Genomic DNA, 55,834 nt, shown 5'->3' on the forward strand with positions numbered 1-55,834 from the left:
TGCGGGCGCCGTTCTGCACCAGCGCGCGGGCGTAAAGGCGCTTGTGCACGTCGGAGGGCGCCTGCTCGAGGCCGATCATTTCCGAGTAGTGTTTTTGATTCGTCTGAATCAGACGCTCCTTCTCCTCGACGTCGGTGACGCTCATCCGCACGTGTTGCAGAAGGAAGTGCACGTCTTCGGCGGCGTAGCTGCCGCTGCCGACGGTGTTCAGGCTCGCGAGGCGATTACCCATGGATCGTCCCCGTCACCCAATTCGCAAGCTGGCTGCGCGCCGGTGTCGCCCACATGTGGCAGAGGTCCATGTACCCCAGATCGGTGATGCTGTCGCCGAAGCCCAGGACCGGTCGCTCGCCGTGGCTCTCACGGTCGCGGCGCAACCACTCCTGAACGGCCGCGCGCTTGGCCAGCCCCGTTGGCAGGAAGGCGAGGTTGTTGCCGTTGGCGTGAACGTGCATGCCGTCCACCATGCGCCGGGACCGAACTCCGGCCAGCACCTCGGCGAGCACCGCGTCGTCGGACGCGTTGTGCTTGACCACGACGTAGTGGCGCAAGCCTTCTTCTTCCACCACCCAGCCGCGGAGTGAGTAGCCGAGTTCCCTGCCGATCGCCAGCGTGGCCTCGCACAGTGCCGGCAGTCGGTCCTGAACGCTCTGGAGGGCCTCGGCCATTCGCCCATGCCAGCTTCGATCGCGTAACCCGTCGGGGCGGAGCATGACGCCGCCATGCGAGCAGATTGCGCCTTCGGTGAAGGGAAGCATGACGCGGCCGTATGCCTCCACGCTGCGCGCGGTGACCGGAACGACGTCGGCGGTGGCGAGCAACCACGTGATGAACGTGTGCTGGACCGGGTCCATGAAGCCGTTTGGCTGACCGTGCACGTCCAGCGTGGCCGCCGTGCGCGGAACGCCTTCCGCCATCTTGCGGGCGGTCTGGAACAGGGTGTCGTCGAGGTCGACGAATGCCAGGGGACGGTTACCGCTCATCGACAATCACCTCTGCGTTCAGTGCGTCGACGAGTTCTACGGGGAGTGCCTGGGCGGGGGTCTCCGTGCAGATCAGGACCCGGTCGAACTGGCCGGGCTTCACGTTGTAGAGGAAGTTCGGAATACCGAGGCCGTAGTTGTCGGGGAACGACAGCGCGTGCTCGATGGCGTGGCCCAGGGCGATGGGGGACCGCGTGGTCGAGCTGAAGTGGACATCCGCGCCAGATCGCTCCAGGCGTTCCGCCAACAGAAAAGGACGCCAGACGAACTCGCCGGTACCGACGACAATGACTTTCTCGCCGGGCTGGACCTGAACGTCCGGCGCGAGCGTGTCGTCCACATCCCGAACGCCCAGACGTCCCCAGTCATTGCAGGGCGAGAGAGGCCATTCGCCCATGGAAACGGTGCCGACGTTCGGCATGTCCGGGAGGGGCGCGGACTGATCCTCGTGGAACTGGTAGGCGCCGGTCAGCAGCGATACCGCGGTGACCGGTTCCCCGATGGCGTGACGAGCGGCACCGGCAGTCCAGTCCGTCAGGACGCAGGTCACCACTCGCTGGACGTTGCTCAGACCTGCTTCGACCAGCGCGCGGTGCAGGTTCAGGAAGGTCTTGCCGGTGGAGGCTTCGTCATCGACCAGGATCAGCGATCGAGCCTTCAGCATCAGGTCACGAATCTCGGGATCGACCGGCAAGTGGATCAGATGAGCGCTCGCATGGCTGTGTTCTTCCTCGAATCGAGCAAAGACGCGGGTACCCAGCGGATGACGGGTACTGGTGAGGTACACGCTGTCAGGGCGGCCCGCACGATAGGCGCGGTGCACGCCGGCACCGAGGCCCACTGCGGTTTCGGCCATGCCGATTACCAGTACCGGTCCCGGCAGGTCCGCCGGAATTCCGGCCGCCAGGCGCTCGAAGCTGGCCGCCATGATCGACGGGCGCACCGGGATGTGACGGCCCAGGACCTTGGATACGAAGAGGAATGCTCGCTTGGGATTCCGGCGCTCCGCGAAACCGAACAGGTTCGCAGGGGGCAGGGCGGCGGCGTCGACTCTGATCTCGAGCAGCCCCCGCTTGAGTTGGGCGCGCAGGCACGTTGGTCCTACGTGACTTTCCATGAACAGCATCCTCGTTGAGCGTGGCTCGAAGAACCACGACGACCGCCTGCGCCTGGTGCGCAGTCGGTCGAACCACGTTCGCGCCGGGCGCCGGCAACTTCGGTCCGGCATCCCGAAATCTTTCAAAATGAAATTGAATCGTATCAAATTTGAAAGGTTGGTGGGTGAAGGCTTGTACCGATGTCGGGATGGCTTTCGTTTTTCGGCTTTGTGCGAGAGGACGGGCGTGGCGGGCCTGGTGTGGCGCGATGACGGTGGTCAGCCGTTCGACCAAAGCCGATGCGGTGATCGCGGTCCCGTGAAACGGTGAGGAGGAAGGGAAAGGGGGAGGAGAGGAGGGGGAGATGACGCGGGCACGGCGGAGAGGGGTACCGGCCCGCGTCGGACCGCCCGGTTCCGGCCGGGCGGTCAGGGCCTGTCACCGAAGCGGCCGGCCCCGAACCGTCAGACGGCGAGGCAGAGGTACTTGATTACGACGTAGTCGTCGATGCCGTAGTGCGAGCCTTCGCGGCCGAGGCCCGACTGCTTCACGCCACCGAACGGCGCGACTTCGTTCGAGATCAGGCCCGTGTTCACGCCGACCATCCCGTATTCGAGTGCTTCCGCCACCTTCCACACGCGGCCGATGTCGCGGCTGTAGAAGTACGCGGCCAGGCCGAATTCGGTGTCGTTCGCGAGGCGGATCACTTCGTCGTCGCTGCCGAACTTGAACAGCGGCGCGAGCGGCCCGAACGTCTCTTCCTTCGCGACCTTCATCGCCGGCGTGACGCCCGTCAGCACGGTCGGCTCGAAGAAGCCGTTGCCGAGCGCGTGGCGCTTGCCGCCCGTCACGACGGTCGCACCCTTCGCGAGCGCGTCCTCGATGTGCGCCTCGACTTTCAACACGGCGGCTTCGTTGATCAGCGGACCTTGCGTGACGCCCGGCTCCGTGCCGCGGCCCACCTTCAGTTGGCCGACGGCTGCCGCGAGCTTCTGCGCGAACTGGTCGTACACGGCTTCATGCACGTAGAAACGGTTCGTGCACACGCAGGTCTGGCCGCTGTTGCGGTACTTCGACGCGATCGCGCCCTGCACGGCCGCATCGAGATCGGCGTCGTCGAACACGATGAACGGTGCGTTGCCGCCGAGCTCCAGCGACACCTTCTTGACCGTTGCCGCGCATTGCGACATCAGCAGGCGGCCGACCGGCGTCGAGCCGGTGAACGACAGCTTGCGCACGATCGGGTTCGACGTCAGCTCGCCGCCGATCGCCTTCGGGTCGCCCGTGACGACGCTGAACACGCCCGCCGGCACGCCCGCGCGCTCGGCCAGCACGGCCATCGCGAGCGCCGAGAACGGCGTCGCCTCGGCCGGCTTCACGACGATCGGGCAGCCCGCCGCGAGTGCCGGGCCGACCTTGCGCGTGATCATCGCCGCGGGGAAGTTCCACGGCGTGATCGCCGCGCACACGCCGATCGCTTCCTTCGTCACGACGATGCGCTTGTCGCTCGCCGGCGTCGGAATCGTGTCGCCGTACACGCGCTTGCCTTCTTCCGCGAACCACTCGAGGAACGATGCCGCGTAGCCGATCTCGCCCTTCGCTTCGGCCAGCGACTTGCCCTGCTCGGTGGTCAGGATCAGCGCGAGATCGTCGGCGTTTTCCATCATCAGGTCGTGCCACTTGCGCAGGACGACCGCACGTTCCTTCGCGGTCTTCTTGCGCCACGCCGGCCATGCGGCGTTCGCGGCTTCGATCGCGTGACGCGTCTCGGCCGTGCCCATCGCCGGCACCGTGCCGAGCAGGCCGCCCGTCGCCGGGTTGCGGACTTCGAACGTCTCGCCGTTCGTCGCGCCTTGCCATTCGCCGTTGACGTACGCCTGCTGGCGGAACAGCGACGGGTCTTTCAGTGCCAGGGTTTCCTGCACAGTGCTCATATGAATCACCTGCTTCGAAAAGGACGGATGAAACGGCCGCCGCCGTCATGAAGACGGCGGCGGCGCATTCAGTGGATGAAGTCGGCGGACACTCAGGCCGGCACGCCGACCGTTTCCTTCAGCACTTCCTCGAGGATCACGAGCGCTTCGTCGAACACGGCTTGCGGGATCGTCAGCGGGAACAGGAAGCGCACGACGTTCGAGTACACGCCGCACACGAGCAGCAGCAGGCCGCGCTCGAGCGCACGCGTCTGCACGCGCTTCGTGAACTCGGCATCCGGCTCGCCCGAGCCCGGCTTCAGGAACTCGACCGCGATCATCGCGCCGGGGCCGCGCACGTCGGCGATCTGCGGCACGTCGGCCTGCAGCGCATTCAGCTTCGCCTTCAGCACGTCGCCGAGTTGCGTCGCGCGCTCGCACAGCTTCTCTTCGTCGATGATCTCGAGCACCGCGTGCGCCGACGCGACGGCCAGCGGGTTGCCCGCGTACGTGCCGCCGAGGCCGCCCGGAGCCGCCGCGTCCATCACGTCCGCACGGCCAACGACGCCCGACAGCGGCATGCCGCCCGCGAGGCTCTTCGCCATCGTGATCAGGTCGGCCAGCACGTCGTAGTGCTGCATCGCGAACAGCTTGCCGGTACGCGCGAAGCCCGTCTGCACTTCGTCGGCGATCAGCAGGATGCCGTGTTCGTTACAGATCTTGCGCAGCGCGCGCACGAACTCGGCCGGCGCCGGGTTGAAGCCGCCTTCGCCCTGGACCGGTTCGAAGATGATCGCGGCGACGCGCTTCGGATCGATGTCGGCCTTGAACAGCATCTCGATCGCCTTGATCGAGTCGGCGGTCGTCACGCCGTGCACGGCGTTCGGGTACGGGGCGTGGAACACGTCGCCCGGGAACGGGCCGAAGTTCAGCTTGTACGGGGCGACCTTGCCGGTCAGCGCCATGCCCATCATCGTGCGGCCGTGGAAGCCGCCCGAGAAGGCGATGACGCCCGGCCGGCCGGTCGCTGCACGCGCGATCTTGATCGCGTTCTCGACGGCTTCGGCGCCGGTCGTGAAGAACGCGGTCTTCTTCGGGAAATCGCCCGGCGCGCGGTCGTTGATCTTCTCAGCCAGCTCGACGTACGACGCGTACGGGACGATCTGGTAAGCGGTGTGCGTGAAGTTGTTCAGCTGATCCGCGATCGCCTTGACGATCTTCGGGTGGCGGTGGCCGGTGTTCAGCACCGCGATGCCGGCGGCGAAATCGATGAAGCGGCGGCCTTCGACATCCCACAGTTCCGCGTTCTCGGCGCGGGCTGCGTAGAAATCGCACATCACGCCAACGCCGCGCGGGGTGGCGGCGTTCTTGCGGGCCTGCAGGTCGGCATTCTTCACGGTCATCTCCTTGATGTTCTTTCCGGTGAGGTGAAAATCGGGCGCTTCGACAGCCCATGGAGGCGACTATAATCACATTTGGCTCTGGCAATCAGAGCCATTTCAATAAATATTAAGGAGCCAATCATGCGCGCGAGCGTGTTGTCGGACTGGCTGGCGCAGCGCCTCGTGCGCGGCGGCGAACAGCCGATCTACCGGCAGCTTCACCGGCTGCTGCAACAGGCGATCCTGTCGCGCGAACTGCCGGCCGGCACGCGCGTGCCGTCGTCGCGGCTCCTGGCCGCTGAGCTCGGGATCGCCCGCAACACGGTCACGCAGGTTTACGAACAGCTTGCGCTCGAAGGCTACGTGAACTCGGCGACCGGCCGCGGCACGTTCGTCGCCGACAGCGCGCCGGACGAGATCGTCGGTGCACCGCCCGACGCGGCCGCCACCCGCCCGGCGCTCGTGCAGGCCTCCGCGCGGCGGCTGTCCGCGCGCGGCACGCGGCTCGTCGAAGGCGCCGGCGTGTCGAAGCGGCAGGGCGGCGCGTTCATGCCGGGCGTGCCCGATGTGTCGCGATTTCCGGCGCGCGTGTGGACGCGGCTGCACAACAAGTACTGGCGGCGCCTGCGTCCAGATCTGCTGACCTACGCGCCGGGCGGCGGGCTCGCGCTGCTGCGCGAGGCGCTGGCCGACTACCTGCGCACGTCGCGCTCGGTGCGCTGCACGCCCGAGCAGATCGTGATCACGACCGGGATCCACCAGTCGATCGACCTCGCGGTGCGGCTCTTGACCGACCCGGGCGACGCGATCTGGACCGAGGATCCGTGCTACTGGGGCGTGCGCAGCGTGCTGAACGTGTCGGGGCTGACGACCCGGCCGATTCCGGTCGACGACGAAGGCATCGCGCCATCGGCCGCCGATCTTGCCGAACCGCCGAAGCTGATGCTCGTCACGCCGTCGCACCAGTATCCGCTCGGGATGGTGATGAGCCTCGCGCGGCGGCGGATGCTGCTCGAATACGCGCGCCAGCACGGCTGCTGGATCATCGAGGACGACTACGACAGCGAATTCCGCTACGGCAGCCGGCCGCTCGCGTCGCTGCAGGGGCTCGATACGGCCGGGCAGGTGATCTATGTCGGCAGCTTCGGCAAGACGCTGTTCCCGGGGCTGCGGGTCGGCTACCTGGTTGCACCGGAGCCGCTCGCGGAAAGTTTCGCGACCGCCAGCGCCGAGCTGTATCGCGAAGGGCAGTTGCTGCAGCAGGCGGTGCTGGCCGAATTCATCGCGGAAGGGCACTTCGTGTCGCACATCCGCAAGATGCGCACGTTATATGGGCAGCGCCGCGAGGTGCTGCTCGACGCGGTCGCGCAGCGCTACGGCAACACGCTGCACGCGCTCGGCAGCGATGCGGGGCTGCATCTCGTCACGCAGTTGCCGGAAGGCGTCGACGATAGCGCGGTCGCGCAGGCCGCGCTCGAACGCAATATCGTCGTGCGGCCGTTGTCCGGGTATTACGCGGACCGCGAACGTGCGGCGTCGGGGTTGCTGCTCGGCTACGCATGCGTGCCGGAGGACGAGATCGCGACCGCGTTCGCGACGCTTGCCGAGGCGATCGACGAGCGGGCGTTTGGCCGGGTGGTCGAGGTGGCTTGAGCGGCGTGCTCGATTGCAGCCTTGCTTCCTGATGTTTGCTGTCGGGGCTGGCGGGAATCGATCTCTCCGCAGTGCGGGGGGAATCCGCCGCTTGCGGCCTCCGGAACCTCGATACCGATCCACGCCGCAGACGCCGGCATCACGTTAGCCCGTGCGAGCAGCGTCGAGAATGGCGGCAGCCCGACGCGGATCCGCGCGCCGGCTACAGCCGGATCAGCGCCGCGCCCGCGACCACCAGCGCGCACGCGGCAAGCCGCTGCGCGCCGGGCCGCTCGCGCATCACGAGCCAGCCGATCGCGACCGCGAAGATCGAGCTCGTTTCGCGCAGCGCCGACACCGTCCCGACCGGCAAGTACCGGTACGCGAGGATCACGATCCCGTACGCCGCGAGCGAGATCGTGCCGGCGATCGCGCCCTGCGTGAGCGCGGTGCGCGAGCCGAGCACCGCGCGCGGGCCGCCGCGTACCGCGCAGACCAGCACGAACTGCGGCACGCTCCACAGCACGTACACCCACGCGATGTAGCCGAGCGCGCTGCCGGATACGCGCGAGCCGATGCCGTCACAGATCGAATACGCGGCGATGAACACGCCCGTGAGCAGCGCAAACGGAACGCCTTCGCCGGAGAACCGGAAGCCGCGTCGCAGCGCGAGCGACATGATGCCGAACGACACGAGCGCGATGCCCGCGAAGCCGAACGGCGTCGGCCGCTCGTGCAGAATCGCGAGCGCGAGTACCGACACGAGCAGCGGAGAAATCCCGCGTGCAATCGGGTAGATCTGCCCGAATTCGCCGCTGCGGTACGCGCGCGCCAGCGTGAAGCAGTACGCGACCTCGAGCACGGCCGACCCGGCGATATACGGCCATGCGGCGGGCGCCGGCGCGGGCAGCAGTGCGGCGCCGGCGACGCCGAACATGAAATACGGCAGCGACATCGTGCCGAGCTGGACGAGCCGGTCTTCGCTGACGTGGAGGAAGGCATTCCAGATGGCGTGCAGCAACGCAGAGCACAGCACGAGGCCGATGAAGAGGTGGTCCATGGACGAAGAGGCGGACAGGGGCGGGAGCGGAGGGGCGCCATCATTATGTGGGTATCGGGCGCACTCGCATGGAATTGTCGATAATGGCGTGTTGTTATTCACCGGATGCCGACCATGACCGAAGCCACCCAAGCCCAGCCTGCCGTTCCGCGCCTCACGAGCCTGTCACATGGCGGCGGCTGCGGCTGCAAGATCGCGCCGGGCGTGCTGTCCGAGCTGCTGAAGCGCGCGACGCCGCCCGCGCTGTTCCCGGATCTGCTGGTCGGCACCGAGACGTCCGACGACGCGGCCGTCTACCGCCTCAACGACGAGCAGGCGATCGTCGCGACCACCGATTTCTTCATGCCGATCGTCGACGATCCGTTCGACTTCGGCCGCATCGCCGCGACCAACGCGCTGTCCGACGTCTATGCGATGGGCGGCAAGCCGATCCTCGCGCTCGCGCTGGTCGGCATGCCGATCAACGTGCTGCCGCACGAGACGATCGCGGCCGTGCTGCGCGGCGGCGAATCGGTGTGCGCGGACGCCGGCATCCCGGTCGCGGGCGGCCACTCGATCGATTCGGTCGAGCCGATCTACGGGCTTGCGGCAATCGGCGTCGTGCATCCGTCGCGTGTGAAGCGCAATGCGGCCGCGCGCGCGGGCGACGTGCTCGTGCTCGGCAAGCCGCTCGGCGTCGGCGTGTTGTCCGCCGCGCTGAAAAAGAACCAGCTCGATGCCGATGGCTATGCGCAGATGGTCGCGACGACCACCAAGCTGAACCGGCCGGGCGCCGAACTCGCCGCGCTGCCGGGCGTGCATGCGTTGACCGACGTAACGGGCTTCGGGCTGCTCGGCCATACGCTCGAGCTGGCGCGCGGCGCACACCTCACCGCGCGCGTGCACTATGCGTCGCTGCCGTGGCTCGCGGGCGTCGAGGCGTTCGTCGCCGATGGCGTGTTTACCGGCGCGTCGGGCCGCAACTGGGCCGCGTATGGCGTCGACGTGCAACTGGCCGCTACGCTGCCGCCCGTCGCGCAGGCGCTGCTGACCGATCCGCAGACGTCGGGCGGCTTGCTGGTCGCGTGCGCCCCCGAGGCCGTCGACGACGTGCTTGCATGCTTCCGGGCGGACGGCTTCGACCGCGCGGGCGTGATCGGCGAGATGGTGGACGGGCCTGCACGCGTCGACGTCGCATGACGCTCAAGCGGCATACAGGATTTTTTTGCGGTCGCTAGAATCGATGCCTTCCATCGAGAAGGTATCGACGACCGATGAACGACTTCCTGTTCGGGCTGATGATCGCGCTGTCGGTCGGGCCCGTCGCGCTGATGATCGCGAACTACGGGATGCGCGCCGGCACCGCGAGTGGTGTGCGCGCGGCGGTGGGCGTCGCGACGGCCGACGGCTGCTATGCGGTCGTCGCGTTCACGCTCGGCGCGATGCTCGCGAGCACGCTCGCCGCCCATCTGTCGCTGTTTCGCCTGGTCGGCGCGCTCGTGCTGCTCGCAATGGGCGCGCGGATGCTGTGGCAGGCGCTGCGGGATCGCCGCCGCACGCTCGACGGTGATGCACGGCCGCCAGGCAGCCGCCCGTTTTCATCGATGTTCTTCGTCACGCTGGCGAACCCGCTCACGATCCTGTTGTTCTACGGCTATGCAACGGCTGCGGCCGGTGCGCATCGGCACTGGCTGCTCGGTGCCGCGTGCGTGTTTGCCGGCAGCCTCGCGGGGCAGCTCGTGTTCGCATTCGGCGGCAGCCTGATCGGCCGGATCGTGAAGTCGCCGGGGCTGCTCGCCGCGAGCCATGTGGTCGCGGCGCTTGTCGTGCTGGGTTACGGGGTGGCGGGGCTGGCGCGGTTGTAGCGGTTTGCCGGGTTACACGCGTGCAAGTGCGATTGACGTGTCGGTGCCGAGCAACCGGATAGTATTCCTGATGGTGTGTCGACGCGCGGAGACCATTTCCTTCGTCATTCCCGCGCGTACCAGACCCGCACCGACGCACCGTCGCCGTTTCGTAGTCGGGTTCCGCATCGGGCACGCCCGTTCTATACTCCGACGCGCAGTCTACGAGAGCCGTTCTCACCCAACATCATCGAAACAAGGAACGCCGATGCTGACTCGCTCCATTCTTTCCGCCGCTGCATTCTCGCTCGCAGCCTGTGCGACCGCGCCGTCGATCGCGCAGGACAACCAGGGCAACAACGCGGGCAACAATGCATTCGCCGAGACCGGTGCACAGGGCCGCCCGGTCAAGGTCATGATCATCACGATGTTCGGTCCGGAGGGCCAGGCCTGGCTCGACCGGATCGGCCCGTGGCGCGACATCGCCGTGCCCGGCCTGTCGCCCGACTACCCGAACGTGCATTGCAACAAGCAGGACGTATGCGTGGTCACGACCGGCATGGGCTATGCGAACGCGTCGGCGACGATCATGGCGCTCACGTTCTCGCAGCGCTTCGATCTGCGCCGCACATACTTCCTGATCTCCGGCATCGCGGGTGTCGACCCCGCGCAAGGCACGGTCGGTTCGGCCGCGTGGTCGAAATACCTGGTCGACTTCAGCCTGCAGTGGGAGCTCGATGCACGCGAGATTCCGGCCGGCTGGAATACCGGCTTCCTCGGCATCAACACGAAGAGCCCGAACGACAAGCCGCCGCTCGACTATCGCACCGAGGTGTTCCAGCTCAACCCGCAGCTGACCGACGCCGCGGTCGCGCTGTCGCGCAACGTCGTGCTCGCCGACAGCGCGCAGGCGCAGGCCGCACGTGCGAAGTTCAACTACGCGCCGGCGAACCGGCCGCCGACGGTGATCCAGTGCGATACGTCATCGGGCAACACGTGGTTCTCGGGCACCCTGATCGGCGAGCGCGCGCGCCAGTGGACGAAGATCCTGACCGACGGCAAGGGCACGTACTGCATGACCGCGCAGGAAGACAACGCGACGTACGAAGCGCTCAAGCGCGCGGCGAGCGTGAAGCGGGTCGACCTGTCGCGCGTGGCGGTGCTGCGCACCGGGTCCGATTTCGACCGGCCGTATGCGGGGCAGACGAGTGCCGACAACCTGCTGAACTACGCGGATCAGGGCGGCTTCGCCCCGGCGACCGAAAACCTGTATCGCGCGGGCAATCCGCTCGTGCAGGACATCGTGACGCACTGGGGCGAATGGCGTGATGGCGTGCCGCGTCGTTGAGCTGATTTGATCCGATGGGACGGTGCAGATTGATGTGCTGTCCCGTCGATCAAGTGGGCCGGATGGCCTCTGGCAGCGCAGGATGCGACTGCGCCACCAGCGGTGATCTGCTACGGAGTGGACCTGTCCGGTCTCTCGATTCTGATTTCGATTTTCGTGTATTCGGGCCCCAATAACTGCACGGGCTCGGTTCGACCACGTTCATCGGTCATGCCCGAATATCGGGCGGCGCTCGTGCTGATCCGATAGCAGGTCCGTGCCAGCGGCCGCTTTTGATCATCCAGAAGCGTCAGCGGGTTATCGTTCGTCCGTTCGGTCCAGCGCATGGTGGTCACGACGCGGGTGCGCGCAGGGGCAGGATCGTCGCCGCACGTCGGACGGTCGGCATCCGGAGGCGGTCCGGGTGTGGAAGTTGTTATCGCGTAGCTGGCGACTCCTTCCAGCCCCGGCGTATTGCAAAGTTGCTGACATCCGGCCGGCGGACATTTCGGAACGAATTGCACCCAGATTTGCTTCGCGCTGTCGGCGTCGAGCTCGCCGTCCTTGCGAGCGAAGATGCGTTCTTGTACGTAGACATCGTCCGGTGCCATACCGAGTCCGACGAGAAAGGATTTCATCTGTTCGCCACGTTGCCTGGCCAATTGAGCCGGCTTGTGCTCCCATTCGTATGCAAGCGCATCGATCGTGGCCATCGCGCCTTCCTGTGTCCACTCTCGCGCCGTCAGATAGTGCCTGACGAGGCTGAGCCTCGCGCTGTTGCTTATCTCGGTCGAGTTCAACGGCAACTGGATGCTGTCGGTGAGCAGGACTTTGCACGCGTTTGCTTGCACCGGGCCAAGCAAAAGGGCAATCAGCAAGGAGAAGAAGGTGCGCTTCATGGATTCGGCCTGGTTAGCGAGCAAGAATGAACCACGCAATGCTGTCCGCATTGCCTAATGCATCGTTGGGGTGGTGTTTGGCGAAATGCATGCATGCGGTCCGCCCATACGCACCCGAATGGTCGACCGCGTTGAACGTGTCCTCGAAGTGTGTGCACTCGTGCACGATTGTCAGTTGCTGCGAGGACAGGTTCCCCGCCGATCGCTCCGGGAGTGAACAGAACGGGAGACTGATGGCGATGGTATGGGTCGACGTATCGGGACGGCACACATGAGCGACTTCCGCATCGAGATTTTTCATATTGGGTAGACAGCCGGTGGCGCGGTCGGCATCTGATCCTGTGCGGACGAAGTTCCTGGCGTCCAGCTTTGCCATGACGTCAGCCAGAGCGGCGAGTCCGTTTATCAGCGTGCGTCGGGTTTCGATGTCTGATGTGCCGAACCAGTCGATGACGCGTGCTTCCGTGGCGGGGCTCCATCGAGCCAGTTCCCGGATTCGTTGCCGCGTGATGGCGACAGCCTCGTCTCGCAATTCGAGCATCCGCTTTCTGAACATCGAATCCGTCATGTTCGGGCATATCGGCGGGCCGTCGAGCGATAGCGGTATTGAAACGACGGAATCGCGGATCGTGTTGGCCGATACGGTTGCGATCCGGATCCATTCTTCATCGTTCGTTGCGTCGGGATCATTCAAAGGCATGGGCTCTCCTGACAGGGAAAGAACGTACATCCCGGCGTTGCGTGCCGGAATGCAAGCGTATTCATCCGGTGACAATGTCGAGATGGAGTTTTCCGTAGCTGGCGAGGCTGACACGCCGCGTGCGGCCGTCCATATCGGTCGTCCCCGTGATGATGGAGTCGGGGTCGACATCGGATGTGATCCGATAGCGGACGTGCTCCAACGGATGTCCGGTCGATTGATCGATCAACTGAAACTGCTCGTCGTACGTTGCGCGGGTTGCGGACGCTTCGTGAGGCGAGAAGGCAGTCGAGTTGCAGCCGGTCTGTCGCTCGAGGAAGATGCTTGGATCACTTCCGGCCATCACTCGGTTCTTGCCGCAAGGGCATGACACGGAATCGCCATCGACGACGGCGTTGCGGCCTCCCTCGGATATTCCCTTTCCCGTTCCGACAATGCTGAAATGACCTTCGCAAATGCCGCATGACGCGCGGTCTTCGCTGAGCGCTATATGTTTGCCGTGGTCGAACATCGTCGACGAGCGGGCGATGACGAGCCCTCGCGTTGTGGTTGGGTCGCCGTCGCGCACGACAGCCTTGCGTTGCCTTGCGCGATCCGTTTCACGTGTACGAATCGACGTAGTCATATGAGTCTCCATTCGGGTATGACCGGAGCGCTCATGCTAAGGACTCGGCGCCTGCGAAGAATTCGCGGAAATGCGAACGACGCGGCACAGATTATTGGAAAGTGTGAACGAGAAGGATGGCGATTACGCGTGGTTTCGACGCAGAGGCGAGCCGCGCGTGCAGCGCGACGTGACGTGAAGGCGATCAGCACCGCTGCGGGCAATGGCCGACATGGCTTGCAGCAATGGAGCCTGTTCGCGAGATTCGCTTGTCAGGCAAGCCTGCGTTCGTCAAGCGCTTGGCCGAGTGGCGGCGCATCTGGATTTCCGGATCGTGGTTGCCCAATGTTATCGATTGTGTCGACGCAGCACCTTTTTGCGCTGCGATGGCAGCACGCTCGCCCGTTATCGACAACGGCCGTCCCGTGTATCCGTCGAATGCGCGAGCGACTCCAGATGCACCTTCTTCGCCCCGGCAACCGAAAACCTGTATCGCGCGGGCAATCCGCTCGTGCAGGACATCGTGACGCACTGGGGCGAATGGCGTGATGGCGTGCCGCGTCGTTAATAGCCGGACGCGAGCTCAGCCGGCGGTCAACGTCAATGCGAATGCGGGGCCGAACGGAACGGCGTCCACACCGGCGTGGTGTCGTCCCAGTGATCGAGCGGCGAAGGGAGTTGATCGTTCATCATGTGCTCCTGCAACTAACTATCTAACTGACTGACTCGGCGAGTCGTCGATGGATGACTCGAAACGCCGCGCGCGGGGCAACCCGTTGCGCGGCGTTGCGCGTTTACCGGCCCCCGCCGGCGAGCTGGTTGCTTTCAGGCGTCGAGCGATACGGGCCTTGCGCCAGTTCGAGCCCTTGCGGATACGAATTGGCCTTGCGCAAGTAGGCGAGCGTGCCGTCCTTGCGCGCTTGCTCGACTTCCGCGTTCACTTCGGCGCGCGTACGCGGGCCAGAGTGCTGCGAGTACCACGACGTGTTGCCGTAGTCGCCGGCATGCGGCGTACCCGAATCGGCGAAGGCCGGGGCGGACACGGCGAGAGCGATGGCGAGGGCGGAGAAAAGGCCGCGTCGGTTCATGATGGAACTCCTGTCTGTTCGATGCGCATGGAAGTGCGCGACAGGGTTTACTCTAGGAGCCGGCTGGATTGCGATAAATGGTGCTTCAGTGAATTGAATTGTCGCTGGCGCAGAACAATCGTTGTCCCTACCCGCGTCATGGGATGGACGGCCGGTGTGGAAGCCCCGTCCTGAAAGGGGAGGACGAGCGCGACGCGTACTTTGCGCGGCCCCCGCGCGATTATCGCTGCGGGCGAAACAGTCCCTTTCGCGTCGTGGAACGGCGGCGGACGCGACGGCGCGCGGCTCGTCGAACCGGCCCGCCGTCAAACCGCTTCGATTCGGTAGCCTAGCGTGTAGACGGCGCAGAGCCGCACGCCGTTCGACGGCTGAATCGCCAGTTTCGTGCGCAGCCGGTAGATGTGCGTGTCGAGGCTGCGGGACGAGCCGGCCATGTCGCGCCCCCATAACGAACGGATCAGCGCGTCGCGCGGCATGATGCGGCCGAAGTTGCTGAACAGCAGGACCGCGAGGTCGAATTCTCGCGGCGTCAGCTTGACCGGCGTGCCGTTCACCCAGATCTCCCGCGCTCTGGTGTCGACCCGATAGGCGCCGATGTCCAGCGTGTCCTGCCGGATGTCGCCGCCGTGATACGCGCGACGCAGCAATGCGTTGATGCGCGCCAGCAGTTCGAAATGATTGACCGGTTTGACCATGTAGTCGTCGGCCCCCGCATTGATCGCGGAGAAGATCTCGTGTTCCTCGGCACGGATCGTCAGGAACAGGATCGGCAGCGCGCCACCGATGCGCTCGCGGGTCCACTTGAGTACTTCGAAGCCCGTCATGCCGGGCACCTCCCAGTCGAGGATCAGCAGATCGACGACCGAGCTTTCGAGATGGCGAACGGCCTGATGACCGTTGGCGACGGAATGCACGTTGTATCCGGCCTTGCCTAGTATCGAGGTGACGAGGTCGACATACGTCGTGTCGTCCTCCAAATATAGAACGTCCATGTTGTCGGAGGGGTCGGTTGTCTCGAGCAATGAGATCGCGCTGAGCGAACGTGGATGAAGCGAGGTTCGCGGCCGGCATGAAGCTGCGCATCGACGACGATCTGCGACGCATGTTCGCATGCGTTCTATTCGGGGAATTGTCAACGATTCTGAACGCGGGAGTGTGTGTCTGGAAGCCCGGCGGCTTGTGCCTTAATATTTTAGTAATCCATATCAATTGGAATTTGTCGTTGCTTCGCCGACGCATTGGAACGAAGGGATGTCGGGCGGAGATTCGATGAACAGGTCATCTGAAGAAATAGGCAATTCGTGAGGGAGATCATGCTGATATACAAATCATTCATGGAAAAGAAAGCGCTGCTCGAGGAGCAACTGGATCGGGAGCGGCTTGCGATTGCGGCCACGGTTCTGCTGGAAATCCGGCGCTGTGTCCAGGAATTCGGATTCACCGCGAAGGAGGTGTTTCCTGCCCAGGCCGGTGTTCAGGGCAAGAAGCGCCAGGTGAAATACTTCAATCCCCAGACGGGGCAGTCATGGTCGGGTGCGGGCCGGGAACCGGCATGGCTGCGCGGTCAGGATCGCACCCGATTTCTGATTGATGCGCTATCGAAGGGGCAGCCAGAAGATGAGGAATCCAAATCATGAAATCGTGGAAAAAAGGTGGTGTTACCGTCGACAGGGCCAACGGAGCAGGATGCCGTTCCAGTTCCGAAGCTGATCGGATGCGGGCCCGTGTACCTGGACGGAGATCGGCCGCGCCACCACGACAATCGTACCGCGGCTGCTTATGGAACCGGTCCCATTCAAGCTTACATTTAGATTGTGACAGTTGTTGCTGTCAACGTCGAAGTCGCGGTTCGCTGCGGGCGGGCAGGGTGCGCGGATGAGCGCGGGCGTGACCTGGTCGGGCGACGAAGCCGATTTGCCAGAGCGCGTGTGCGTGGGAATCGGCGTGACGCGGGAGGTTCTCGAAGTCTGCGCGTCGTCGCTGCATGCGATCTTCGGCTACCGGAACGAGACGTTCGGCATTGAATCGCTGGTGGATACGATCGCCGAGTGGTCACCGGCGCTCGTTTTGCTGGAAGCGGCCGGCGGCCGCGAATGCGAAGCGGCCTGCGCGCTGCAGGCCGCGCGTCTGCCGGTGGCGGTCGTGCAGCTGCATCAGGCCCGCGCGTTCATCGCACGGGCGACCGAGTTGCCGCTCGAAGGGAAAGGGGCGCATGCGCGCGTGCTGACGGAACTGGCGAACGTGCTCGACGACGTATCGTCGAATCCCCGCTTTGCCGAGCCGTTGGCCGAGCCCGGGCTACAGCAGGTTCAGGCGCTCGTGCAGCGCCGGCGGCTGCTCGTGCAGGCGTTGATGGCGGAATACCAGTTACTCGCGCATGCCCATTCGAGCGTACGCGGCGGCATTGAACAGACGATTGCGTTCCTGAGCAACCAGATCGGCACGGTCGACCGTCACTGCGGGCGGCTGGTGCGCGGGCAGCGCGTCGGTACGGCGAGAGCGCTGGCGCGGGCGAAGCGGCCCCGCCGCATGCGTGCGTCAGGCAGATGAATGCAAGGCGGGATACGGTGTCAGGGGCGGGCGCGTGACGAGGTGTCCACGGGCCGCTCGCCCATTCATCACGCGACCCACTCGTTGATGACCGGCGTGTCGAGCGCCGGCGCGCGTTCGGCTTCCTCGAACGTGCGCTTGCTGCACGTCGCGTCGAGGCTGCCCTTGCCGCTCAGTAGCGGGCAGCGGTCGAACACCTCGGCGATCCAGTCGACGAACACGCGCACCTTCGGCGACAGATGGCGGCTGTGCGGATAGACGACTGAGATCGGCATCGGCAGCGGCTTGACGCCCGGCAGCACTTCCTTGAGCCGGCCTTCGCGCAGATGCGGCAGCACCATGAACAGCGGCGGCTGGATCAGCCCGAAGCCTTCGATCCCGCAGGTCACGTATGCATCCGCGTCGTTGACCGACACGATGCCTTCCATCTTCATCTCGACTTCCTTGCCGTCGGTCAGGAACGTCCAGTCGATCGTGCGGCCGGTGCGGCTCGAGAAGTAGTTGACCGCCTTGTGCTGGTGCAGGTCGTCGATCGACTGCGGTTCGCCGTGGCGCTCGAGATAGTCGGGCGACGCGACCGTCACGCATTCGAACAGGCCGACCCGGCGCGCGACGAGCGACGAGTCCTGCAGGGCGCCGACGCGGATCACGCAATCGACCCCTTCCTGCAGCAGGTCGACCGGCCGGTCTGACAGGCCGAGCTGCAGGTCGATGTCCGGATAGCGCGTATGAAATTCGCACAGTGACGGAATCACGAGCAGCCGCCCGATCGAACCCGGCATGTCGATACGCAACTTTCCGTGCGGCTTCCGGTTGTTCGCCTGGAAGCTCGCCTCGGTTTCCTCGACGTCCGCGAGGATCCGCACGCATCGTTCGTAGTACGCGGCGCCGTCCGGCGTGAGCGACAGCCGGCGCGTGGTCCGGTGCATCAGCCGCACACCGAGGAATGCCTCGAGATTCTGGATGATCGTCGTGACGGACGCTCGCGGCAAGCTGAGCGTTTCTGCTGCCTTGGTGAAGCTGCTTGTATCGACGACGCGAGTAAACACCTGCATGGCCTGAAGCCGGTCCATCACAACCTCCGCAATCTAATGAGCCTCCGGAACGACAAGGCTGCGCTACCTCGTGGGTAAACGCAGCCTCGGATTGTTCGGGGGCGTTGAATTGTGTTGCCGGATTATAGGCATTTATCCCAATGTCTGCCGGACCCAGAATTCGTTCCATCTCGAAATGGATGCTGCATCGTCATGGACGCTTCTGAATTCAGCAAATTCCTGAAGGCCGCATTGCCCGCGCAAGCCACGGCGGGCGCGGCGCTGACGGTCGCCGAAGTGGAAATTCCCGGCTACGCGCAGGACATCGTGCTGCGCCTCTACCGCCGCCCGGACAAGACCGGGCTGCCAGTAGTGCTTTATTTCCACGGTGGCGGTTTCGTCCGCGGTTCGCTCGAAGACGCCGATTTCGCCGCGCGTTTTTTAGCAGAACGCTTACCAGCGCTCGTAGTGTCGGTCGACTATTCGCTTGCGCCGGCCTTCCCTTTTCCGGCCGCGCCGGAGGATGCGTATCGCGCTGCCGTGTGGGCCGCGACGCGCGCCCGCGCGTTCGGCGGCAACCCGAAGAAGATCGGTGTCGCGGGTCATGACGCGGGCGGCCAGCTCGCGAACTGCCTCGCGTTCATCGCGCGTGATCGCGGCGAAGTGTCGATCGTCGCGCAGGCGCTGTTCGGGCCGATGCTCGATCCGAGCATGACGCGCATCGGCGATGCCGATCGCCTTGCCTCCGACATCACCCCGCGCGAATGCGCGGCCTGTTATCGCGCGTATCTGCCGCAGGCCGCGCAACGCATGCACCCGTACGCGGCGCCGCTCGAATCGGTGCGTCTCGCGGGGCTGCCGCCGACGCTCGTCGTCACCGCGCAGAACGACGTGCTGCACGTCGAGGCGGAGAAATATGCGGGCTGCCTGATCTCGTCGGGCGTGCTCACGCAGGTGATCCGCTATCCGGACATCACGCACGCCGCGCTCGCGACGCACGAAGCCGCCTTCGAGGAAGCCGTGCGCTTCTTCCAGTGCCGCTTCCAGGCGCGCCAGCCGAACCGTTCCGAATAACCAAAACCAATCCACGTTTACTGGAGATCCACATGGCCATCCTACGCACCTCCCGTTCCCGAATCGCGACAGCGGCGATCGTGACGCTCGCCGTCGTCGGCCTCGGAACGTTCGGCGCGATGCGCGTGAACGCGAACGCCCCCGAGAAAGCGGCAGCGCCGCTGCCCGAAGTCGACGTCGCGACCGTCGTGCCGCAGACCGTGACCGACTGGCAGAGTTATTCGGGCCGCCTCGAAGCGGTCGAGAAAGTCGACGTGCGCCCGCAGGTGTCGGGCACGATCGTCGCGGTGAACTTCAAGGACGGCGCGCTCGTGAAGAAGGGCGACGTGCTGTTCGTGATCGATCCGCGCCCGTACCAGGCCGAAACCGACCGTGCGGCCGCGCAGCTCGCGGCCGCGCAGGCGCGCAACGGCTACGCGCAGACCGACTGGCAGCGTGCGCAACGGCTGATCGGCGACAACGCGATCGCGAAGCGCGACTACGACGAGAAGCAGAATGCGGCCCGCGAGGCGACGGCGAACCTGAAGGCCGCCGAAGCCGCGCTCGAAACGGCGCGCATCAACCTCGGCTATACGCGGATCACGGCGCCTGTGTCGGGCCGCGTGTCGCGCGCGGAAATCACGCTCGGCAACGTCGTATCGGCCGGCGCAGCGGCCGCACCGCTGACGACGCTGGTGTCGGTGTCGCCGATCTACGCATCGTTCGACGCGGACGAGCAGACCTACCTGCAATACATCAACGGCGCGCGCAGCGGCCGCAAGGTGCCGGTCGAGCTCGGCCTCGCGAACGAAACCGGCTACTCGCGCAGCGGCGAGATCGACTCGGTCGACAACCGGCTCGATACGTCGTCCGGCACGATCCGCGTACGCGCGCGCTTCGACAACGCCGACGGCGCGCTCGTCCCGGGCCTCTACGCACGCGTGAAGGTGGGCGGCAGCGCGCCGCACGAGGCACTGCTTGTCGACGACGCGGCGATCAACACCGATCAGGACAAGAAGTTCGTGTTCGTCGTCGACCAGCAAGGCCGCGTGTCGTACCGCGAAGTGCAGCAGGGGATGCAGCACGGCAACCGGCGCGTGATCGTGAGCGGACTTTCCGCCGGCGATCGCGTGGTCGTGAACGGTACGCAACGCGTGCGCCCCGGCGAACAGGTGAAGCCGCACATGGTCCCGATGACGGGCGGTGACGCGCCGTCCGCGCCGTTGGCGGACAACGCGAAGCCGGCCGCCCCGGCGAAGGCGGATTCGTAAGCGGCCCGCCGCTTCTTATCCGCGTTCAACCAGACAGAGCCACACATGAACATTTCCAAATTCTTTATCGACCGGCCGATCTTTGCAGGAGTCCTATCGGTGATCATCCTGCTCGGTGGGGTGATCGCGATGTTCCTGCTGCCGATCTCCGAATACCCGGAAGTCGTGCCGCCGTCCGTGATCGTGAAGGCGCAGTACCCGGGCGCGAACCCGAAAGTGATCGCCGAGACGGTCGCGTCGCCGCTTGAAGAGCAGATCAACGGCGTCGAGGACATGCTCTACATGCAGTCGCAGGCGAACAGCGACGGCAACATGACGATCACCGTCACGTTCAAGCTCGGCACCGATCCGGACAAGGCCACGCAGCTCGTGCAGAACCGCGTGAACCAGGCGCTGCCGCGCCTGCCGGAAGACGTGCAGCGGCTCGGCATCACGACGGTGAAGAGCTCGCCGACGCTGACGATGGTGGTCCACCTGATCTCGCCGGACAACCGCTACGACATGACCTACCTGCGCAACTACGCGCTGATCAACGTGAAGGATCGCCTGTCGCGGATCCAGGGCGTCGGCCAGGTGCAGCTGTGGGGTTCGGGCGACTACGCGATGCGCGTGTGGCTCGATCCGCAGAAGGTCGCGCAGCGCGGGCTGTCGGCCGAGGACGTCGTGCAGGCGATCCGCGAGCAGAACGTGCAGGTCGCGGCCGGCGTGATCGGCGCATCGCCGTCGCTGCCGGGTACGCCGCTGCAGTTGTCGGTGAACGCGCGCGGCCGCTTGCAGACGGAAGACGAGTTCGGCGACATCGTCGTGAAGACGACGCCGGACGGTGGCGTCACGCACCTGCGCGACATCGCGCGGATCCAGCTCGACGCATCCGAATACGGGCTGCGCTCGCTGCTCGACAACAAGCCGGCCGTCGCGATGGCGATCAACCAGTCGCCGGGCGCGAACTCGCTGCAGATCTCGGACGAAGTGCGCAAGACGATGGCCGAGCTGAAGCAGGACATGCCGGCGGGCGTCGACTACAAGATCGTCTATGACCCGACGCAGTTCGTGCGTTCGTCGATCAAGGCCGTCGTGCACACGCTGCTCGAAGCGATCGCGCTGGTCGTGATCGTCGTGATCGTGTTCCTGCAGACCTGGCGCGCGTCGCTGATTCCGCTGATCGCGGTGCCGGTGTCGATCATCGGCACGTTCTCGCTGCTGCTCGCATTCGGGTATTCGATCAATGCGTTGTCATTGTTCGGGATGGTGCTCGCGATCGGGATCGTGGTCGACGATGCGATCGTGGTGGTCGAGAACGTCGAGCGGAACATCGAGAGCGGGATGAACGCACGGGCGGCGACCTACAAGGCGATGCAGGAAGTGAGCGGGCCGATCATCGCGATCGCGCTGACGCTCGTCGCCGTGTTCGTGCCGCTCGCGTTCATGTCGGGCCTGACCGGCCAGTTCTACAAGCAGTTCGCGATGACCATCGCGATCTCGACGGTGATCTCGGCGTTCAACTCGCTGACGTTGTCGCCGGCGCTGTCCGCGATCCTGCTGAAGGGCCATGGCGACAAGGAAGACTGGCTCACGCGCGTGATGAACCGCGTGCTCGGCGGCTTCTTCCGCGGCTTCAACAAGGTGTTCCATCGCGGTGCGGAGAACTACGGCCGCGGCGTGCGCGGCGTGCTGTCGCGCAAGACGCTGATGCTCGGCGTGTACCTCGTGCTGGTGGGTGCGACCGTGCTCGTGTCGAAGGTCGTGCCGGGCGGCTTCGTGCCCGCGCAGGACAAGGAATACCTGATCGCGTTCGCGCAGCTGCCGAACGGTGCGTCGCTCGACCGCACCGAGAAGGTGATTCGCGATATGGGTTCGATCGCGCTGAAGCAGCCGGGCGTCGAGAGCGCGGTCGCGTTCCCGGGGCTGTCGGTGAACGGCTTCACGAACAGCTCGAGCGCGGGCATCGTGTTCGTCACGCTGAAGCCGTTCTCGGAGCGGCACGGCAAGGCGCTGTCGGCCGGCGCGATCGCGGGTGCGCTGAACCAGAAGTACGGCGCGATGAAGGACTCGTTCGTCGCGGTGTTCCCGCCGCCGCCGGTGCTCGGCCTCGGTACGCTGGGCGGGTTCAAGATGCAGGTGGAGGATCGCGGCGCGGTCGGCTATGCGCGGCTCGCGGATGCGACCAACGACTTCATCAAGCGCGCGCAGCAGGCGCCTGAGCTTGGCCCGTTGTTCACGAGCTACCAGATCAACGTGCCGCAGCTCAACGTCGATCTCGATCGCGTGAAGGCGAAGCAGTTGGGCGTGCCGGTGACCGACGTGTTCAACACGATGCAGGTGTATCTCGGCTCGCTGTACGTGAACGACTTCAACCGCTTCGGCCGTGTGTACCAGGTGCGCGTGCAGGCCGATGCACCGTTCCGCCAGCGTGCGGACGACATCCTGCAGTTGAAGACGCGCAACGACAAGGGCGAGATGGTGCCGCTGTCGTCGCTCGTCACGGTGACGCCGACGTTCGGCCCGGAAATGGTCGTGCGCTACAACGGCTACACGGCGGCCGACATCAACGGCGGCCCGGCGCCGGGCTTCTCGTCGGGGCAGGCGCAGGCCGCGATCGAACGCATCGCGCATGAAACGCTGCCGCGCGGCGTGCGGTTCGAATGGACCGACCTCACGTACCAGCAGATTCTTGCCGGCGATTCGGCGATGTACGTGTTCCCGATCAGCGTGCTGCTCGTGTTCCTCGTGCTCGCCGCGTTGTATGAAAGCCTGACGCTGCCGCTCGCGGTGATCCTGATCGTGCCGATGAGCATTCTGTCGGCGCTGACGGGCGTGTGGCTCACGCAGGGCGACAACAACATCTTCACGCAGATCGGGTTGATGGTGCTGGTGGGGCTGTCGGCGAAGAACGCGATCCTGATCGTCGAGTTCGCGCGTGAACTCGAACACGACGGCAGGACGCCGCTCGAGGCCGCGATCGAGGCGAGCCGGCTGCGGCTGCGCCCGATCCTGATGACGTCGATCGCCTTCATCATGGGTGTGGTGCCGCTCGTCACGTCGACGGGTGCCGGTTCGGAAATGCGCCATGCGATGGGTGTCGCGGTGTTCTTCGGGATGCTTGGCGTGACGCTGTTCGGGCTGATGCTGACGCCGGTGTTCTACGTCGTGCTGCGCACGCTCGCGGGCGGCAAGATCCACGTCGCCGGGAAGGACTCGGCCGGCTACGGTGTGCCGTCCCAGCACGTGCCGGCTTCGGATGCATGAGGACAGGAAGATGAATAACTTGCACAACACGAATGGCCTGATGCGCTTCGCGAAGGTGGCGGCCGCGAGCACCCTGCTCGCGACGCTGCTCGCCGCGTGCGCGGTGGGGCCTGACTACAAGCGCCCGGATGCGCCGACGCCCGCCGCATTCAAGGAAGCGCCGACGCTTGCCGCCGGCGAACAGGCCGGCACGTGGAAGACGGCCGAGCCGTCGGACAGCGCGCATCGCGGCGAATGGTGGAAGGTGTTCGGCGACCCGGTGCTCGATTCACTCGAGACGCAGGCGCTCGCCGCGAACCAGAACCTGAAGGCCGCGGCCGCACGTGTCGAGGAAGCGCGCGCGGCGACGCGTTCGGCGCGCTCGCAGTGGTTCCCGCAGGTCGGCGCCGGTTTCGGGCCGACGCGCGAAGGGCTGTCGTCGGCGTCGCAGTTCCAGCCGCAGGGCACGGGCCCGACCAACGCGACGCTGTGGCGCGCGCAGGGTACGGTGTCGTATGAAGCGGACCTGTTCGGTCGCGTCGGCCGCAACGTCGAGGCGTCGCGTGCCGACCAGGCGCAGAGCGAAGCGCTGTTCCGTTCGGTGCAGCTCGCGCTGCAGGCGGACGTCGCGCAGAACTACTTCGAACTGCGTCAGCTCGATTCCGACCAGGACCTGTACCGCCGCACGGTGGAGCTGCGCGAGCAGGCACTGAAGCTCGTGCAGCGCCGCTTCAACGAAGGCGACATCAGCGAGCTCGACGTGTCGCGCGCGAAGAACGAGCTGGCAACCGCGCAGGCCGATGCGGTCGGCGTCGCGCGCCGGCGCGCGGCGTCCGAGCATGCGCTCGCGATCCTGCTCGGCAAGGCGCCCGCGGATTTCGCGTTCAAGGAAACGCCGATCGTGCCGGTCGCGGTGAAGGTGCCGCCGGGCCTGCCGTCCGCGCTGCTCGAGCGCCGTCCGGACGTGTCGGCGGCCGAGCGTGCGATGGCGGCCGCGAACGCGCGGATCGGCCTCGCGAAGTCGGCGTACTTCCCGAAGCTCGACATCACGGGGGCGTTCGGCTATGAAGCATCGACGCTCGGCAACCTGTTCCTGTGGTCGAGCCGCACGTTCCTGCTCGGGCCGTTCGCCGGCACCGCGCTGACGCTGCCGCTGTTCGACGGCGGGCGCCGTGCGGCCGGCGTGCAGCAGGCGCGCGCGCAGTACGACGAGCAGGTTGCGAACTACCGGCAGCAGGTGCTCGTCGCGTTCCGCGAGGTCGAGGACAATCTCGCCGACCTGCGCCTGCTCGACGACCAGATCCGCGCGCAGGATGCGGCCGTCAACGCGTCGCGCCGCGCGGCGACATTGTCGCGCACGCAGTATCAGGAAGGCGAGGTCGCGTATCTCGACGTGATCGACAGCGAGCGCTCGGTGCTGCAGTCGCAATTGCAGTCGAACCAGTTGACCGGCGCGCAGGCCGTGTCGACCGTGAACCTGATCCGCGCGCTGGGCGGCGGATGGGGGCCGGTGCCGACGGCGGTGGGCGATGCGGCGACGGGCAAGGCGGAGGTGGCGGCGCGTTGATGCACTGCCCTGCCGAAACCGGCGGTCGATCGAAGAACCCCGATCCGTGACGATGCGGATCGGGGTTTTTTATTGGCGGTCAGTCAGGGCGGTCAGGCCTGTTGCTCCGGTTTCACGTCCGTGCGTTCGGCGATGACCACCGCGTAGCGGCCGACCGCATCGGCGATGCGCTGCGCCAGCTCGGGATCGCGTACCGCGCGCGCGAGCGTGACGCCGCCCGACAGCAGCGCAAGAAACGCGATGGCCCGATCGTCATCGGGTGGGTTGTCCATCCCGGCCGACACTTCGTCGACGATCTGCCGCAGTGCCTGCTCGTACGCATCGCGCGTTTCGTCATCGGCGCGCATCACTTCCGGGGACAGGCTCGGCAGCGCACAGCTTTCACCGAGTTCACAGGTGCGCCGCGGACCGAGGTAGAACGACGCGAACGGGCGCCGCCAGCGCGCGCCATGCTCGGCCTTGAACGTCGCGACGCCTTGCCGTAGCTGGGCGAGGCCATCGAGGACGACCTGCTGGAACGCTTCACCCTTCGTTTTGAAATGGCCGTAGAACGCGCCGTTGGTGACGCCCGCCGCCTTCGTCAGCGGACCGATGCCGGAGCCGCCATACCCCTCCTCGCGGAACAGCCGGCTCGCGGCATCGAGGATGCGCGTACGGGTTTCGTGCTTGTGCTCGACGGAATAACGCATGACAGGCTCGCTTCAGAGCGATCACTCTTTATCTTGCATAGAGAGCGATCAGTGTCTAATGTATAGAGAGTGACTGGTATTTATATCACGTCACCCAACCGATGACCTGACCAGGAGAAAGTGCGATGCCGATTACGCTGACCGTATCCGAAGGGGTTTTCACGCCGGACGACGAGGGGCCGGTGTTTGCCGAGTTGACCGATGCGCTGCTGGAAGTCGAGGGATTGGCCGGGAATGCGTTCCTGGCGCCGAACGTAGTGGGCACGCTCAACGTGCTGCCGCGAAACCGGACCTTCGTGCATGGACGCGCGGAACCCGCCGCGTTCGTCGAGCTGAAGCTGCCCGCCGTGGCGCTCGCGGCGCCCGACCGTCAGCGGCAATTCGTCGAACGGGCGACGGCGATCGTGCTGCGCTGGGCAGGTGGGCGGCTGACGCCCGCGCAGGTGTGGGTGAACGTCGTCCATGCGGTCGATGGCGGATGGGGTATTGCCGGACGACGCTACGACAACGCGTCGCTCGTCGATTCGATCCAGAGCGCGGCGGCGACAGCGCACTGATCGCAACTAACGGTCAAGCCGTCCGGCGTTGACCGACGGCGTGGCGGCGCTCGCCGCCACGCCGATCATTTTTCATCGCCTGCAGCCCGCAGCGCGCGCACCAGTTCGCTGGCCGCCTTGCCGAGCCCCGTGTGCTTCGGCCGCCTCAGGAACACGGGCAGCGGCAGCCCGTTGCGGATGTTGGCGAACACGAGCGGCGCGAGTTCGCCGTCGGCGACGTATCGGGCGATCACGGATTCGGGCAGGTTCGCCCAACCATGTCCGGCCTTCACGAGCGCGATTGCGGTCGCCATGTCGGTCACCTTCCACGTGCGGTTGCCGATCAACGGCCGCACGTCGGTCAGCGGCCGCTCGGGATCGGCGATCACGATCTGCCGGAACCCGGACAGCCGCTCGATCGCTTCGGGCTGCGCGCATTCGGCGATCGCCGGATGGCTCGGCGCGGCGACCGCAACGAGCGTCTCGGTCCACAGTCCGTGGATCTGCTCCTGCGGATGCAGGTCGAGCCCGCCATACGCGACACAGAGATCGACGGTGCCGCGATGCAGCGCATCGACGATCACGTCCTGCGGCGCCGTGACGATGCTGATCGCGAGCGCCGGGTATTTCGCGGCGACGGCCGTCAGCGCGCGGGCGACGGGCGCGCCGTCGAGTTCGGCGGCGAGGCCGAGCCGCAACGTATCCTCGACGCCTTCCGACAGGTGCTGCGCATGCGCGCGCAGCGCGTGCAGCCGCTCGGCGATCGAGCGCGCGTCGGGCAGCAGCGCGGCCATCGCGGCGGTCGGCGTCGGTTCGCGCGTGCCGCGGTCGAACAGCACGAGGTCGAGTTCGGCCTCGAGGTTCGCGATCGCCATGCTGATCGCGGACGGCGTGCGGCCGAGCGCCCGCGCGGCGGCGGAAAACGAGCCTTTGTCGATGACGGTCAGCAGCATGTCGATGTGGTCGCTGGTCAGCATGCACGGGCCTCCTGTCAGAAAAATTGAAAGGACCTGACTTTTGCGGACGCGCTACCCGCTGATAGTCTCGCCACCTTGTTCGATAGAAGGTGGATGGTCATGCAAGGGTGGAAGAGACGCATAGTCTACGTCGTGGTGTTCGAAGTGCTCGGCATCCTGATCGCATCGTCGGTGCTCGGCATGCTGAGCGGCGCGAGCGTCGCGACGAGCGGCGCGATGGGGGTGATGATCTCGACGACGGGCGTCACCGTCAATTTCCTGTACAACCTCGCGTTCGAGGCGTGGGAGCGCAAGAGCGCGGCGACGACGCGCACGGTCGGGCGCCGCGTGCTGCATGCGATCGGTTTCCAGATCGCGCTCGTGACGTTCCTGATCCCGCTGATCGCGTGGTGGCTCGACGTGTCGCTGCTGCAGGCGTTCCTGTACGACGCGGTGCTGATCGTGTTCTTCCCGATCTTCACGTTCGTGTACAACTGGGCGTTCGACAGCGTGTTCGGGCTGCCGGATGCGGTCACGCGCAAGGCGGAGCCGGAACCGGCAGTGTGGTAAGCCGTGCTGGCGGAATGGCGCAGGCAGATTGACGGGACGGACGCGCCGGTGACGCACGGCGGTTGATGAAGCGGCGATGCGGCGCGTATCCGCATCGTCGTTGAACAGCGAGGAGAACGGGCGGCGCGGAAGCCGCCCGGGAGCACTTACGCGGCGACGAACTCGTGCACGAAGCGGTTGAACACGGCGGGGCTCGCGGCGTTCATCCCGTGCGACGCGCCGGCGACGGTCTGCCGTTGCGCATTGCCGATCCATTGCGACAGCGTGTCGACGTTGTTGCGGAACATCTTCGGGCTGCGCTGGCCGTCGATCAGCAGCGTGCGGCATGCGATGTCGCCGGCCGTGTGCTGCGAATATGCGGGCAGCGGGTCGCGCAACTGCTTCGGCAGCGTGCTCGCATTGTCGATCGCCATCGTGCGGAAGCGCGACGTGCTCTTCTTCCATGCACCCGGCAGGCTCACGGAATCGACGAACATCTCGAGGCCCGATTCGACGTCGCCTTGCCCGATCAAGTTCACGGCCTTCGTGCGCAGCGCGATCGCGGCGGCCGGCAGCGCGGCTTCGCGCACGCCCGGCTGTTGCAGCGGGCCGCCCGGATCGGCGAGCGTCAGCGATTCGACGAGATGCGGATGCTGGCGCGCGACGTTGAACGCGACGCTGCCGCCGCGCGAGTGGCCGACCAGATGCACGGGGCCGAGATCGAGCGCGTCGATGAATTCGGCGAGCTCATCCACATGGTTCTGCCAGCTGAACTCGTCCTGGATGCCCGCTTCGACGGCCGGCCAGTAATGGCTGAGGCTCGGCGCGATGCAGCGGTAGTGGGCCGACAGCGACGCGAGCTGCGGATCCCAGTAGCGGTAGTCGCACAGCGAGCCGTGCACGAACACCATCGGCGCGCCGCTGCCCCGCTCGACATACGGCAGGCTGATGCCTGACGAAAGCGTCGCAAATTGCAGGTCGGGGTTCGCGAGCACGGACGGCTCGATTCGCATGTTCATGACTGAAAGACTCAAAGGTGCGTCAACACGACGCAACTATGCATCACGGCGACCTGCAAGGAAAACGCATAATTTTCATCGTCACGATCAATTTTATTGATGGCTCGGCCGCAAACCCTTGTCGGAAGGGGAAGGGTATCGATGCTTTCAATCGTCTAACGATTGGTCGCGGCGCCGGAAACGCCGGAAAAGGGCGTGCGGCGGCCTGCGCATCCACGCATGGCACCTTTGGAAAACGGGAAGCAGGTACGCGAGCCGCGAAAGCGGCCCGCGCGTCAGCGTACGGTCAACGCGGGCGCGGTCTGAAGCACGACCGGGAGGTCGTTGTCGGCCGCGAACTGCATCGCGAAATCGAACGCGTCCGCACACACGGTGCGCAATTCGTCCGACACGAACAGGCATTTGACGTTGCCGTCGACGACGGGCATCGCGAGCCGCGACAGCGCGCACGGATAGCCGGGCCGCCGTTCGCCGACGAACAGCGTGATGACGCCCGCGAGGCGCTCGGGCCAGTCGCTCGGGCGGAAGGTCTTCTGCGCGTGCGTGACGCCGCGGATCAAGTGGCCGGTGATGCGGCCCTGTTCGGTGACTTCGATGCGATCCATGCTGTGCGTGTCCTCGTTCGCGTCATTCGCCGCCATCGGCCGCCGCGTCGCCGCGCGCGGGAATCCGCAGGTTGCGCAGCTTGTGATAGAGCGTTTTCTTCGGCATCCCGAGCGCTTCGCTTGCGTCCGCAACGTTGCCGTTGTGACGCTGCAGCATGTCCTCGATCAGCATCCGCTCGAAATACGCGAGCTGTTCCGCGAGCGTGCCGCCCGCGGCCGGCGTGCCGCCGGACGACAGCAGGCTGTCGCCGGTCAGCCCGAGCACGAAGCGGTCGGCCACGTTCTGCAGCTCGCGCACGTTGCCGGGCCACGCATGCGTCATCAGTTCGGATACCTGCGCAGCCGTGACGACCGGTGCCGGCTGCCCGAAGCGGCGCGCGGCCGCGAGCACGAAATGCTCGAACAGCAGCGGCACGTCCTCGCGCCGCTCGCGCAGCGGCGGCAGTTCGATCTGCGCGACGTTGAGGCGATACAGCAAGTCCGCGCGAAAGCGGCCGTCGGCCGCGAGTTCGGCAAGATCGGCCTTCGACGCGGCGACCACGCGGCAGTCGACCGGAATCAGCTCGTTCGCGCCGAGCCGCTCGACCACGCGCTCCTGCAGCACGCGCAGCATCTTGACCTGCAGCGAAATCGGCATCGTCTCGATCTCGTCGAGGAACAGCGTGCCGCCGTCCGCCCATTCGATCTTGCCGATGCGCTTCTTGATCGCGCCGGTGAACGCGCCGGCTTCATGACCGAACAGTTCGCTCTCGAAGACCTGCTCCGGCAAACCGCCGCAGTTCAGCGCGACGAAATGCGCGTCGCGCCGGCCGCCGAAATCGTGCAGGCTGCGCGCGATCAGTTCCTTGCCGGTGCCGGTTTCGCCGGTGATCAGCACCGACACCGACGTATCGGCGAGGCGCAGGATCTTCTTGCGCACGTCGGCCATCGCGGGCGACTTGCCGAGCACGAACGCCTCGATGCCCTGCCAGTTGTTCAGCGCCGCGCGCAGCCCCTGCACCTCGAGCGTCAGGCGGCGCTTCTCGACCGCGCGCGCGACGCGCCCCGCGATCACGTCCGACGAGAACGGCTTCTCGATGAAGTCGTACGCGCCGACCTGCATCGCGCCGACGGCCGTCGAGATGTCGGCATGGCCACTGATCAGCACGACCGGGATCTGCGCGTCGATGGCCATCACGCGATCGAGCAGCTGCAGCCCGTCGATGCCCGGCATCCGCACGTCCGACACGATCACGACCGGCGCACCGGGCGCGACGTGATGCAGTGCGTCGGCGGCCGACGCGAACGCGTCCACTGCGAAGCCGGCAAGCGCTACCGCCTGCTCGACGCCGATCCGGACGTTTTCATCGTCCTCGACGACCAGCACCCGAATCTCATCTTCCATGCTCTGTCCTTTGCAGCGTGGCCGCCGCGAATTCGATACTGAACTGCGCGCCGCCTTCGTCGCGGTTCGTCGCGGCGATCTTCGCGCCGAACGCCTCGACGATGCGCGACGTGATCGCGAGGCCGAGCCCGAGGCCCTGGCCGCGCGGCTTGGTCGTGACGAACGGCTCGAACAGGTGCGGCAGCACCTCGGGCGCGATGCCCGCGCCGCTGTCGGCGACGGTGAAGCGCACGCGGCCGGCTTCGTCCGGCCCGGCGGCCTCGATGACGATGCGGCGCACGCTCGCGTCGTGCACCGCGTCGAGCGCGTTGCCGAGCAGGTTCACGATCACCTGCTGCAACTGGCTCGATTCGGCCGATACGGCTGTGCCGGGCGCGATGTTCACGTCGAGCTGCACGCCTTCGTCGCGAATCCGCGCATCGTAGATGAGCCGCGCATGCGCGACGGCCTCGTTCAGCGACACCGCGACGCGTTCGACGTCGGGCTTGCGCGCGAAGGTCTTCAGCTCGCCGGTGAGCACCGCCATGCTGTCGACGAGCTTGCCGATCCGTTCGAGATTGGCGAGCGCCGGCGCGGGCTGGCCGCGCTCGAAGAACGTGCGCGCGTTGTCGCACAGCGTGCGGATCGCGACGAGCGGCTGGTTCAGCTCGTGCGTGAGGCCGGCGGCCATCTGCCCGAGCACCGCGAGCTTGCCCGCATGCACGACTTCCTGCTGCGACGCGCGCAGCCGCTGCTCGGTGCGTTCGCGCTCGACGATCTCGCGCTGCATCCGCTTGTTCGCGGCCGTCAGCGCGGCCGTGCGCTGCGCGACGGTCAGCTCGAGCTGGTCGTTCGCGCGCCGCAGCGCATCCTGCGCGTTCAGTCGCGCGACGATCGCCCGGCGCCGCTGGATCGCATAGCCGGCCAGCAGCGCGGCGATCAGGAACGCGCCGGTGACGAACACGAAGGCCGTTTGCTGCTGGCGCCGCGCGACCGCGATGTCGAGCAGCACCATCAGCGAATCGCCGGCCTGCGGCGCGGGGCGCGACATCACGAGATAGCGCGTGGTGCGGCCGCTGTGGCGCGTATCGGGGAAGGTGCCGAACCACGCGGCTGCGCTGCGGTCGCCGATATGGCGGTACGGCAGCGCGTCGACCGTGCGGCCCGCGTACTGGCGCGACGCCTGGATGTCGCGCTGCTGCTGTGCGGTGATCGGGCGCAGCGCGGTGAATTTCCATGCCGGTTCGGTCGAGATCACGACCACGCCGTTGCTGTCGACGACCATCGCGGCGACGCCCGGCGCGCGCCACGCGGATTCGAGCGAATCAACGCTGATCTTCACGGCGGCCACGCCGATCGGCGCGCCGTCGTCGCGCACCGCGCTGGCGAAGTAGACGCCCGGCACGCCGGTGTTGGTGCCGATGCCGAAGAAGCGGCCGCTGCCGCGCGCGAGCGCGTCCTTGAAGTACGGCCGGTACGACACGTTGGTGCCGACGAAGCTGAGCGTCTCGTTCCAGTTGCTGGCGGCGATCACGTTGCCCTGCAGGTCGATCACGTCGACCGCGCCGCTGCCCGCGTCGCGGTTCACGGCTTCGAGGTAGGTGTTGACCGTGTGCACGAGCGCGGGGGTGTCCTGCGGCGCGGCTTTCAGCATCGTGCGCACGCCGTCCTGCCGCGCAACCAGGCCGGGCAGGATCTCGAAGCGGCCGAGCTCGCTCTTCAGGCTCGACGCATACAGGTCGAGCCGGTGCGCACCGGTTTCCTCGAGCGCGTCGATCGCGCGTTCCCACGCGAAATCGACGGCCGCGGCCGCCACGCATACGTACAGCACGCCGGCCGATGCCCAGCCCCACCACGGGATTCCCTTGAAGCTCTTCTGCACGTTCGCCCTCATCGAAGCCCGCAACCGTCCGCACGGCGTGACGCCCGGAACGACGCCCCGAACGACGCGCGCCGCGCGCCGGCTAGGCCGGCGGCGGCGCGTGCAAAGCGGCCTGCGCGACGGTGCGCGCGGCGGCGCGTCATCCGAAGTGGGCGATCAGGATCAGCGTGACCGTGACGACGATCGCGCCGCCGATACGCGTCGCGATCTGCGCGAACGGCATCAGCTGCATCCGGTTCGCGGCAGTCAGGATCGCGACGTCGCCGGTGCCGCCTTGCCCGCTGTGGCAGGCGTTCACGATTGCGGTGTCGATAGGGTACATCTTCATCAGGCGGCCGACCACGAAACCGGTGCCCATCAGCGTCGCGACGGTCGACACGATGGTGACGACGTTGACGATCGTGAACGCGGCGGTCAGCTTGTCCCACGGCGTCATCGCGACGCCGATCGCGAACAGCAGCGGATACGTGACGGCGGTCGAGAAGAACTTGTAGACGACGAACGCGCCTTCCTGCAGCGGCGGCGATACCGCGCGCGCGAGCTTCACGAGCACCGCGAGGAACAGCATCGCGACCGGCGCGGGCAGGCCGAACAGCTTGTGCGCCATCAGGCCGACCAGATACAGCGTGATGGCCGTGATGCCGGCGCCCGCGATGTGCGAGACGTCGACGTGGCCGCGGATTTCCTCGTTCTCGGGCGTCATGTCGCCCGATTCGCCGACCTGCAGGCGACCGTTGCCGGTCAGGTGCGGGAGGCGCTTGCCGAGCATGTCGAGCGCGCCCGACAGGATGATCGCGGTCAGGCTGCCGAGCATCACCGGCGGCAGCACCATCGCGAACATCTCGCCTTGCGGCAGGTGCATCAGTTCCGAATAGCCGATCGACAGCGGAATCGCGCCTTCGCCGACGCCGCCAGCCATGATCGGCACGACGATGTACAGCAGCGTGTGGCGCGCGCCGAGGCCGAGCGCGGTGCCGACCGCCGTGCCGACGATCGCGGCCGCGACCGAGCCGGCCGCGAGCGGGATGAAGATCTTCACGAAGCCCTGGATCAGCACGCGGCGATCCATGCTCAGGATGCTGCCGACGATGATCGACGCGATGAACAAGTACAGGAAGTTGGTCGACTTCGTGAACTCGACGGTCAGGTTCAGTACCGGCTTGGGCAGCACATGGTAGTACGTGAGCGCCGACGGCACGAAGGTCGCGAAGATCGCGGCCGCGCCGATGTTGCGCAAGAGCGGCAGGCGCTTGCCCAGTTCCGCGCAGGTGAAGCCGAAGAACGCGAGCACCGCGATCGCCATCGAGATCTCGCCGGGCACCTTGCCGGTCACCGAGAAGCCGACGATCAGCGCGAGCAGGATGAAGTAGACGGGCAGCGGAATGATGCCGATGCGGATTTCCATCAGTTTCCACCAGCCTTCCGGCCAGAAGCGCTCGCGCGGGGCGGCGACGGCGTCGGAAACCGGCTCCGGATGGGACGGGGTATGGATAGAGGTCTGCAAGACGTGTCTCCTGATGTTGGTATGCCTGCATGGCTTCGCGGCATCGTGTGCCGTCTATTACGCAACCCCCGTGCCAGAAATGCGGCCTGCCGGAATATTTTTAATGCATTGATTTATAAGGGGTTTGTTTCGTCTGCGGAAAGGGTGGCCCGACCGGTTGGCCGAGATTTCGGAATTCGCCCGGCGCTCAGGCCGAGATTTCGGCCTGGCGGCCGGCCAAGCGCCCGGTCAGGCCCCCGATCCCGCATGGCCGCCCGCATATCGCGGCGCGCGATTTTCTTCGCACAATCGCTTCGTAGACCGCCCACCCGCCGCTCTCTATCATCGGCTGATCCTTTTCCGATGCGATGACCTCTGTCCGGAGAACGCCCGAGCGTTCGCCGCGGCGTCGCTCATCCGTCGATACCGTCTTTGGACAGGAGAGTGGTTTCATGCTGCATGCCGTTTTTTCCGCCCGCTTTTCCGCCGGCCGCGTCGCGCGTCTGCTGGCTGCCGCCGTGCTTGGCGTCGTGTTGCTCAATGGCGCGCAGGCCGACACCGCGCCGCTGAAGGTCGGTATCTCGACCAGCCCGCAGATCGAGGCGCTGAAGGTCGCCGCGAAGGAGGCGAAGGCGCAGGGGCTCGACGTGAAGATCGTCGAATTCACCGACTGGAATACGCCGAACGCGGCGCTCGCGAACAAGGACATCGACGTCAACTACTTCCAGCACATCCCGTTCCTCGAGAACGCGAACAAGCAGGGCGGCTACAACTTCGTGTCGATCGCACCCGGCACGATCATGAAGATCGGCCTCTATTCGAAGAAGGTGAAAAGCTTCAGCGAGCTGAAGGACGGCGCGAAGGTCGCGATCGCGAACGATCCGGTGAACGGCGGGCGCGGGCTGTTGCTGCTGCAGCGCGCGGGGCTCATCACGCTGAAGCCGGGCGCCGACTACCGCGCGACGACGCACGACATCGTGTCGAACCCGAAGCACCTGAAGATCATTCCGCTCGAAGCGTCGCAGCTCGCGCGTTCGCTCGACGACGTCGATCTCGCGCAGGGCTACCCGAGCTTCATCAAGCTCGCCGGCACGACCGACCCGAACAGCGCGCTGCTGTTCGACGGCACCGAGAACAAGATCTTCGCGATCCAGTGGGTCGTGCGGCCCGACAGCGTGAACGATCCGCGCATCCGCAAGTTCATCGCGATCTACCAGCAGTCGCCGGCCGTGCGCAAGGCGCTCGACAACGCGTTCGGCTCGCTGTACGCGATCGCGTGGTGACGGAGGCGGGCATGACGACGGCGAACCGCAAGAAGATCCTGCTCAACGCGTTCAACATGAACTGCGTCGGGCACATCAACCACGGGCTGTGGACGCATCCGCGCGACCGCTCCGCGCACTACACCGATCTCGACTACTGGGCCGACCTCGCGAAGACGCTCGAACGCGGCAAGTTCGACGGGATCTTTCTCGCGGACATCGTCGGCGTGTACGACGTGTTCGGCGGCGGCCCGGACGCCGCGCTGCGCGAATCGGTGCAGGTGCCCGTCAACGATCCGCTGCTGCTCGTGCCCGCGATGGCGCAGGTCACGCGGCACCTCGGCTTCGGCGTGACCGCGAACCTGACCTACGAGCCGCCGTACCTGTTCGCGCGCCGGATGTCGACGCTCGATCACCTGACGAAAGGGCGCGTGGGCTGGAACATCGTCACCGGCTATCTCGACAGTGCCGCGCGCGGGATGGGCCTCGCGCAGCAGATCGGCCACGACGACCGCTACGAGCGCGCGGACGACTACATGGACGTCGTCTACAAGCTGTGGGAACAGAGCTGGGACGACGATGCGGTGATCCGCGACGCGCAGGCGCGCGTGTTCGCGCAGCCGGGCAAGGTGCGGCGCGTGAAGCACGACGGGCCGTTCTACTCGATCGACGCGATCCATCTGAGCGAGCCGTCGCTGCAACGCACGCCGGTGCTGTATCAGGCCGGTTCGTCCGCACGCGGCGTCGAGTTCGCGGGCCGTCACGCGGAATGCGTGTTCGTGAATGGGCAAAGCAAGGCCGCCGCGCGCGCGGCCACGCTCGACATTCGCGCCGCCGCCGCACGGCAGGGCCGCGACCCGGCTTCGATCAAGATCTTTGCCGGCGTGAGCGTCGTGACCGCCGAGACCGAATTGCTCGCCCGCGAAAAGTTCGACGAATACCGGCGCTACGCGAGCCCGGAAGCCGGCCTCGCGCATTTCGCGAGTTCGACCGGCATCGACTTCGCGAAATACGGCCTCGACGAACCGATCTCGTACGTGAAGACCGATTCGATCCAGTCGGCCGTCGACGCGATCTCGCGCAAGAGCACGACCGGCACGTGGACCGTGCGGCGCATGCTCGAACAGATGTCGCTCGGCGGCCGCTATGCGCCGATCGTCGGCTCGCCGTCGCAGGTCGCGGACGAGTTGCAGTCGTGGATCGACGAGACCGGCATCGACGGCTTCAACCTGACGCGCACCGTGATGCCCGAGTCGTTCGAGGATTTCGTCGACTGGGTCGTGCCCGAGCTGCAGAACCGCGGCGTCTACAAGGAAGACTACGATCCCGCGCCGACGCTGCGCGAGAAGCTGTTCGGCGCGGGCCCGCGCCTGCCCGCGTGGCATACCGGCGCGCAGCACCGGCCGGCCGCCGTGGCCGAACCCGCGCATCCCGCGCATGCGTGAACGTGACGGAGCGAAGCGATGACGCAATTGTTCGATACGCTGGGTTTCATTGAGACATCGGCGGTAGGTGCGGGCGCCGAGGCAACGGCGCATGACGAAGCGGCCGCGTCGGCCGAATCGACCCGCGCCGGCGGCGCCGCGGTGTCGCTGGAGCAGGTCGGCAAGGTGTTCGCGACCCCGCGCGGCCAGGCCGCTGCATTGCGCGACGTGACGCTCGACGTGCGGCGCGGCGAGGTCTTCGGGATCATCGGCCGCAGCGGCGCCGGGAAGTCGACGCTGCTGCGGCTCGTGAACGGGCTCGAACGGCCGAGTTCGGGCCGCGTGCGCGTGCAGGGCGTCGACGTCGGCGCGCTCGACGAGGACGGGCTCGTCGCGCTGCGGCGCCGCACCGGCATGGTGTTCCAGCATTTCAACCTGCTGTCCGCGAAGACGGTGTTCGAGAACGTCGCGCTGCCGCTGAAGATCGCCGGCGTGCCGAAGGCCGAGCGCGTGCGCAAGGTCGAGGCGCTGCTCGAACTGGTCGGGCTCGCCGCGAAGCGCGACGCGTATCCGGCCAGCTTGTCGGGTGGGCAGAAGCAGCGCGTCGGCATTGCCCGCGCGCTCGTGCACGATCCGGAGGTGCTGCTGTGCGACGAGGCGACGTCGGCGCTCGATCCCGAGACGACGCAGTCGATCCTCGCGCTCCTCGCCGACATCAACCGCCGCCTCGGGCTGACGATCGTGCTGATCACGCACGAGATGGAAGTGATCCGCGCGGTGTGTGACACGGTCGCGGTGATCGAACAGGGCGAAGTCGTCGAAACGGGCCCCGTGTGGCGCGTGTTCGGCGATCCGCGCCACGGCGCGACGCGCGCGCTGCTCAGCACGCTCGTGCACGACCTGCCGGCCGAACTGGCCGCGCGCGTGCAGCCGCTGCCCGACCAGGCCGCGTTGCCCGATGGTGCGCAGGTCGTGCTCGACGTCCGCTATACGGGCGAGAGCGGCGGTGAGCCGGATGTCGGCGCGCTCGCGGTGGCGCTCGGCGGCTCGGTGCGGTTCCTGCACGGCGGGATCGAACGCATCCAGGGGCATGCGCAGGGGCGGCTCGTGATCGCGGCCTCACCGCGTGCGGACGACGAAAGCCAATCGACGGCCCGCGGCGGCGCGGTGGCCGCGCTGCTGGAACGCGCGCGCCGCCACGCGAATCACGCGGAGGTGCTCGGCTATGTTTGACCTCTGGTGGCCCGAACTGCTCGACGCGATCCGCGACACGCTGTCGATGGTTGCCGCGTCGGCCGTGATTGCCGCGCTGATCGGCATCCCGCTCGCGGTGATCCTCGTGACGACCGCGCCCGGCGGCATCTACGAGCGGCGCGGCGTGAACGCGGTGCTCGGCGCGCTCGTCAACGTGTTCCGCTCGACGCCGTTCATCATCCTGCTCGTCGCGCTGCTGCCGTTCACGCGCGTGCTGATCGGCACGACGATCGGCGTCTGGGCGGCCGTCGTGCCGCTGTCGATCGCCGCGATCCCGTTCTTCGCGCGGATCGCCGAGGTGAGCCTGCGCGAAGTCGACCGCGGGCTGATCGAGGCCGCGCTCGCGATGGGCGCGAAGCGCCGCCACATCGTCTGGCACGTGCTGCTGCCCGAAGCGCTGCCCGGCATGCTCGGCGGCTTCACCATTACCGTCGTCGCGCTGATCGGGTCGACGGCGATGGCGGGCGCCGTCGGCGCGGGCGGCCTCGGCGATCTCGCGATCCGCTACGGCTACCAGCGTTTCGACACCACCGTCATGGCGACCGTGATCGTGATCCTGATCGCGCTCGTCTCGGCCGTGCAAATCACGGGCGACCGCCTGGTCCGACGCGTGACCCGGCGTACCTGAGCGACGCCACAAGCGTCTGCTCGCTTCATTCATGATCCTGAGAGAAAGAACACTATGACTTTGCCCATCGGCGCGCCGCGCGAATGGAACGGACAATTCGAGGAAGCGCTGTTTCTGGAGGTGGCGCGACGCCATCGTCCGGACTTCCCCGACAAACTCGCGACGCCGCCGCGCGAGCCGCGCCACGGCGACGAGCTGGCCGCCGTCGCCGACTACTACACGAAGATGGCGTCGCACGACCTGTTCATCGTGCAGGTCGTCGCGAAGGCGATCGACACGCTGTTCCGCGACGATCCGCATTTCCAGCTGATTTTGTCGCGCCAGCTCGGCGACGACGGCGCGCACGCGGTGATCGGCCGCGAACGCGTGACCGAACTGACGGGGCGTGATCCGCTGCCGGAAGTCGACCGGCTCGTCGCCGCGCATTGGGCGCGCATCGGCGACATCGCGGTGCGCGACGTCGCGGGTTTTCTCGCGTTCGAATGGCACTACGAGCTGCATATCCTCGCGAAGCTGTGGATTCAGCGCAAGACCGGCCGCATCGGCGATTCCGCGATGCGCGAGCACGGCGAGAACCGGATCCGGCCGGACGAGGAGTGGCATCGCGTGCAGATCGTCCAATGGTGGTTCGACACGCTGAAGGCGCTGCCGGCAGCCGAGCGTGACGCGCTGATCGATCGCGTGATCGCGGCCGACGAGGAAACGCAGGCGCGGCTCGACGATTACCTGCACGACGAGTACGCGCATACCGCGCACGTGTTCGGTGCGGATATCGCCGAATACCGCGCGATCTACGACGACTGGCGGCGCGAGATCCTGTCGCGGCTGACCGGCCGCCAGCTCGACGCGCTCGTCCTGCTGTCGGGCGAAGCGGTTGCGCAGGAAGCCGTCGCATGAACGATCCACGCGGCCCGGCGACCTTCGCGCCCGATACCGATACGCCCGCCTTCGACCCCGCCGCGCTGGCGCGAGCGATCGACGCGTTGCGCACCACGGCCGCCGCGCGCGACCGCGCGGGCGGTCATGCGGCGCAGGAGAAGCAGTGGCTCGCCGAGGCGGGCCTGCTGACGCTCGCGGTGCCGCGTGCGTTCGGCGGGCAGGAAGCCGCATGGCCCGAGATCTACGATGCGATCCGGCAGATCGCGCGCGTCGACAGTGCGCTCGCGCATCTCGTCGGGTTCCAGTGCCTGCAGGTGGTGAGCGTCGACGTGTGGGGCAACGCCGCGCAGCGCGAGCGCTATCTGCGCGGCACGGTCGAGCAGCAATGGTGGTGGGGCAATGCGGTCAATCCGCTCGACACGCGGCTCGTGGCCACTGCGACGTCCGACGGCGGCTACCGGCTCGATGGCGTGAAGGGCTTCTGTTCGGGCACGCGCGGCTCGCAGCGGATGACGGTGTCCGCGCACGATCCGGACACCGGCCGCACCGTGTTCGGCGTGGTGCCGACCGATCGCACGGGGATCACGGTCAACGAAGACTGGGATCCGATCGGCCAGCGCCAGACCGACAGCGGCAGCGTGCGCTTCGACGGCGTGGCGCTGGCGGCCGATGAAGTGCTGCACCGTTCCGAGGCGCCGCCGACCCCGCGTGCGACGCTGCGCACGCTCGTGTCGCAGCTCGTGCTGACCAACCTGTTCGTCGGGCTCGCGGAAGGCGCACTGGCGGAAGCGCGCGACTACGTGCTGAAGCATGGCCGCCCGTGGATTCAGTCGGACGTCGCGCAGGCGAGCGACGATCCGTACACGCTGCAACGCTTCGGCGACATGCGTGTGCGGGCGATCGCCGCGGCGGCGCTGGCCGATCGCGCGGCCGCCGCGTTGCAGCGTGCATGGGCGCGGCAGGATGCGCTGACGGCGGACGAGCGCGCCGAGGTGGCGCTCGCGGTATCGGAGGCGAAGATCGTCGCGCAGCGCGCGGCGCTCGAGAACGGCGAGGCGCTGTTCGACGCCTGCGGCGCACGCGCGACGGCCGCATCGCTCGGCCTCGACCGCTTCTGGCGGAACGCGCGCACGCATACGCTGCACGATCCGCTCGATTACCGGCTGCGGGATGTGGGCCGGTTCGCGCTGACGGGCGAGTTGCCGCAGGCGTCGCTCTATACGTGACGGCGTAATCGGCGTGATGCCGGAGCGGCGCGGTCCGCTCCGGACAAAACCTAACCGGCATGCTGGACGTTTGAAATGATATGTTATATCGTTGCGATACAATGTATCACTCGATGATCGCCCACCCTCCTTCCGGAATCGCCCGATGAGTACCGCACTCCCCCCGTCCACGCGGCTTCCCGTGACCGTCCTGTCGGGCTTCCTCGGCGCCGGCAAGACGACGCTGCTCAACCACATCCTCAACAATCGCGAGGGCCGGCGTGTCGCGGTCATCGTCAACGACATGTCCGAGGTCAACATCGACGCCGCGCTCGTGCGCGACGGCGGCGCGGGACTGTCGCGCACCGACGAGAAGCTGGTCGAGATGAGCAACGGCTGCATCTGCTGCACGTTGCGCGAGGATCTGCTGATCGAGGTCGACCGGCTCGCGCGCGAAGGGCGGTTCGACCAGCTCGTGATCGAATCGACCGGCATCTCGGAGCCGTTGCCGGTGGCCGAGACGTTCACGTTCGAAGGCGAGGACGGCCGCAGCCTCGGCGAAGTCGCGCGGCTCGACACGATGGTGACGGTGGTCGATGCGTTCAATTTCCTGCGCGACTACGCATCGCGCGACAGCCTGCAGTCGCGCGGCGAATCGATGGGCGACGAAGATGCGCGCACGGTCGTCGATCTGCTGATCGACCAGATCGAGTTCTGCGACGTGATCGTGATCAACAAGATCGACCTGATCGACGCAAGCGCGCGCGAGCGGCTGGTTGCACTGCTGCGGGGCTTGAACCCGCGTGCACGGATCGAGATCGCCGAATTCGGCAAAGTGCCGCTCGAGCGCGTGCTCGACACCGGCCTGTTCGACTTCGAAGCCGCATCGCGTGCGCCGGGCTGGCTGCAGGAGATGCGCGGCACGCACACGCCCGAGACCGACGAGTACGGGATCCGCAGCTTCGTGTATCGCGCGCGTCGGCCGTTCCACCCGCAGCGCTTCTTCGATCTCGTCGAAAGCGAATGGCCGGGCGTCGTCCGCTCGAAGGGGTTCTTCTGGCTCGCCACCCACCCGACCGTCGCGGGTTCGTGGTCGCAGGCCGGCGCGGTCGCGCGGCATGGGCCGGCGGGCTACTGGTGGGCGGCCACGCCGCCCGAGCGCTGGCCGCAGGACGCGGAAGCCGTCGCGCAGATCCGTGCGCGCTGGGACGAGCACGTCGGCGATGCACGGCAGGAACTCGTGCTGATCGGCATGGACATGGACGAGCCCGCGCTGCGCGCGCGCTTCGACGCGTGTCTGCTGACCGACGCCGAGATGGCCACCGGCCCCGAACACTGGACCACGTGGGACAACCCGTTTCGCGACTGGCCCTGACCTGAACGCGCTTCCTGCATCGATCCGGATGGAGAAGGCGCTCCACCGGATTCCGAGCATGAACGCACCCCTTCCCGATATTTCCCTGACCGATGCCGCGCCGGGCGGCCGCCCGCTCGAATGGGTCGGCATGCAGGGCATCGACCTGCCCGTTGCAGTGGCCGAGCCCGGCTGCCGGCGCGACCTGCATGCGCGCGCCGACGTGCAGGTCGATCTCCCTGCGCCGCACGTGAAGGGCATCCACATGTCGCGACTGTACCGGCTGCTCGACGGGCTCGGCGATGGCGCGGCGCTGTCGCCGGCCGGCCTGCAGCATGCGCTGCACGCGATGGTCGACAGCCATCGCGACTGCGACACGCGCAGCGCGCGGCTACGGTTGCGCTTCGACCTGCTGGCACGCCGCGCCGCGCTGGTGACGGACGGGCTGGCCGGATGGAAGGCCTATCCGGTCCGGATCGACGCGACGCTGACCGGCTCCCGGTTCGAGCTGCGCGCGCAGGTGACGGTCGTCTATTCGTCGACGTGCCCGTGCTCCGCCGCGCTGTCGCGGCACTGGGTCGAGCAGGCGTTCCTGGCGGCGTTCGGCCGCGACGATCGCGTAGAGCCGGCGGCAGTCGCCGCGTGGCTGAAACGGTACGCGACGGCGGCCACGCCGCACAGCCAGCGCAGCGAAGCCGTCGTCAGCGTGGCGCTGCCCGCCGATGGTGCGACGCTGGGGCTGATCGACCTCATTGATCGCATCGAGCACGCGCTCGGCACGCCGGTGCAGACGGCCGTCAAGCGCGCGGACGAGCAGGCATTCGCGGTGCTGAACGGCGGCAACCTGATGTTCGTCGAGGATGCCGCGCGCCGGGTCCAGGCCGCGCTGGACGGCCACCATGCGACCCCGCGCGTGCACGTGCGTCATCTGGAAAGCCTGCATCCGCACGATGCGGTGGCCTGGGCCGCGCCGGTTCACGAAGGCGCCGACGCATGCTGATCCGCAAGCTGTTCCGCTTCGAGAACGCGCATATCGTGCGCGGCTGCAGCACGCGGCGCTGCTCGCATTCGATCCACGGCCATTCGTACCGCGTCGAGCTGCTGCTCGAAGCGCACGCGCTGGATCACGGGCAGATGATCTACGACTTCGGGCTGCTCAAGGGCGACGTGCGTGACCTGATCGACGCGTTCGACCACGCAGTGACGCTGTGGTCGGATGACGATCCTTGCTATGTCGAGAGCATGCGCCGGCATTCCGAGCGCTGGGTGCTGCTGCCCGTGTCGCCGAGCGCCGAGCAGTTCTCGCGCGTGTTCTTTCGCCTCGTCGATGCGGCGCTGTCCTGCACCCGCATGACGAACGGCGAAGCCGACGTGCGGCTGCATTCGATCATCGTTCACGAGACCGAGACCGGTTACGCGCAGTGCTTTCGCGACGATGCGTTCAACCCGCGCATGGGCCGCATCGACCTGGACGACATCGTGTTCGCGCCGGCCATCGCCGGACAGTGGCGCGATCCGGGCCTGTTCGAACGGATCAAGCGCGGCCGTTCCATTTCAAGGCAGGAATCCTGATGATCAGAAAGAATCCGCGCGGCGACCTGCCGCAGATTCACCCGAGCGCCTTCGTCGATCCGACCGCCATTCTGTGCGGGCTCGTGATCGTCGAGGAGAACGTGTTCATCGGCCCGTACGCGGTGATCCGTGCCGACGAAACGGATGCCGGCGGCCGGATCGCGCCGATCGTGATCGGCGCGCATTCGAACATCCAGGATGGCGTGGTGATCCATTCGAAGTCGGGCGCGAGCGTCACCATCGGCCAGAACACGTCGATCGCGCATCGCGCGATCGTCCACGGGCCGTGCAAGGTCGGTAACGGCGTGTTCGTCGGCTTCAACAGCGTGCTGTTCAACTGCACGATCGACGACGGCTGCGTGGTGCGCTACAACGCGGTCGTCGACGGCTGCCACCTGCCGCCGGGTTTCTACGTGCGTTCGACCGAGCGCATCGGGCCGGAAACCGATCTCGCCGCGTTGCCGCAGGTGACGGCCGACGCGAGCGATTTCTCAGAGGACGTTGCACGCACGAACAATGCGCTGGTGCTGGGCTACAAGCACATCCAGAACGAGTTCTGAGTGATGGACGAGCGCAACAGACGTGAAGGGGGCGCGAGCGACGCGCTGAAGCGACGTCACGCCGACCTGCTCGTGCATGGCGGCACGGTGATGACACCCAACGGGGCCGAGCAGATCGACATTGCGTGCGTGGACGGCCGTGTCGTCGCATTGGGCGCGTTGCACGGCACGTGGCGCGCCGACGTCCTGCTGGATGCCGGCGGCCTGCATGTGCTGCCGGGCGTCGTCGACAGCCAGGTGCATTTCCGCGAACCGGGCCTCACGCACAAGGAGACCTTCGAGGCCGGCACGCGCGGCGCGGTGCTCGGCGGCGTCACGACGATCTTCGAGATGCCCAACACGCATCCGCTGACGCTGACCGCGCAGGATCTGCAGGCCAAGCTGGATCTCGCGTGCGGCCGTGCGTGGTGCGACTACGCGTTCTATATCGGCGGCTCGGCCGCGAACGCCGAACGGCTGCCGGCGCTCGAAAACCTGCCGGGCTGCGCGGGTGTGAAGGTCTTCATGGGCAGTTCGTTCGGCGATCTGCTGGCCGACGACGAAGCCGTGTTGCGCCGGATCGTGCGCAACGGACGGCGGCGCATGGCCGTGCACGCGGAGGACGAGGCGCGGTTGCGCGAGCGCCGGGCGCTCGTGGAAGCGAGCGGCGACGTGCGTGATCATCCTCGCTGGCGCGACGAGGAAAGCGCGCTGGCGGCGACGCGGCGCATCGTCGGGATTGCTGCCGAAACGGGCCGCCGGCTGCATGTGCTGCACGTGTCCACCGCCGGGGAAATGGCGTTCCTCGCGCCGCACCGGCATCGCGTGACCGTCGAGGTCACGCCGCATCACCTGAGCTTGCACGCGCCCGATTGCTACGCGCGGCTCGGTACGTTCGCGCAGATGAATCCGCCGGTGCGCGAGCGGCATCATCAGGATGCGCTGTGGCAGGCCGTTCGCGATGGCGTGGTCGACGTGATCGGCAGCGATCATGCGCCGCACACGCGCGATGAGAAACGCCGGCCCTATCCGCAGTCACCGGGCGGGATGACCGGCGTGCAGACGCTGCTGCCGCTGATGCTCGATCACGTGCATGCGGGCCGCCTGAGCCTCGCGCGGCTGGTCGACCTGACCAGCGCCGGGCCGGCGCGGATCTTCGGCATCGCGGGGAAAGGGCGGATCGCGGCGGGCTACGACGCCGATTTCAGCATCGTCGACTTGCGTGCGCGGCGAACCATTCGCGACGAATGGATCGCGAGCGTGAGCGGCTGGACGCCGTACGACGGCTGCGCGGTCACGGGGTGGCCCGTGCATACGGTCGTGCGCGGGCAGGTTGTCGTGCGCGACGAGGCGCTGAATGGGCGGCCGGTCGGGCAGCCGGTCGCGTTTCTTGATGCGGTGGCTTGACCCGAACGATGTGCGGCCCGGTTCAGCGTCCGCTCAGTAAGCCGCATCCCGCACGAGCGCGTAGGTCTTTCCCGACGGCGCCTGGACGATCGACATGCCTTCGGCGATCGGCCCATTGGTTATGCTGATCGCCGGCTGACCGCGCGTCGGTGTGAAGACCCAGGCGCCGGGATACTTCTCGCGGAGCCCGCGCAACGCGGAGGAGACCGCGGTCCCGGCGGGGTAGTGGATGCCGCCGATGTCGATTGCGCGTGCCAGCGTCGCAGATGTGAAGGCGACGATGCGATGCTGCCGGTCGAGTCGCAGTCTCGCGCCGTGCAGCGCCAGCCCCGCCAGTTGAAATACGCCCCCTTGGGCAACATCGATACGCCAGTAGTCGTCGTCGCGCAGACCGTCGCCATAGGTGGTCGTGTCACGGATCAAGTCCGATCCGGCCGGAACGATGGCGTCGGCTACCCGATTGCCGTCGGCCAGACGACACCACCACAGCGACCTGGTCCGGGCGTCGTTGCGCAAGACGATTTCCATCGGTTGGCCTGCATCGCACACCCATCCGTCGAGCGAGCGGGGGCCGGTGATCGTCAGCCCCAGCGCAGTGAGGTGGACGGGGCTCCCGTCGTTCCGCGGCGCTTCGTCGTCGAATTCCGACCGGACCTCCACCGCCTTGGCGGGGATGCCGTAGACATCGACCTCGCGCGGAAACACGGCTGTGTCGAACGAATGCATGTCGCCGGCGGTGCCGAGCGACAGTTGGGTGCCGGGCGGCATGTCGATGCCCATCAGCCGGGTGGTCTTTTCCAGCGTGGGATGTTCCGCGGCGTCTTTCTTTCGTGCATCCAGATCGATCTTCAAATAAGCGATTGCCAACGCGACGAACAAGCTGCTCATCCAGCAGAGCACGCCGAGCAGGACGGACTTGCGTATCCAGCGCGCGCGAAATGCGCGTCGCGCATCGGGAGAAAACGTCAGCGTGACGACCCAAAGCAGCACGGCGACAGTCGCCAGAAACGAAATGCCGAGAATGGCGAGGAAGGCGCCGGAGAAAAGCGGAGCAGGAATCATGGGGGCGGCGAGTGCCTGAGCGGATTCATGATGAGTCTTGCCCCGGCAAAGCCAGGACATGCCGGCATCGTCAACGGAGGAGCTGACACGGGCCGTCCGGCCCGTGGCAAACGCGATGGCGAGGTCCGGCGCGGATGGCGCTCATTGTAGTGTGCAAACGCAACGATCCGACGAGAGCGGGATGTGCACGCCGCCGACCCGCACGCCGACATTACTCCGCCGGCAACGCGTCCGCCAGCGCCCGCATCGCGTCCACCGTCTCCGGGTTCGCCGGGAAGAACGCCTCGATCGCGAGTTCCGACAGCGTCACGTCGACCGGTGTGCCGAACACCGTCGTCGTGCTGAAGAACGTCAACTCGCCGGCCGCCGTGCGCAGCCGCAGCGGCACGGCGATATCCGCGAAGTCGGTGCGCGCCTGCGTGTCGTCGGGCTGGCCGGCCGGCGCCGGATATGCGGCGAGTTCGTCGCGCAGCGTGTGCAGCGTGCGGTCGCCGCTCGCATCGATCTGCCGCTGCAGCCGATGCAGGATGTGCGCGCGCCATTCGTGCCAGTTGACGATCTGTGACGCGAGCCCGTCCGGATGCAGGCTCAGCCGCAGCACGTTGACGGGCGGCTGCAGCAGCGCCGGGTCGGCCTGCGCGACCAGCGCGCCGAGCATCCGGTTCGCGGCGAGCAGCGTCCAGTGGCGGTCCACGGCGAGCGCCGGGTAGGGCTCGTGGCCGCGCAGCACCGCTTCGACCGCATGGCGTGCGGCATCCAGTTGCGGATCCGAAAACGGCCGTTCTCGGAACAGCGGCGCGAAGCCGGCCGCGACGAGCAGCGCATTGCGTTCGCGCAGCGGCACGTCGAGACGCTCCGCGAGATGCAGCACCATCTCGCGGCTCGGCTGCGCGCGGCCCGATTCGACGAAGCTCAGGTGGCGCGCGGAGACTTCCGCGTCGAGCGCAAGCGCCATCTGGCTCAGGCGCCGGCGTTGCCGCCACGTGCGCAGCAGCGGGCCGATACCGGGCGCGCGGCCGGCGGACGGGGAGGGCGAATGGAGGGCGGCGGTCGGGTTCATGCAGCAGATGATAGGCAATCCCGCGCACCATGGACATTACCTGCGACGTAAGCATCTCGCCGTTCCCCGGACGTGTCACCGCGCTGCGTTACCATAGCCCCCGTGCCAACTGAGAGACGACGCCGGCCCCGCGATTGAAAGCGCCTGGGCCGGTGCCGTGCATATTTACGACAAGGCATTCCAGGGGAATCCAACAATGAAAAAACTTGCCGTCCGGTTCGCCTGCGTGGCGACGCTTGCATTCGCCGCGACCACCGGCCACGCGCAGACCGAAGCTGCGCAGGTGGAAATGAGGGCCGCCGCCGCGGCCGCCAACGACGCGGTCGTGAAGGGCCCGACCGACATCGACGTGAAACACGAAGCCGTGCTGAAGCTGAAAGCCGGCGAATCGTTCGTGCCGGCCGCCGAAGCCGGCCGCTACCTGCGCTCGATGGGCAACTCGATCGACGAATCCAAGCTGGTCGGCCTCGTGCTGCCCGATGATCCCGATGCCGACTGGATCTCGGTCGTGTCGTTCGAGCCGAGCGGCTATATCCGCGATGACGATGCAAAGGACTGGAAACCCGACGAGCTGCTGAAGAGCCTGCAGTCCGGCACCGAGGAAGACAACCCGGGGCGCAAGGAGCGCGGCCTGCCGGAGACCGAGGTGGTCGGCTGGGCGAAGGCGCCCGCCTACGACGCGGCCACGCACCGGCTCGTGTGGTCCGCGATCATCCGCGACAAGGGCGCGGCCCCGAATGCCGAGAACGACGGCGTGAACTACCGGACGCTGGTGCTCGGCCGTGACGGCTACCTGTCGCTGACGATGGCGTCGACGCTTGCCGACCTGCCGAAATACAAGGCGTCGGCCGACGAGCTGCTGTCGAACATCCGCTTCAACGACGGCAAGCGCTACGCCGATTTCAACAAGTCGACCGACCACGTCGCCGAGTACGGCCTTGCGGCGCTGATCGTCGGTGTCGGCGCGAAGAAGCTTGGCCTGCTCGCGCTGATCGGCGCGTTCGCGGTGAAGTTCTTCAAGATCGGCGCGGTCGCGCTGCTGGCCGGCGGCGCGGCGTTGAAGCGCTTCTTCGGGCGCAAGCCGAAGGCGGCCGCGGTGCCGGCCGTCGCGGAGGCATCCAGCGTCTCCGACGCATCCGGCATGGAGCGCAAGGAATGACGAAGCTGTTGCTGCTGATCTTCGGCGGCCTCAAGCTCGGCAAGGTGCTCGTGTCGGCGGGCACCATGCTGGCGTCGATCGCGGTCTACGCGGTGTTCTACGGCTGGCGGTTCGCGGCCGGTTTCGTGGCGCTGCTGCTGGTGCACGAGGCCGGCCATTACATCGCCGCGCAGCGGCGCGGGCTCGACGTCGGGTTGCCGACCTTCATCCCGTTCGTCGGCGCGTGGATCCAGCTGAAGGAGATGCCGCACGACGCGGAAACCGAGGCGTACGTCGGGCTCGCCGGGCCGTTCGTCGGCACGCTCGGTGCGCTGGCCTGCTACGCGGCCGCGCGCCACTATGACAGCAACCTGCTGCTCGCGCTGTCGTACACCGGCTTCTTCCTGAACCTGTTCAACATGATTCCGCTGTCGCCGTTCGACGGCGGGCGGATCACCGCGGTGCTGTCGCCGCGCATCTGGTTTGCGGGCGTGCCGGTGCTGATCGCGCTGTTCGTGTACCGCCCGAGCCCGCTGCTGATCGTGATGGCGATCCTCGCGCTGCCGCAGCTGAAGCGTGCGTGGCGCTACGACCCCGACGCGCCGGAGAACCGCGTGTACTACGCGACGTCGATCGAGACGAAGACGACGTACGCGCTCTGCTACGTGGGCCTGCTCGCGTTCCTCGCGCTGATGACGTCGGGCGTGCACGACATGCTGCGCGTCGCGCATTCGTCGATCTGACCGCGGATACCGGCGGTCGAATGCAACGACGGCGGCCGTTTTATGCGGCCGCCGTCGTTTTGTCTTGAAGCCGAGCGTCAGGCGTCGCGATGACGCAGTTCGACGCGTTTGATGTCCTTCACGATCACGAGATAGCTGAATACGGTGACGAGCGCGTTCAGCCCGACGAACACGAGCGCGCCGTTGAACGAGCCGCTCGCGCCGACGAGGTAGCCGATCGCGATCGGCGCGACGATGCCGGCCGTGTTGCCGAACATGTTGAACAGGCTGCCCGACAGGCCGATCGCTTCCTTCGGCGCGGTATCCGCGACGACGGCCCAGCCCAGCGAGCCGATCCCCTTGCCGAAGAACGACACGGCCATCAGCGCGATCACCAGCACTTCGCTGTCGACGTAGTTGCAGCCGATGATGACCATCGACAGCGCCATCCCGCCGACGATCGGGATCTTGCGCGCGAGCGTGAGCGACACACCGCGACGGATCAGCCCGTCCGACAGCATCCCGCCGAGCACGCCGCCGAGGAACCCGCAGATCGCGGGCAGCGACGTCATGAAGCCGGCCTTCAGCAGCGACATCCCGCGCGCCTGCACGAGGTAGATCGGGAACCACGTGAGGAAGAAGTAGGTGAGCACGTTCACGCAGTACTGGCCGAGGTACACGCCGATCAGCATCCGGTTCGACAGCAGCTGGCGCACGTAGTACCAGCCGGCCACGCGGCTGCCTTCCGAGCGCGCGCCGTTGCTGCTGCGCGCGGCGGTGCGCACCAGTCCGCCGCCCTGCTCGATATGCTCGAGTTCCGCTCGGTTCACGGCCGGATGGTCGGCCGGATCCTTCATGACCCGCAGCCACAGGAACGCGAGCGCGATGCCCGCAAGGCCGAGCCACAGATACACCTGGTGCCAGCCATACGCATGCGTGAGCCACGCCATCAGCGGCGAGAACACCACGGCCGCGAAGTACTGCGCGGCGTTGAAGATCGCCGACGCGGTGCCGCGCTCGGCGGTCGGGAACCAGCTCGCCACGACCTTCGCGTTCGCCGGAAAGGCCGGGGCTTCGGCGATGCCGACCGCGAAGCGCATCGCGAACAGCGCGGCGACCGCGAACGCGGCGCTGCCGCCGAGGCCGATCGTGCTTTGCAGCAGCGTGAACGCCGACCACAGGAAGATGCTGGCCGCATACACGCGCCGCGCGCCGAAGCGGTCGAGCAGCCAGCCACTCGGCAGTTGCGCGAGCACGTACGCCCAACTGAACGCCGAAAAGATGTAGCCCATCGTCACCGGATCGATGCCGAACGCCTTGCGGATCGGCGTGCCGGTGATCGACAGCGTCGCGCGGTCCGCATAGTTGAGCGTCGTGACGACGAACAGCATCGCGAGGATCCAGTAGCGCACGGCGGTCCGGCGCGCGGTGCGCGCGAGGTCGAGCGGAAGCTCGCGAGGGGAGGTCTGATTGCTCACTTTAAATGTACGTCGTCGTATGACATGAGCGAAAGTTTATTGAGAATGCCCGGATTCAGAAACCTCGGGTTTTCCCTTTGGGGATCGTCGTCACAGTGTGGGAAAGTCGCGATATGCTGGCCGGACAAGGCTTGCGCGTGTATCGTCGGCGCCTTCGCAGGCGGCGCGAATGATGCGAGGTTGTCGGCAGACATCGTATCTGTTGCGCTACAATGAGCAATCCATTCCCGAACCACGGAGCACATCCCATGCAACTGACAGGAGAGATGCTGATCGGCGCCGAAGCGGTGGCCGGCTCGGCAGGCACCTTGCTGGCGTTCGACCCGACGAAAGGCGCGCCAATCGAGGCCCCGGTGTTCGGCGTCGCGACGCAGGCCGACGTCGACCGCGCGTGCGAGCTCGCACGCGACGCGTTCGATGCGTACCGCACGCAGCCGCTCGCGGCCCGCGCGGCGTTTCTCGAAGCGATCGCGGATGAAATCGTCGCGCTCGGCGACGCGCTGATCGAGCGCGCGCACGCCGAAACGGGCCTGCCCGTCGCGCGGCTGCAAGGCGAGCGCGGCCGTACCGTCGGCCAGCTCCGGCTGTTCGCGCGTGTCGTGCGCGACGGGCGCTTCCTCGCCGCGTCGATCGATCCCGCGCAGCCGGCGCGCACGCCGCTGCCGCGTTCGGACCTGCGGCTTCAGAAAGTCGCGCTCGGGCCCGTCGCCGTGTTCGGCGCGAGCAATTTCCCGCTCGCATTCTCGGTGGCGGGCGGCGATACCGCGTCGGCGCTCGCGGCCGGCTGCCCGGTGATCGTGAAGGCGCACGAGGCGCACCTCGGCACGTCCGAGCTGGTTGGCCGCGCGATCCGCGCCGCCGTCGCGAAAACCGCCATGCCGGCCGGCGTGTTCTCGCTGCTGGTCGGCCCCGGCCGCGTGATCGGCGCGGCGCTGGTCAGCCATCCGGCGATCCAGGCCGTCGGTTTCACCGGGTCGCGGCAGGGCGGGATGGCGCTCGTGCAGCACGCGAACGCGCGTCCGCAGCCGATTCCCGTTTATGCGGAAATGAGCAGCATCAACCCGGTCGTGTTGTTCCCGGCTGCGCTGGCCGCGCGCGGCGACGCGATCGCGACGGGCTTCGTCGATTCGCTGACGCTCGGCGTCGGCCAGTTCTGTACCAACCCGGGCCTCGTGCTCGCAATCGACGGCCCTGATCTCGACCGCTTCGAGACGGTCGCCGCGCAGGCGCTCGCGAAGAAGCCGGCCGGTGTGATGCTCACGCGCGGCATCACCGATGCGTATCGCAACGGCCGCGGCAAGCTGGCCGAACTGCCGGGCGTGCGCGAAATCGGCGCGGGCGAGGCGGCGCAGACCGACTGCCAGGCCGGCGGCGCGCTGTACGAAGTCGGTGCGCAGGCGTTCCTGGCCGAGCCGGCATTCAGCCACGAGGTGTTCGGGCCGGCGTCGCTGATCGTGCGTTGCGGTGATCTCGACGAAGTCGCGCGCGTGCTCGAAGCACTCGAAGGCCAGCTGACGGCCACGCTGCAGATGGACGCCGACGACAAGCCGCTCGCGCGCCGGCTGCTGCCGATCCTCGAACGCAAGGCGGGCCGCCTGCTGGTCAACGGCTACCCGACCGGCGTCGAGGTGTGCGACGCGATGGTGCACGGCGGGCCGTTCCCGGCCACGTCGAACCCGGCCGTCACGTCGGTCGGCGCGACGGCGATCGAGCGCTTCCTGCGGCCGGTGTGCTACCAGGATTTCCCGGACGATCTGCTGCCGGAAGGGTTGCAGGAAAGCAATCCGCTCGCGATTCCGCGGCTGCGGGACGGCAAGGCGGAGTGATGACGCACCTCGATTGAGGGAGCGTTTTATTGCGACTGGTGAGCCTGGGTGCTTGCCGGTTGCAACAGACGAAAAGGCGGAAGTGGCCGGTGAGCCGCTTCCGCCTTTTTTGCATGGCAGGTTTGGGTAGTGCCGATCTCGCCGCGTCAGTGGGCGGGATGCGCGGCGTGCCGTCGAAAAGAATCATGCTGGCTCCGACGGGCGCCGTGGGATGGATTCGAGGTCAGGTTCGGTGCCGCCGAGACGGGCGAGCCGCCGGGCGCTTTCGCGGGCGATCAACGCGCGCAGCGCTTCTTTCACCAAGGTCGATTTTTCGGTCACCCCAGTTAATTGCTGCGCTTTGGCAAGCAGGGCGTCGTCAAGGGACAAGGTCGTGCGCATGGCGCGCCTCCGGAAAGGATCGAAGCATCAACTATCGCATCAATTGATGCTGATGCTGATGCCTGCACGCGAGGGTGCAATGAATCTGGATCGTGCCGAGGCGGCATAGAGGGGCCGGTGTCCGGGGCGAGCGCCGGCGTCGTCGTGTGGGCAAAGGCGGTCGTTGATCTCGCCGTCTTCCGTGTCGCCGGAATTTCTCATACAGTACCGGAGCCCCGGGTCGACCGACCCGCAGGCGAAACCTGAGAGATCCAGAAAAAAGACCAAGAGGGAACGGCATCATGAACATCAGCAAACGTGGCGACCACCTGTTCGCGGCCGGGTTGTGGAAAGCGATCGGCGACGTCGCGAAATCGGTCCGTACCCAGATCGGCGAATACAGCGAAGGGCGCGTGCTGGCCGACGCGCTGTTCACCCTGCAGCGCGAGCTGGGCGGCAGTGAATTCGATGTGACGATCAACCAGGGGCGGCCCGTCGCGGGTTCCGATCCGCATTCGTTGACCTTCGGCAGGGCCGTCGAGCGTTTCAGGCACGACATGGAGGCGGTGGTGTTCGCGCTGAAGCACCGCCGCAGCATCGACGAGCCCAACGGTGCGCAGCGCGCCGAAGAACTGACGCAGGCCAACACGCATCTCGCGACCGCGAAGCAGTACGCGATGTTGACGGTCGGGCGGTTCTTCGATGCGGTCGTCGATCGCGACGTGCTGGAACAGATCGTGGGTGCCGAGTCGCCCGCGCGCGGCCGGCCGATCGCGGCGCGCAAGGGAATCGACGAGACGCAGCGCACGCTCGCCGGCGTGCGTCAGCGGATCATCGGCGCGATCGCGCAGATGTAACGCAATGGCCGCGCCGGCTCGTCGAGCCGCGCGGCCATTGCGTGATGCGGATACGGCGCGCGGGGGCGCCGGCGTGCGGCGCCGATGAAGATCGCGCGCTGCCAGCGAACGCCGCTTACTGCGGGCCCATCTTCTTGATCAGCACGTCGAGCTCGGCCGCTTCTTCATCGGTCAGGTCGACGAGCGGCGCACGCACCGGGCCTGCGTCATGGCCGACGAGCTTCGCGCCCGCCTTCACGATGCTGACCGCATAGCCCGCGCGGCGATTGCGGATCTTCAGGTACGGCAGGAAAAATTCGTCGATCAGGCGGCCGACCGTGGCGTGGTCGTCCTTCGCGATCGCTTCGTAGAATGCCATCGCCGTCTTCGGGATGAAGTTGAACACGGCCGACGAATACACCGGCACGCCGAGCGCCTTGTACGCGGCCGCATAGACTTCAGCCGTCGGCAGGCCGCCGAGGTAGGCGAAACGGTCGCCGAGGCGGCGGCGGATCGTCACCATGCTTTCGATTTCGCCGACACCGTCCTTGAAGCCGATCAGGTTCGGGCAACGATCAGCGAGGCGCTCGAGCATGTCGGCGTTCAGCTTCGAATTCGCGCGGTTGTACACCACGACACCGATCTTCAGCGCACGGCACACCTGCTCGACGTGGTCGGCGATCCCTTCCTGGCTGGCTTCGGTCAGGTAGTGCGGCATCAGCAGCACGCCGCTCGCGCCGAGGCGCTCGGCCTCCTGCGCATATTCGATCGCGACGCGCGTCGCACCGCCCGCGCCGGCGAGGATCGGAACCTTGCCCTTGCAGGTTTCCGTCGCGACACGGATCACGTCCGAATACTCGCGCTGCGTGAGCGAGAAGAATTCACCGGTGCCGCCGGCCGCGAACAGCGCGCTCGCACCATATGGCGCGAGCCATTCCAGGCGCTCGGCATAGGTGGACGGGCGGAAGCTGCCGTCGGCGTCGAAATCCGTCAGCGGAAACGATAGCAGGCCGTGGGAGATGATCTGTTTGAGTTCTTGCGGTGAGGTCATGGTTGGGGTCGTCCGTCTAGCGCGAGTGCTGGTTCGTCGGGAACGGCATACGAGCCGAATTGGCGATGTCGTTGTATGTCATCGTACAACGCAAGAAAGAGCGGCGCAAGCGGTTTGCTGGCGGGTCAGGGGTAGGGTCTTTCCGGATAAGGGTTTACGCAGCATCGTCGACTGAGGTTGAATGTCGTATGATGACTAACGATATCGCAGACAGCCTCCTGGAATTCCGATGACTGCTTCCCCGCTCTATATCCGTGTGCATCCGGACGACAACGTCGCGATCGTCGTCAACGACGGCGGCTTGCCCGAGGGCGCGACGTTCGCCGACGGGCTGACGTTGCGCGAAGGCGTGCCGCAGGGGCACAAGGTTGCGCTGGTCGACCTCGCGGCCGGCGACCCGATCGTCCGCTACAACGTGGTGATCGGCTATGCGCTGGTCGAGCTGCGCCGCGGCAGCTGGGTCAACGAACGCACGATGCGCATGCCC

54 protein-coding genes (2 of these 54 running past the window's edge) are annotated in these 55,834 nt (G+C 66.8%); 30 read left to right on the top strand and 24 right to left on the bottom strand.

Going from position 1 to position 55,834, the window contains the following annotated elements; all coding sequences use genetic code 11:
- The 3 genes in view from F3J15_RS09140 to F3J15_RS09150 are tightly spaced (each overlapping or abutting the next) and all read right to left on the bottom strand, a layout consistent with a single transcriptional unit that may run on beyond the window.
- A protein-coding gene (locus tag F3J15_RS09140; RefSeq protein WP_166889976.1) for a cysteine protease StiP domain-containing protein crosses the window boundary here: on the bottom strand, window positions 1-232 show its start. It extends 863 nt beyond the left edge of the window; 232 of the gene's 1,095 nt are visible here — the first part of the coding sequence; its start codon is at window positions 230-232; its stop codon lies off the left edge, out of view.
- Window positions 225-983 (bottom strand): trehalose phosphatase, encoded by a 759-nt coding sequence (locus tag F3J15_RS09145; protein ID WP_166889979.1) that lies wholly within the window; start codon window positions 981-983, stop codon window positions 225-227. The genes F3J15_RS09140 and F3J15_RS09145 overlap by 8 nt, the downstream gene beginning before the upstream one ends.
- Entirely contained in the window at window positions 973-2,100 is a 1,128-nt protein-coding gene (locus F3J15_RS09150; protein WP_166889982.1) for a phosphoribosyltransferase domain-containing protein, read from the bottom strand. The genes F3J15_RS09145 and F3J15_RS09150 overlap by 11 nt, the downstream gene beginning before the upstream one ends.
- Between F3J15_RS09150 and F3J15_RS09155 the strand changes: the two genes are divergently transcribed.
- A complete protein-coding gene (locus tag F3J15_RS09155) occupies window positions 2,099-2,410 on the top strand; it encodes a hypothetical protein (RefSeq protein WP_166889984.1) in 312 nt (103 codons plus the stop codon). The genes F3J15_RS09150 and F3J15_RS09155 overlap by 2 nt on opposite strands.
- A gap of 134 nt (window positions 2,411-2,544) precedes the next feature.
- On the opposite strand, the gene gabD is transcribed toward F3J15_RS09155, so the two are convergent.
- Together gabD and F3J15_RS09165 are read right to left on the bottom strand one after the other, a co-directional pair.
- On the bottom strand, window positions 2,545-4,014 hold the full coding sequence (gene gabD / locus F3J15_RS09160; RefSeq protein WP_166889987.1) for an NADP-dependent succinate-semialdehyde dehydrogenase: 1,470 nt from the start codon (window positions 4,012-4,014) through the stop codon (window positions 2,545-2,547).
- Window positions 4,015-4,106: 92 nt separating this feature from the next.
- Window positions 4,107-5,390 carry a 4-aminobutyrate--2-oxoglutarate transaminase gene (locus tag F3J15_RS09165; protein ID WP_083266220.1) on the bottom strand — a complete coding sequence of 428 codons (1,284 nt, stop codon included), beginning with the start codon at window positions 5,388-5,390 and terminating at the stop codon, window positions 4,107-4,109.
- A gap of 126 nt (window positions 5,391-5,516) precedes the next feature.
- Between F3J15_RS09165 and F3J15_RS09170 the strand changes: the two genes are divergently transcribed.
- Window positions 5,517-7,028 (top strand): PLP-dependent aminotransferase family protein, encoded by a 1,512-nt coding sequence (locus tag F3J15_RS09170; RefSeq protein ID WP_166889990.1) that lies wholly within the window; start codon window positions 5,517-5,519, stop codon window positions 7,026-7,028.
- A 202-nt stretch (window positions 7,029-7,230) separates the two neighbouring features.
- Here F3J15_RS09170 and F3J15_RS09175 read toward each other — a convergent pair whose 3' ends face one another.
- On the bottom strand, window positions 7,231-8,067 hold the full coding sequence (locus F3J15_RS09175; RefSeq protein WP_166889994.1) for a DMT family transporter: 837 nt from the start codon (window positions 8,065-8,067) through the stop codon (window positions 7,231-7,233).
- Between the two features lie 114 nt (window positions 8,068-8,181).
- Here F3J15_RS09175 and selD point away from each other — a divergent pair, with 114 nt between their 5' ends.
- From selD to F3J15_RS09190, 3 genes are all read left to right on the top strand, one after another.
- Window positions 8,182-9,246, top strand: coding sequence for a selenide, water dikinase SelD (gene selD / locus F3J15_RS09180; protein WP_166889997.1), 1,065 nt, complete (start codon window positions 8,182-8,184; stop codon window positions 9,244-9,246).
- Between the two features lie 74 nt (window positions 9,247-9,320).
- Entirely contained in the window at window positions 9,321-9,911 is a 591-nt protein-coding gene (locus F3J15_RS09185) for a LysE family transporter (RefSeq protein ID WP_166890000.1), read from the top strand.
- 247 nt (window positions 9,912-10,158) lie between these two features.
- Window positions 10,159-11,238 carry a purine nucleoside permease gene (locus tag F3J15_RS09190; protein WP_011353903.1) on the top strand — a complete coding sequence of 360 codons (1,080 nt, stop codon included), beginning with the start codon at window positions 10,159-10,161 and terminating at the stop codon, window positions 11,236-11,238.
- Window positions 11,239-11,348: 110 nt separating this feature from the next.
- On the opposite strand, the gene F3J15_RS09195 is transcribed toward F3J15_RS09190, so the two are convergent.
- From F3J15_RS09195 to F3J15_RS09205, 3 genes are all read right to left on the bottom strand, one after another.
- A complete protein-coding gene (locus F3J15_RS09195) occupies window positions 11,349-12,116 on the bottom strand; it encodes a hypothetical protein (protein WP_166890003.1) in 768 nt (255 codons plus the stop codon).
- A gap of 13 nt (window positions 12,117-12,129) precedes the next feature.
- The gene (locus tag F3J15_RS09200) at window positions 12,130-12,816 is read right to left on the bottom strand and encodes a M35 family metallo-endopeptidase (protein ID WP_166890006.1); all 687 of its coding nucleotides are present in this window, start codon (window positions 12,814-12,816) and stop codon (window positions 12,130-12,132) included.
- Window positions 12,817-12,877: 61 nt separating this feature from the next.
- Complete coding sequence (locus F3J15_RS09205; protein WP_166890008.1) at window positions 12,878-13,441, bottom strand: PAAR domain-containing protein; 564 nt, start codon at window positions 13,439-13,441, stop codon at window positions 12,878-12,880.
- A gap of 202 nt (window positions 13,442-13,643) precedes the next feature.
- Between F3J15_RS09205 and F3J15_RS09210 the strand changes: the two genes are divergently transcribed.
- The gene (locus F3J15_RS09210) at window positions 13,644-13,988 is read left to right on the top strand and encodes a purine nucleoside permease (RefSeq protein ID WP_166890011.1); all 345 of its coding nucleotides are present in this window, start codon (window positions 13,644-13,646) and stop codon (window positions 13,986-13,988) included.
- Window positions 13,989-14,214: 226 nt separating this feature from the next.
- Here F3J15_RS09210 and F3J15_RS09215 read toward each other — a convergent pair whose 3' ends face one another.
- Together F3J15_RS09215 and F3J15_RS09220 are read right to left on the bottom strand one after the other, a co-directional pair.
- The gene (locus F3J15_RS09215; RefSeq protein ID WP_069252573.1) at window positions 14,215-14,508 is read right to left on the bottom strand and encodes a DUF4148 domain-containing protein; all 294 of its coding nucleotides are present in this window, start codon (window positions 14,506-14,508) and stop codon (window positions 14,215-14,217) included.
- Window positions 14,509-14,813: 305 nt separating this feature from the next.
- Entirely contained in the window at window positions 14,814-15,530 is a 717-nt protein-coding gene (locus F3J15_RS09220; protein ID WP_240158672.1) for a response regulator transcription factor, read from the bottom strand.
- 312 nt (window positions 15,531-15,842) lie between these two features.
- Between F3J15_RS09220 and F3J15_RS09225 the strand changes: the two genes are divergently transcribed.
- Window positions 15,843-16,145 (top strand): H-NS histone family protein, encoded by a 303-nt coding sequence (locus tag F3J15_RS09225; RefSeq protein ID WP_231937865.1) that lies wholly within the window; start codon window positions 15,843-15,845, stop codon window positions 16,143-16,145.
- Between the two features lie 187 nt (window positions 16,146-16,332).
- Window positions 16,333-17,058 (top strand): hypothetical protein, encoded by a 726-nt coding sequence (locus F3J15_RS09230; RefSeq protein ID WP_166890014.1) that lies wholly within the window; start codon window positions 16,333-16,335, stop codon window positions 17,056-17,058.
- Window positions 17,059-17,126: 68 nt separating this feature from the next.
- Here F3J15_RS09230 and ceoR read toward each other — a convergent pair whose 3' ends face one another.
- Entirely contained in the window at window positions 17,127-18,131 is a 1,005-nt protein-coding gene (ceoR, locus tag F3J15_RS09235) for a putative multidrug efflux transcriptional regulator CeoR (RefSeq protein WP_166890017.1), read from the bottom strand.
- Between the two features lie 174 nt (window positions 18,132-18,305).
- On the opposite strand from ceoR, the gene F3J15_RS09240 reads away from it, so the two are divergent.
- From F3J15_RS09240 to opcM, 4 genes are read left to right on the top strand one after another with little or no spacing between them, the layout of a single operon-like run.
- Window positions 18,306-19,166, top strand: coding sequence for an alpha/beta hydrolase (locus F3J15_RS09240; protein ID WP_069252570.1), 861 nt, complete (start codon window positions 18,306-18,308; stop codon window positions 19,164-19,166).
- Between the two features lie 32 nt (window positions 19,167-19,198).
- Entirely contained in the window at window positions 19,199-20,416 is a 1,218-nt protein-coding gene (gene ceoA / locus F3J15_RS09245) for a multidrug efflux RND transporter periplasmic adaptor subunit CeoA (RefSeq protein WP_166890020.1), read from the top strand.
- A 45-nt stretch (window positions 20,417-20,461) separates the two neighbouring features.
- Window positions 20,462-23,662 (top strand): multidrug efflux RND transporter permease subunit CeoB, encoded by a 3,201-nt coding sequence (gene ceoB, locus F3J15_RS09250; protein ID WP_046546174.1) that lies wholly within the window; start codon window positions 20,462-20,464, stop codon window positions 23,660-23,662.
- A gap of 10 nt (window positions 23,663-23,672) precedes the next feature.
- Window positions 23,673-25,208 (top strand): multidrug efflux transporter outer membrane subunit OpcM, encoded by a 1,536-nt coding sequence (opcM, locus tag F3J15_RS09255; protein ID WP_166890023.1) that lies wholly within the window; start codon window positions 23,673-23,675, stop codon window positions 25,206-25,208.
- A 92-nt stretch (window positions 25,209-25,300) separates the two neighbouring features.
- Here opcM and F3J15_RS09260 read toward each other — a convergent pair whose 3' ends face one another.
- On the bottom strand, window positions 25,301-25,897 hold the full coding sequence (locus F3J15_RS09260) for a TetR/AcrR family transcriptional regulator (protein ID WP_166890026.1): 597 nt from the start codon (window positions 25,895-25,897) through the stop codon (window positions 25,301-25,303).
- A gap of 125 nt (window positions 25,898-26,022) precedes the next feature.
- Between F3J15_RS09260 and F3J15_RS09265 the strand changes: the two genes are divergently transcribed.
- Window positions 26,023-26,454: a Tautomerase enzyme gene (locus F3J15_RS09265; RefSeq protein WP_089448495.1), complete on the top strand. Its 432-nt coding sequence runs from the start codon at window positions 26,023-26,025 to the stop codon at window positions 26,452-26,454.
- 65 nt (window positions 26,455-26,519) lie between these two features.
- Here F3J15_RS09265 and F3J15_RS09270 read toward each other — a convergent pair whose 3' ends face one another.
- Window positions 26,520-27,410: a LysR family transcriptional regulator gene (locus tag F3J15_RS09270; protein ID WP_166890028.1), complete on the bottom strand. Its 891-nt coding sequence runs from the start codon at window positions 27,408-27,410 to the stop codon at window positions 26,520-26,522.
- Between the two features lie 99 nt (window positions 27,411-27,509).
- Here F3J15_RS09270 and F3J15_RS09275 point away from each other — a divergent pair, with 99 nt between their 5' ends.
- A complete protein-coding gene (locus F3J15_RS09275) occupies window positions 27,510-27,959 on the top strand; it encodes a PACE efflux transporter (protein WP_166890031.1) in 450 nt (149 codons plus the stop codon).
- A 146-nt stretch (window positions 27,960-28,105) separates the two neighbouring features.
- On the opposite strand, the gene F3J15_RS09280 is transcribed toward F3J15_RS09275, so the two are convergent.
- The 5 genes from F3J15_RS09280 to F3J15_RS09300 form a co-directional block, all read right to left on the bottom strand.
- Complete coding sequence (locus tag F3J15_RS09280; RefSeq protein WP_166890034.1) at window positions 28,106-28,957, bottom strand: alpha/beta hydrolase; 852 nt, start codon at window positions 28,955-28,957, stop codon at window positions 28,106-28,108.
- Window positions 28,958-29,232: 275 nt separating this feature from the next.
- Window positions 29,233-29,562 (bottom strand): DUF3579 domain-containing protein, encoded by a 330-nt coding sequence (locus F3J15_RS09285; protein WP_089485017.1) that lies wholly within the window; start codon window positions 29,560-29,562, stop codon window positions 29,233-29,235.
- A 22-nt stretch (window positions 29,563-29,584) separates the two neighbouring features.
- Window positions 29,585-30,946: a sigma-54 dependent transcriptional regulator gene (locus F3J15_RS09290; RefSeq protein WP_089448491.1), complete on the bottom strand. Its 1,362-nt coding sequence runs from the start codon at window positions 30,944-30,946 to the stop codon at window positions 29,585-29,587.
- Window positions 30,936-32,819 carry an ATP-binding protein gene (locus tag F3J15_RS09295; protein WP_166890037.1) on the bottom strand — a complete coding sequence of 628 codons (1,884 nt, stop codon included), beginning with the start codon at window positions 32,817-32,819 and terminating at the stop codon, window positions 30,936-30,938. The genes F3J15_RS09290 and F3J15_RS09295 overlap by 11 nt, the downstream gene beginning before the upstream one ends.
- A 127-nt stretch (window positions 32,820-32,946) precedes the next feature.
- Window positions 32,947-34,311: a 2-hydroxycarboxylate transporter family protein gene (locus F3J15_RS09300; RefSeq protein ID WP_069252559.1), complete on the bottom strand. Its 1,365-nt coding sequence runs from the start codon at window positions 34,309-34,311 to the stop codon at window positions 32,947-32,949.
- Between the two features lie 431 nt (window positions 34,312-34,742).
- On the opposite strand from F3J15_RS09300, the gene F3J15_RS09305 reads away from it, so the two are divergent.
- The 11 genes from F3J15_RS09305 (at window position 34,743) to F3J15_RS09355 (ending at window position 45,814) form a co-directional block, all read left to right on the top strand.
- Window positions 34,743-35,573, top strand: a complete 831-nt coding sequence (locus tag F3J15_RS09305) for a MetQ/NlpA family ABC transporter substrate-binding protein (RefSeq protein ID WP_166890040.1) — start codon at window positions 34,743-34,745, stop codon at window positions 35,571-35,573.
- 11 nt (window positions 35,574-35,584) lie between these two features.
- Window positions 35,585-36,997: an LLM class flavin-dependent oxidoreductase gene (locus F3J15_RS09310; protein WP_069253048.1), complete on the top strand. Its 1,413-nt coding sequence runs from the start codon at window positions 35,585-35,587 to the stop codon at window positions 36,995-36,997.
- Window positions 36,998-37,015: 18 nt separating this feature from the next.
- Window positions 37,016-38,209, top strand: coding sequence for an ATP-binding cassette domain-containing protein (locus tag F3J15_RS09315; RefSeq protein WP_166890043.1), 1,194 nt, complete (start codon window positions 37,016-37,018; stop codon window positions 38,207-38,209).
- Window positions 38,202-38,858, top strand: a complete 657-nt coding sequence (locus F3J15_RS09320; protein WP_046546161.1) for a methionine ABC transporter permease — start codon at window positions 38,202-38,204, stop codon at window positions 38,856-38,858. Before F3J15_RS09315 ends, F3J15_RS09320 begins: the two co-directional genes overlap by 8 nt.
- A 54-nt stretch (window positions 38,859-38,912) precedes the next feature.
- Complete coding sequence (locus tag F3J15_RS09325) at window positions 38,913-39,755, top strand: hypothetical protein (RefSeq protein WP_166890046.1); 843 nt, start codon at window positions 38,913-38,915, stop codon at window positions 39,753-39,755.
- Window positions 39,752-40,963 (top strand): acyl-CoA dehydrogenase family protein, encoded by a 1,212-nt coding sequence (locus F3J15_RS09330; RefSeq protein WP_166890049.1) that lies wholly within the window; start codon window positions 39,752-39,754, stop codon window positions 40,961-40,963. Before F3J15_RS09325 ends, F3J15_RS09330 begins: the two co-directional genes overlap by 4 nt.
- A 145-nt stretch (window positions 40,964-41,108) precedes the next feature.
- Entirely contained in the window at window positions 41,109-42,317 is a 1,209-nt protein-coding gene (gene zigA / locus F3J15_RS09335) for a zinc metallochaperone GTPase ZigA (protein WP_166890052.1), read from the top strand.
- Window positions 42,318-42,375: 58 nt separating this feature from the next.
- Window positions 42,376-43,296, top strand: coding sequence for a GTP cyclohydrolase FolE2 (gene folE2, locus F3J15_RS09340; protein WP_166890055.1), 921 nt, complete (start codon window positions 42,376-42,378; stop codon window positions 43,294-43,296).
- On the top strand, window positions 43,290-43,868 hold the full coding sequence (locus tag F3J15_RS09345) for a 6-carboxytetrahydropterin synthase (RefSeq protein WP_166890058.1): 579 nt from the start codon (window positions 43,290-43,292) through the stop codon (window positions 43,866-43,868). Before folE2 ends, F3J15_RS09345 begins: the two co-directional genes overlap by 7 nt.
- Window positions 43,868-44,428 (top strand): carbonate dehydratase, encoded by a 561-nt coding sequence (locus F3J15_RS09350; RefSeq protein WP_089448482.1) that lies wholly within the window; start codon window positions 43,868-43,870, stop codon window positions 44,426-44,428. The genes F3J15_RS09345 and F3J15_RS09350 overlap by 1 nt, the downstream gene beginning before the upstream one ends.
- 3 nt (window positions 44,429-44,431) lie before the next feature.
- Entirely contained in the window at window positions 44,432-45,814 is a 1,383-nt protein-coding gene (locus F3J15_RS09355; protein ID WP_166890061.1) for a dihydroorotase, read from the top strand.
- Window positions 45,815-45,847: 33 nt separating this feature from the next.
- Here F3J15_RS09355 and F3J15_RS09360 read toward each other — a convergent pair whose 3' ends face one another.
- Together F3J15_RS09360 and F3J15_RS09365 are read right to left on the bottom strand one after the other, a co-directional pair.
- Entirely contained in the window at window positions 45,848-46,936 is a 1,089-nt protein-coding gene (locus tag F3J15_RS09360) for a hypothetical protein (RefSeq protein ID WP_166890064.1), read from the bottom strand.
- 151 nt (window positions 46,937-47,087) lie between these two features.
- Window positions 47,088-47,936 carry a helix-turn-helix transcriptional regulator gene (locus F3J15_RS09365; RefSeq protein WP_089484941.1) on the bottom strand — a complete coding sequence of 283 codons (849 nt, stop codon included), beginning with the start codon at window positions 47,934-47,936 and terminating at the stop codon, window positions 47,088-47,090.
- Window positions 47,937-48,132: 196 nt separating this feature from the next.
- On the opposite strand from F3J15_RS09365, the gene F3J15_RS09370 reads away from it, so the two are divergent.
- Together F3J15_RS09370 and F3J15_RS09375 are read left to right on the top strand one after the other, a co-directional pair.
- Complete coding sequence (locus tag F3J15_RS09370; RefSeq protein WP_166890067.1) at window positions 48,133-49,095, top strand: DUF2167 domain-containing protein; 963 nt, start codon at window positions 48,133-48,135, stop codon at window positions 49,093-49,095.
- Window positions 49,092-49,817, top strand: coding sequence for a site-2 protease family protein (locus F3J15_RS09375; RefSeq protein ID WP_069252547.1), 726 nt, complete (start codon window positions 49,092-49,094; stop codon window positions 49,815-49,817). Before F3J15_RS09370 ends, F3J15_RS09375 begins: the two co-directional genes overlap by 4 nt.
- A 77-nt stretch (window positions 49,818-49,894) precedes the next feature.
- On the opposite strand, the gene F3J15_RS09380 is transcribed toward F3J15_RS09375, so the two are convergent.
- Window positions 49,895-51,274, bottom strand: a complete 1,380-nt coding sequence (locus F3J15_RS09380) for an MFS transporter (RefSeq protein WP_166890070.1) — start codon at window positions 51,272-51,274, stop codon at window positions 49,895-49,897.
- Between the two features lie 248 nt (window positions 51,275-51,522).
- Between F3J15_RS09380 and F3J15_RS09385 the strand changes: the two genes are divergently transcribed.
- Window positions 51,523-53,100 carry an aldehyde dehydrogenase (NADP(+)) gene (locus F3J15_RS09385; protein ID WP_166890073.1) on the top strand — a complete coding sequence of 526 codons (1,578 nt, stop codon included), beginning with the start codon at window positions 51,523-51,525 and terminating at the stop codon, window positions 53,098-53,100.
- 183 nt (window positions 53,101-53,283) lie between these two features.
- On the opposite strand, the gene F3J15_RS09390 is transcribed toward F3J15_RS09385, so the two are convergent.
- Window positions 53,284-53,481 carry a type II toxin-antitoxin system VapB family antitoxin gene (locus F3J15_RS09390; protein ID WP_166890076.1) on the bottom strand — a complete coding sequence of 66 codons (198 nt, stop codon included), beginning with the start codon at window positions 53,479-53,481 and terminating at the stop codon, window positions 53,284-53,286.
- A 281-nt stretch (window positions 53,482-53,762) separates the two neighbouring features.
- Between F3J15_RS09390 and F3J15_RS09395 the strand changes: the two genes are divergently transcribed.
- Window positions 53,763-54,317 (top strand): hypothetical protein, encoded by a 555-nt coding sequence (locus F3J15_RS09395; protein ID WP_166890079.1) that lies wholly within the window; start codon window positions 53,763-53,765, stop codon window positions 54,315-54,317.
- Between the two features lie 115 nt (window positions 54,318-54,432).
- Here F3J15_RS09395 and kdgD read toward each other — a convergent pair whose 3' ends face one another.
- Window positions 54,433-55,347 carry a 5-dehydro-4-deoxyglucarate dehydratase gene (gene kdgD, locus F3J15_RS09400; RefSeq protein ID WP_011546881.1) on the bottom strand — a complete coding sequence of 305 codons (915 nt, stop codon included), beginning with the start codon at window positions 55,345-55,347 and terminating at the stop codon, window positions 54,433-54,435.
- 229 nt (window positions 55,348-55,576) lie between these two features.
- On the opposite strand from kdgD, the gene garD reads away from it, so the two are divergent.
- On the top strand, window positions 55,577-55,834 hold the 5' portion of the coding sequence (gene garD, locus F3J15_RS09405; RefSeq protein WP_166890082.1) for a galactarate dehydratase. Its footprint extends 1,296 nt past the window's final position; the window shows 258 of its 1,554 coding nt (coding positions 1-258); its start codon is at window positions 55,577-55,579; its stop codon lies off the right edge, out of view.

Origin of the sequence: Burkholderia sp. Ap-955 (assembly GCF_011753045.1) — a bacterium.
In the GTDB taxonomy this organism is placed as follows: Bacteria; Pseudomonadota; Gammaproteobacteria; order Burkholderiales; family Burkholderiaceae; genus Burkholderia; species Burkholderia lata_D.

Bases quoted from the DNA above. Each gene is read 5' to 3' on its own strand.
- kdgD (WP_011546881.1), bottom strand. From the start codon at position 55,347: ATGACCTCACCGCAAGAACTCAAACAGATCATCTCCCACGGCCTGCTA.
- opcM (WP_166890023.1), top strand. From the start codon at position 23,673: ATGAATAACTTGCACAACACGAATGGCCTGATGCGCTTCGCGAAGGTG.
- zigA (WP_166890052.1), top strand. From the start codon at position 41,109: ATGAGTACCGCACTCCCCCCGTCCACGCGGCTTCCCGTGACCGTCCTG.
- F3J15_RS09170 (WP_166889990.1), top strand. From the start codon at position 5,517: ATGCGCGCGAGCGTGTTGTCGGACTGGCTGGCGCAGCGCCTCGTGCGC.
- F3J15_RS09275 (WP_166890031.1), top strand. From the start codon at position 27,510: ATGCAAGGGTGGAAGAGACGCATAGTCTACGTCGTGGTGTTCGAAGTG.
- F3J15_RS09290 (WP_089448491.1), bottom strand. From the start codon at position 30,946: ATGGAAGATGAGATTCGGGTGCTGGTCGTCGAGGACGATGAAAACGTC.
- F3J15_RS09330 (WP_166890049.1), top strand. From the start codon at position 39,752: ATGAACGATCCACGCGGCCCGGCGACCTTCGCGCCCGATACCGATACG.
- F3J15_RS09210 (WP_166890011.1), top strand. From the start codon at position 13,644: ATGGCCGACATGGCTTGCAGCAATGGAGCCTGTTCGCGAGATTCGCTT.
- F3J15_RS09200 (WP_166890006.1), bottom strand. From the start codon at position 12,816: ATGCCTTTGAATGATCCCGACGCAACGAACGATGAAGAATGGATCCGG.
- ceoB (WP_046546174.1), top strand. From the start codon at position 20,462: ATGAACATTTCCAAATTCTTTATCGACCGGCCGATCTTTGCAGGAGTC.
- selD (WP_166889997.1), top strand. From the start codon at position 8,182: ATGACCGAAGCCACCCAAGCCCAGCCTGCCGTTCCGCGCCTCACGAGC.
- F3J15_RS09385 (WP_166890073.1), top strand. From the start codon at position 51,523: ATGCAACTGACAGGAGAGATGCTGATCGGCGCCGAAGCGGTGGCCGGC.
- F3J15_RS09150 (WP_166889982.1), bottom strand. From the start codon at position 2,100: ATGGAAAGTCACGTAGGACCAACGTGCCTGCGCGCCCAACTCAAGCGG.
- F3J15_RS09325 (WP_166890046.1), top strand. From the start codon at position 38,913: ATGACTTTGCCCATCGGCGCGCCGCGCGAATGGAACGGACAATTCGAG.
- F3J15_RS09185 (WP_166890000.1), top strand. From the start codon at position 9,321: ATGAACGACTTCCTGTTCGGGCTGATGATCGCGCTGTCGGTCGGGCCC.
- F3J15_RS09360 (WP_166890064.1), bottom strand. From the start codon at position 46,936: ATGTCCTGGCTTTGCCGGGGCAAGACTCATCATGAATCCGCTCAGGCA.
- F3J15_RS09175 (WP_166889994.1), bottom strand. From the start codon at position 8,067: ATGGACCACCTCTTCATCGGCCTCGTGCTGTGCTCTGCGTTGCTGCAC.
- F3J15_RS09240 (WP_069252570.1), top strand. From the start codon at position 18,306: ATGGACGCTTCTGAATTCAGCAAATTCCTGAAGGCCGCATTGCCCGCG.
- gabD (WP_166889987.1), bottom strand. From the start codon at position 4,014: ATGAGCACTGTGCAGGAAACCCTGGCACTGAAAGACCCGTCGCTGTTC.
- F3J15_RS09315 (WP_166890043.1), top strand. From the start codon at position 37,016: ATGACGCAATTGTTCGATACGCTGGGTTTCATTGAGACATCGGCGGTA.
- F3J15_RS09345 (WP_166890058.1), top strand. From the start codon at position 43,290: ATGCTGATCCGCAAGCTGTTCCGCTTCGAGAACGCGCATATCGTGCGC.
- F3J15_RS09350 (WP_089448482.1), top strand. From the start codon at position 43,868: ATGATCAGAAAGAATCCGCGCGGCGACCTGCCGCAGATTCACCCGAGC.
- F3J15_RS09285 (WP_089485017.1), bottom strand. From the start codon at position 29,562: ATGGATCGCATCGAAGTCACCGAACAGGGCCGCATCACCGGCCACTTG.
- F3J15_RS09390 (WP_166890076.1), bottom strand. From the start codon at position 53,481: ATGCGCACGACCTTGTCCCTTGACGACGCCCTGCTTGCCAAAGCGCAG.
- F3J15_RS09260 (WP_166890026.1), bottom strand. From the start codon at position 25,897: ATGCGTTATTCCGTCGAGCACAAGCACGAAACCCGTACGCGCATCCTC.
- F3J15_RS09145 (WP_166889979.1), bottom strand. From the start codon at position 983: ATGAGCGGTAACCGTCCCCTGGCATTCGTCGACCTCGACGACACCCTG.
- F3J15_RS09225 (WP_231937865.1), top strand. From the start codon at position 15,843: ATGGAAAAGAAAGCGCTGCTCGAGGAGCAACTGGATCGGGAGCGGCTT.
- F3J15_RS09280 (WP_166890034.1), bottom strand. From the start codon at position 28,957: ATGAACATGCGAATCGAGCCGTCCGTGCTCGCGAACCCCGACCTGCAA.
- F3J15_RS09265 (WP_089448495.1), top strand. From the start codon at position 26,023: ATGCCGATTACGCTGACCGTATCCGAAGGGGTTTTCACGCCGGACGAC.
- F3J15_RS09365 (WP_089484941.1), bottom strand. From the start codon at position 47,936: ATGAACCCGACCGCCGCCCTCCATTCGCCCTCCCCGTCCGCCGGCCGC.
- F3J15_RS09320 (WP_046546161.1), top strand. From the start codon at position 38,202: ATGTTTGACCTCTGGTGGCCCGAACTGCTCGACGCGATCCGCGACACG.
- F3J15_RS09195 (WP_166890003.1), bottom strand. From the start codon at position 12,116: ATGAAGCGCACCTTCTTCTCCTTGCTGATTGCCCTTTTGCTTGGCCCG.
- F3J15_RS09215 (WP_069252573.1), bottom strand. From the start codon at position 14,508: ATGAACCGACGCGGCCTTTTCTCCGCCCTCGCCATCGCTCTCGCCGTG.
- F3J15_RS09370 (WP_166890067.1), top strand. From the start codon at position 48,133: ATGAAAAAACTTGCCGTCCGGTTCGCCTGCGTGGCGACGCTTGCATTC.
- F3J15_RS09310 (WP_069253048.1), top strand. From the start codon at position 35,585: ATGACGACGGCGAACCGCAAGAAGATCCTGCTCAACGCGTTCAACATG.
- F3J15_RS09375 (WP_069252547.1), top strand. From the start codon at position 49,092: ATGACGAAGCTGTTGCTGCTGATCTTCGGCGGCCTCAAGCTCGGCAAG.
- folE2 (WP_166890055.1), top strand. From the start codon at position 42,376: ATGAACGCACCCCTTCCCGATATTTCCCTGACCGATGCCGCGCCGGGC.
- F3J15_RS09305 (WP_166890040.1), top strand. From the start codon at position 34,743: ATGCTGCATGCCGTTTTTTCCGCCCGCTTTTCCGCCGGCCGCGTCGCG.
- F3J15_RS09355 (WP_166890061.1), top strand. From the start codon at position 44,432: ATGGACGAGCGCAACAGACGTGAAGGGGGCGCGAGCGACGCGCTGAAG.
- F3J15_RS09205 (WP_166890008.1), bottom strand. From the start codon at position 13,441: ATGACTACGTCGATTCGTACACGTGAAACGGATCGCGCAAGGCAACGC.
- ceoR (WP_166890017.1), bottom strand. From the start codon at position 18,131: ATGGACCGGCTTCAGGCCATGCAGGTGTTTACTCGCGTCGTCGATACA.
- F3J15_RS09395 (WP_166890079.1), top strand. From the start codon at position 53,763: ATGAACATCAGCAAACGTGGCGACCACCTGTTCGCGGCCGGGTTGTGG.
- F3J15_RS09295 (WP_166890037.1), bottom strand. From the start codon at position 32,819: ATGAGGGCGAACGTGCAGAAGAGCTTCAAGGGAATCCCGTGGTGGGGC.
- ceoA (WP_166890020.1), top strand. From the start codon at position 19,199: ATGGCCATCCTACGCACCTCCCGTTCCCGAATCGCGACAGCGGCGATC.
- F3J15_RS09190 (WP_011353903.1), top strand. From the start codon at position 10,159: ATGCTGACTCGCTCCATTCTTTCCGCCGCTGCATTCTCGCTCGCAGCC.
- F3J15_RS09270 (WP_166890028.1), bottom strand. From the start codon at position 27,410: ATGCTGACCAGCGACCACATCGACATGCTGCTGACCGTCATCGACAAA.
- F3J15_RS09155 (WP_166889984.1), top strand. From the start codon at position 2,099: ATGAACAGCATCCTCGTTGAGCGTGGCTCGAAGAACCACGACGACCGC.